61 protein-coding genes and 3 pseudogenes (2 of these 64 only partly in view) are annotated in these 52,999 nt (G+C 71.7%); 37 read left to right on the top strand and 27 right to left on the bottom strand.

Translation table 11 applies throughout. From position 1 onward, the window contains the following. Window positions 1-424, bottom strand: a pseudogene (locus KV557_RS09540) (site-specific integrase); its annotated part reaches 251 nt to the left of the window's first position; the annotation flags it as partial. A gap of 26 nt (window positions 425-450) precedes the next feature. Between KV557_RS09540 and KV557_RS09535 the strand changes: the two are divergent. From KV557_RS09535 to KV557_RS09525, 3 genes are all read left to right on the top strand, one after another. Beyond that, on the top strand, window positions 451-783 hold the full coding sequence (locus KV557_RS09535) for a hypothetical protein (protein ID WP_218199333.1): 333 nt from the start codon (window positions 451-453) through the stop codon (window positions 781-783). Window positions 784-894: 111 nt separating this feature from the next. Next, entirely contained in the window at window positions 895-2,121 is a 1,227-nt protein-coding gene (locus KV557_RS09530; protein WP_218199332.1) for a helix-turn-helix domain-containing protein, read from the top strand. A 179-nt stretch (window positions 2,122-2,300) separates the two neighbouring features. Continuing rightward, a complete protein-coding gene (locus KV557_RS09525; protein WP_218199331.1) occupies window positions 2,301-2,636 on the top strand; it encodes a hypothetical protein in 336 nt (111 codons plus the stop codon). 1,889 nt (window positions 2,637-4,525) lie between these two features. Here the strand turns inward: KV557_RS09525 and KV557_RS09520 are convergent. Then, window positions 4,526-4,750: a hypothetical protein gene (locus KV557_RS09520; RefSeq protein WP_218199405.1), complete on the bottom strand. Its 225-nt coding sequence runs from the start codon at window positions 4,748-4,750 to the stop codon at window positions 4,526-4,528. On the opposite strand from KV557_RS09520, the gene KV557_RS09515 reads away from it, so the two are divergent. After that, complete coding sequence (locus tag KV557_RS09515) at window positions 4,674-4,847, top strand: winged helix-turn-helix transcriptional regulator (protein WP_308129831.1); 174 nt, start codon at window positions 4,674-4,676, stop codon at window positions 4,845-4,847. The two genes, KV557_RS09520 and KV557_RS09515, sit on opposite strands and share 77 nt — an antisense overlap. Before the next feature lie 48 nt (window positions 4,848-4,895). On the opposite strand, the gene KV557_RS09510 is transcribed toward KV557_RS09515, so the two are convergent. Beyond that, on the bottom strand, window positions 4,896-5,060 hold the full coding sequence (locus KV557_RS09510; RefSeq protein ID WP_218199330.1) for a hypothetical protein: 165 nt from the start codon (window positions 5,058-5,060) through the stop codon (window positions 4,896-4,898). Next, entirely contained in the window at window positions 5,057-5,245 is a 189-nt protein-coding gene (locus KV557_RS09505) for a hypothetical protein (protein ID WP_218199329.1), read from the bottom strand. Before KV557_RS09505 ends, KV557_RS09510 begins: the two co-directional genes overlap by 4 nt. 234 nt (window positions 5,246-5,479) lie before the next feature. Here KV557_RS09505 and KV557_RS09500 point away from each other — a divergent pair, with 234 nt between their 5' ends. The 3 genes from KV557_RS09500 to KV557_RS09490 all read left to right on the top strand — a co-directional run bounded on the left by KV557_RS09500 (window position 5,480) and on the right by KV557_RS09490 (window position 7,330). Beyond that, complete coding sequence (locus KV557_RS09500; RefSeq protein ID WP_218199328.1) at window positions 5,480-6,445, top strand: DUF4331 family protein; 966 nt, start codon at window positions 5,480-5,482, stop codon at window positions 6,443-6,445. A gap of 142 nt (window positions 6,446-6,587) precedes the next feature. Continuing rightward, complete coding sequence (locus tag KV557_RS09495; protein ID WP_218199327.1) at window positions 6,588-6,908, top strand: type II toxin-antitoxin system RelE/ParE family toxin; 321 nt, start codon at window positions 6,588-6,590, stop codon at window positions 6,906-6,908. 56 nt (window positions 6,909-6,964) lie between these two features. After that, window positions 6,965-7,330, top strand: a complete 366-nt coding sequence (locus KV557_RS09490; protein ID WP_218199326.1) for a helix-turn-helix domain-containing protein — start codon at window positions 6,965-6,967, stop codon at window positions 7,328-7,330. Window positions 7,331-7,578: 248 nt separating this feature from the next. Here KV557_RS09490 and KV557_RS42420 read toward each other — a convergent pair. Continuing rightward, a pseudogene (locus KV557_RS42420) lies at window positions 7,579-7,776 on the bottom strand (EAL domain-containing protein); the annotation flags it as partial. A 53-nt stretch (window positions 7,777-7,829) separates the two neighbouring features. On the opposite strand from KV557_RS42420, the pseudogene KV557_RS44830 reads away from it, so the two are divergent. The 4 genes and pseudogenes from KV557_RS44830 to KV557_RS09470 all read left to right on the top strand — a co-directional run. Further along, window positions 7,830-7,928, top strand: a pseudogene (locus KV557_RS44830) (leucyl/phenylalanyl-tRNA--protein transferase); the annotation flags it as partial. 253 nt (window positions 7,929-8,181) lie between these two features. Continuing rightward, window positions 8,182-9,717 (top strand): hypothetical protein, encoded by a 1,536-nt coding sequence (locus tag KV557_RS09480; protein WP_218199325.1) that lies wholly within the window; start codon window positions 8,182-8,184, stop codon window positions 9,715-9,717. 115 nt (window positions 9,718-9,832) lie between these two features. Beyond that, window positions 9,833-11,266 (top strand): hypothetical protein, encoded by a 1,434-nt coding sequence (locus KV557_RS09475; RefSeq protein WP_218199324.1) that lies wholly within the window; start codon window positions 9,833-9,835, stop codon window positions 11,264-11,266. A gap of 44 nt (window positions 11,267-11,310) precedes the next feature. Beyond that, window positions 11,311-12,063 carry a serine hydrolase gene (locus KV557_RS09470; protein WP_218199323.1) on the top strand — a complete coding sequence of 251 codons (753 nt, stop codon included), beginning with the start codon at window positions 11,311-11,313 and terminating at the stop codon, window positions 12,061-12,063. 3 nt (window positions 12,064-12,066) lie between these two features. Here KV557_RS09470 and KV557_RS09465 read toward each other — a convergent pair whose 3' ends face one another. The 6 genes from KV557_RS09465 to KV557_RS09440 form a co-directional block, all read right to left on the bottom strand. Beyond that, a complete protein-coding gene (locus KV557_RS09465) occupies window positions 12,067-13,200 on the bottom strand; it encodes an FAD-dependent monooxygenase (RefSeq protein WP_218199322.1) in 1,134 nt (377 codons plus the stop codon). Between the two features lie 25 nt (window positions 13,201-13,225). Then, on the bottom strand, window positions 13,226-13,909 hold the full coding sequence (locus KV557_RS09460; RefSeq protein ID WP_218199321.1) for a GTP-binding protein: 684 nt from the start codon (window positions 13,907-13,909) through the stop codon (window positions 13,226-13,228). Window positions 13,910-13,912: 3 nt separating this feature from the next. Next, window positions 13,913-14,278 (bottom strand): DUF742 domain-containing protein, encoded by a 366-nt coding sequence (locus KV557_RS09455; RefSeq protein WP_256177176.1) that lies wholly within the window; start codon window positions 14,276-14,278, stop codon window positions 13,913-13,915. Between the two features lie 101 nt (window positions 14,279-14,379). Continuing rightward, window positions 14,380-14,865, bottom strand: coding sequence for a roadblock/LC7 domain-containing protein (locus KV557_RS09450; RefSeq protein ID WP_218199319.1), 486 nt, complete (start codon window positions 14,863-14,865; stop codon window positions 14,380-14,382). Then, complete coding sequence (locus KV557_RS09445; RefSeq protein WP_308129822.1) at window positions 14,862-17,507, bottom strand: sensor histidine kinase; 2,646 nt, start codon at window positions 17,505-17,507, stop codon at window positions 14,862-14,864. The genes KV557_RS09450 and KV557_RS09445 overlap by 4 nt, the downstream gene beginning before the upstream one ends. A gap of 513 nt (window positions 17,508-18,020) precedes the next feature. Beyond that, a complete protein-coding gene (locus tag KV557_RS09440) occupies window positions 18,021-18,713 on the bottom strand; it encodes a FadR/GntR family transcriptional regulator (protein ID WP_218199395.1) in 693 nt (230 codons plus the stop codon). 179 nt (window positions 18,714-18,892) lie between these two features. Between KV557_RS09440 and KV557_RS09435 the strand changes: the two genes are divergently transcribed. The 8 genes from KV557_RS09435 to KV557_RS09400 all read left to right on the top strand — a co-directional run bounded on the left by KV557_RS09435 (window position 18,893) and on the right by KV557_RS09400 (window position 24,895). Beyond that, window positions 18,893-20,620 (top strand): 2-isopropylmalate synthase, encoded by a 1,728-nt coding sequence (locus tag KV557_RS09435; protein WP_256177150.1) that lies wholly within the window; start codon window positions 18,893-18,895, stop codon window positions 20,618-20,620. Window positions 20,621-20,761: 141 nt separating this feature from the next. Continuing rightward, a complete protein-coding gene (locus KV557_RS09430; protein WP_218199318.1) occupies window positions 20,762-21,025 on the top strand; it encodes a hypothetical protein in 264 nt (87 codons plus the stop codon). Beyond that, window positions 20,997-21,521 (top strand): DUF6879 family protein, encoded by a 525-nt coding sequence (locus tag KV557_RS09425; protein ID WP_218199317.1) that lies wholly within the window; start codon window positions 20,997-20,999, stop codon window positions 21,519-21,521. The genes KV557_RS09430 and KV557_RS09425 overlap by 29 nt, the downstream gene beginning before the upstream one ends. A gap of 25 nt (window positions 21,522-21,546) precedes the next feature. Next, window positions 21,547-22,395: a helix-turn-helix domain-containing protein gene (locus KV557_RS09420; protein ID WP_218199316.1), complete on the top strand. Its 849-nt coding sequence runs from the start codon at window positions 21,547-21,549 to the stop codon at window positions 22,393-22,395. A gap of 379 nt (window positions 22,396-22,774) precedes the next feature. Further along, complete coding sequence (locus KV557_RS42415) at window positions 22,775-22,957, top strand: hypothetical protein (RefSeq protein ID WP_256177149.1); 183 nt, start codon at window positions 22,775-22,777, stop codon at window positions 22,955-22,957. Further along, window positions 22,954-23,610 carry a hypothetical protein gene (locus KV557_RS09410; protein ID WP_308129821.1) on the top strand — a complete coding sequence of 219 codons (657 nt, stop codon included), beginning with the start codon at window positions 22,954-22,956 and terminating at the stop codon, window positions 23,608-23,610. Before KV557_RS42415 ends, KV557_RS09410 begins: the two co-directional genes overlap by 4 nt. Then, entirely contained in the window at window positions 23,574-24,416 is an 843-nt protein-coding gene (locus KV557_RS09405) for a serine/threonine-protein kinase (protein ID WP_218199315.1), read from the top strand. The genes KV557_RS09410 and KV557_RS09405 overlap by 37 nt, the downstream gene beginning before the upstream one ends. Next, on the top strand, window positions 24,413-24,895 hold the full coding sequence (locus tag KV557_RS09400; protein ID WP_218199314.1) for a GNAT family N-acetyltransferase: 483 nt from the start codon (window positions 24,413-24,415) through the stop codon (window positions 24,893-24,895). The genes KV557_RS09405 and KV557_RS09400 overlap by 4 nt, the downstream gene beginning before the upstream one ends. A gap of 31 nt (window positions 24,896-24,926) precedes the next feature. Here KV557_RS09400 and KV557_RS09395 read toward each other — a convergent pair whose 3' ends face one another. Beyond that, window positions 24,927-26,108 carry a hypothetical protein gene (locus KV557_RS09395; protein ID WP_218199313.1) on the bottom strand — a complete coding sequence of 394 codons (1,182 nt, stop codon included), beginning with the start codon at window positions 26,106-26,108 and terminating at the stop codon, window positions 24,927-24,929. Between the two features lie 190 nt (window positions 26,109-26,298). Between KV557_RS09395 and KV557_RS09390 the strand changes: the two genes are divergently transcribed. The 3 genes from KV557_RS09390 (at window position 26,299) to KV557_RS09380 (ending at window position 28,527) form a co-directional block, all read left to right on the top strand. Further along, window positions 26,299-26,844 carry an NUDIX hydrolase gene (locus KV557_RS09390; RefSeq protein WP_218199312.1) on the top strand — a complete coding sequence of 182 codons (546 nt, stop codon included), beginning with the start codon at window positions 26,299-26,301 and terminating at the stop codon, window positions 26,842-26,844. 69 nt (window positions 26,845-26,913) lie between these two features. Further along, window positions 26,914-27,783, top strand: a complete 870-nt coding sequence (locus KV557_RS09385; RefSeq protein WP_218199311.1) for a nucleotidyltransferase family protein — start codon at window positions 26,914-26,916, stop codon at window positions 27,781-27,783. Between the two features lie 15 nt (window positions 27,784-27,798). Further along, window positions 27,799-28,527 (top strand): phytanoyl-CoA dioxygenase family protein, encoded by a 729-nt coding sequence (locus KV557_RS09380; RefSeq protein ID WP_308129820.1) that lies wholly within the window; start codon window positions 27,799-27,801, stop codon window positions 28,525-28,527. Between the two features lie 188 nt (window positions 28,528-28,715). Here the strand turns inward: KV557_RS09380 and KV557_RS09375 are convergent, their stop codons facing one another. Both KV557_RS09375 and KV557_RS09370 read right to left on the bottom strand, forming a co-directional pair. Further along, window positions 28,716-28,904, bottom strand: coding sequence for a DUF397 domain-containing protein (locus KV557_RS09375; protein WP_218199310.1), 189 nt, complete (start codon window positions 28,902-28,904; stop codon window positions 28,716-28,718). Next, complete coding sequence (locus tag KV557_RS09370) at window positions 28,901-29,782, bottom strand: helix-turn-helix domain-containing protein (protein WP_218199309.1); 882 nt, start codon at window positions 29,780-29,782, stop codon at window positions 28,901-28,903. The genes KV557_RS09375 and KV557_RS09370 overlap by 4 nt, the downstream gene beginning before the upstream one ends. A gap of 119 nt (window positions 29,783-29,901) precedes the next feature. Here KV557_RS09370 and KV557_RS09365 point away from each other — a divergent pair, with 119 nt between their 5' ends. After that, window positions 29,902-30,354, top strand: a complete 453-nt coding sequence (locus KV557_RS09365) for an ATP-binding protein (RefSeq protein WP_218199308.1) — start codon at window positions 29,902-29,904, stop codon at window positions 30,352-30,354. A 207-nt stretch (window positions 30,355-30,561) separates the two neighbouring features. Here the strand turns inward: KV557_RS09365 and KV557_RS09360 are convergent, their stop codons facing one another. Genes KV557_RS09360 through KV557_RS09350 form a run of 3 tightly spaced genes read right to left on the bottom strand, consistent with a single transcriptional unit; the run spans window position 30,562 to window position 32,374 of the window. Next, entirely contained in the window at window positions 30,562-30,870 is a 309-nt protein-coding gene (locus tag KV557_RS09360; protein ID WP_218199307.1) for a hypothetical protein, read from the bottom strand. Between the two features lie 53 nt (window positions 30,871-30,923). Further along, window positions 30,924-31,844 (bottom strand): hypothetical protein, encoded by a 921-nt coding sequence (locus KV557_RS09355; protein ID WP_218199306.1) that lies wholly within the window; start codon window positions 31,842-31,844, stop codon window positions 30,924-30,926. Next, complete coding sequence (locus KV557_RS09350; RefSeq protein ID WP_218199305.1) at window positions 31,841-32,374, bottom strand: SigE family RNA polymerase sigma factor; 534 nt, start codon at window positions 32,372-32,374, stop codon at window positions 31,841-31,843. Before KV557_RS09350 ends, KV557_RS09355 begins: the two co-directional genes overlap by 4 nt. Before the next feature lie 448 nt (window positions 32,375-32,822). Here KV557_RS09350 and KV557_RS09345 point away from each other — a divergent pair, with 448 nt between their 5' ends. From KV557_RS09345 to KV557_RS09310, 8 genes are all read left to right on the top strand, one after another. After that, window positions 32,823-33,788 (top strand): urea transporter, encoded by a 966-nt coding sequence (locus KV557_RS09345; protein ID WP_218199304.1) that lies wholly within the window; start codon window positions 32,823-32,825, stop codon window positions 33,786-33,788. An 81-nt stretch (window positions 33,789-33,869) separates the two neighbouring features. Continuing rightward, window positions 33,870-34,175 carry an urease subunit gamma gene (locus KV557_RS09340; RefSeq protein WP_218199303.1) on the top strand — a complete coding sequence of 102 codons (306 nt, stop codon included), beginning with the start codon at window positions 33,870-33,872 and terminating at the stop codon, window positions 34,173-34,175. A 3-nt stretch (window positions 34,176-34,178) separates the two neighbouring features. Continuing rightward, on the top strand, window positions 34,179-35,021 hold the full coding sequence (locus KV557_RS09335) for a sirohydrochlorin chelatase (RefSeq protein WP_256177147.1): 843 nt from the start codon (window positions 34,179-34,181) through the stop codon (window positions 35,019-35,021). Window positions 35,022-35,058: 37 nt separating this feature from the next. Continuing rightward, window positions 35,059-35,457, top strand: coding sequence for an urease subunit beta (locus KV557_RS09330; protein ID WP_218199302.1), 399 nt, complete (start codon window positions 35,059-35,061; stop codon window positions 35,455-35,457). Continuing rightward, window positions 35,457-37,181 (top strand): urease subunit alpha, encoded by a 1,725-nt coding sequence (gene ureC, locus KV557_RS09325; RefSeq protein WP_218199301.1) that lies wholly within the window; start codon window positions 35,457-35,459, stop codon window positions 37,179-37,181. The genes KV557_RS09330 and ureC overlap by 1 nt, the downstream gene beginning before the upstream one ends. Continuing rightward, window positions 37,178-37,927 carry an urease accessory protein UreF gene (locus KV557_RS09320; RefSeq protein WP_374106607.1) on the top strand — a complete coding sequence of 250 codons (750 nt, stop codon included), beginning with the start codon at window positions 37,178-37,180 and terminating at the stop codon, window positions 37,925-37,927. Before ureC ends, KV557_RS09320 begins: the two co-directional genes overlap by 4 nt. Window positions 37,928-38,009: 82 nt before the next feature. After that, window positions 38,010-38,630 carry an urease accessory protein UreG gene (gene ureG / locus KV557_RS09315; protein WP_218199300.1) on the top strand — a complete coding sequence of 207 codons (621 nt, stop codon included), beginning with the start codon at window positions 38,010-38,012 and terminating at the stop codon, window positions 38,628-38,630. Further along, window positions 38,627-39,580: an urease accessory protein UreD gene (locus KV557_RS09310; RefSeq protein ID WP_218199299.1), complete on the top strand. Its 954-nt coding sequence runs from the start codon at window positions 38,627-38,629 to the stop codon at window positions 39,578-39,580. The genes ureG and KV557_RS09310 overlap by 4 nt, the downstream gene beginning before the upstream one ends. 227 nt (window positions 39,581-39,807) lie before the next feature. Here the strand turns inward: KV557_RS09310 and KV557_RS09305 are convergent, their stop codons facing one another. Both KV557_RS09305 and KV557_RS44020 read right to left on the bottom strand, forming a co-directional pair. Beyond that, window positions 39,808-40,239 carry a protein-tyrosine phosphatase family protein gene (locus KV557_RS09305; protein ID WP_218199298.1) on the bottom strand — a complete coding sequence of 144 codons (432 nt, stop codon included), beginning with the start codon at window positions 40,237-40,239 and terminating at the stop codon, window positions 39,808-39,810. 216 nt (window positions 40,240-40,455) lie between these two features. Then, window positions 40,456-41,901 carry a helix-turn-helix transcriptional regulator gene (locus KV557_RS44020; protein ID WP_305148976.1) on the bottom strand — a complete coding sequence of 482 codons (1,446 nt, stop codon included), beginning with the start codon at window positions 41,899-41,901 and terminating at the stop codon, window positions 40,456-40,458. Between the two features lie 169 nt (window positions 41,902-42,070). Between KV557_RS44020 and KV557_RS09295 the strand changes: the two genes are divergently transcribed. Next, the gene (locus KV557_RS09295; protein ID WP_218199297.1) at window positions 42,071-43,000 is read left to right on the top strand and encodes an NADP-dependent oxidoreductase; all 930 of its coding nucleotides are present in this window, start codon (window positions 42,071-42,073) and stop codon (window positions 42,998-43,000) included. Between the two features lie 249 nt (window positions 43,001-43,249). After that, window positions 43,250-44,038: an SDR family NAD(P)-dependent oxidoreductase gene (locus KV557_RS09290; protein WP_218199296.1), complete on the top strand. Its 789-nt coding sequence runs from the start codon at window positions 43,250-43,252 to the stop codon at window positions 44,036-44,038. 225 nt (window positions 44,039-44,263) lie between these two features. Here the strand turns inward: KV557_RS09290 and KV557_RS09285 are convergent, their stop codons facing one another. From KV557_RS09285 to KV557_RS44430, 4 genes are all read right to left on the bottom strand, one after another. Beyond that, window positions 44,264-45,442: a PP2C family protein-serine/threonine phosphatase gene (locus KV557_RS09285; RefSeq protein WP_218199295.1), complete on the bottom strand. Its 1,179-nt coding sequence runs from the start codon at window positions 45,440-45,442 to the stop codon at window positions 44,264-44,266. Between the two features lie 118 nt (window positions 45,443-45,560). Further along, window positions 45,561-45,983, bottom strand: a complete 423-nt coding sequence (locus KV557_RS09280; protein WP_308129819.1) for a MarR family winged helix-turn-helix transcriptional regulator — start codon at window positions 45,981-45,983, stop codon at window positions 45,561-45,563. 45 nt (window positions 45,984-46,028) lie between these two features. Continuing rightward, complete coding sequence (locus KV557_RS09275) at window positions 46,029-47,261, bottom strand: M48 family metalloprotease (protein WP_218199293.1); 1,233 nt, start codon at window positions 47,259-47,261, stop codon at window positions 46,029-46,031. A 97-nt stretch (window positions 47,262-47,358) separates the two neighbouring features. After that, window positions 47,359-48,096 carry a universal stress protein gene (locus tag KV557_RS44430; protein ID WP_218199292.1) on the bottom strand — a complete coding sequence of 246 codons (738 nt, stop codon included), beginning with the start codon at window positions 48,094-48,096 and terminating at the stop codon, window positions 47,359-47,361. 171 nt (window positions 48,097-48,267) lie between these two features. Between KV557_RS44430 and KV557_RS09265 the strand changes: the two genes are divergently transcribed. Beyond that, window positions 48,268-49,416, top strand: coding sequence for a CapA family protein (locus KV557_RS09265; RefSeq protein WP_218199291.1), 1,149 nt, complete (start codon window positions 48,268-48,270; stop codon window positions 49,414-49,416). A gap of 15 nt (window positions 49,417-49,431) precedes the next feature. Here the strand turns inward: KV557_RS09265 and KV557_RS09260 are convergent, their stop codons facing one another. Beyond that, window positions 49,432-49,839, bottom strand: coding sequence for a hypothetical protein (locus KV557_RS09260; RefSeq protein WP_218199290.1), 408 nt, complete (start codon window positions 49,837-49,839; stop codon window positions 49,432-49,434). Between the two features lie 152 nt (window positions 49,840-49,991). Here KV557_RS09260 and KV557_RS09255 point away from each other — a divergent pair, with 152 nt between their 5' ends. Further along, window positions 49,992-50,543 (top strand): Uma2 family endonuclease, encoded by a 552-nt coding sequence (locus tag KV557_RS09255; protein WP_218199289.1) that lies wholly within the window; start codon window positions 49,992-49,994, stop codon window positions 50,541-50,543. Window positions 50,544-50,679: 136 nt separating this feature from the next. Here KV557_RS09255 and KV557_RS42395 read toward each other — a convergent pair whose 3' ends face one another. The 3 genes from KV557_RS42395 to KV557_RS09245 form a co-directional block, all read right to left on the bottom strand. Further along, window positions 50,680-50,802 (bottom strand): hypothetical protein, encoded by a 123-nt coding sequence (locus KV557_RS42395; protein ID WP_256177146.1) that lies wholly within the window; start codon window positions 50,800-50,802, stop codon window positions 50,680-50,682. A gap of 131 nt (window positions 50,803-50,933) precedes the next feature. After that, a complete protein-coding gene (locus KV557_RS09250; protein WP_218199288.1) occupies window positions 50,934-51,539 on the bottom strand; it encodes a hypothetical protein in 606 nt (201 codons plus the stop codon). Between the two features lie 117 nt (window positions 51,540-51,656). Then, window positions 51,657-51,938, bottom strand: coding sequence for a hypothetical protein (locus KV557_RS09245; protein ID WP_218199287.1), 282 nt, complete (start codon window positions 51,936-51,938; stop codon window positions 51,657-51,659). 76 nt (window positions 51,939-52,014) lie between these two features. Here KV557_RS09245 and KV557_RS09240 point away from each other — a divergent pair, with 76 nt between their 5' ends. Both KV557_RS09240 and KV557_RS09235 read left to right on the top strand, forming a co-directional pair. Continuing rightward, entirely contained in the window at window positions 52,015-52,410 is a 396-nt protein-coding gene (locus KV557_RS09240; RefSeq protein WP_218199286.1) for a hypothetical protein, read from the top strand. Continuing rightward, a protein-coding gene (locus KV557_RS09235) for a zinc-dependent metalloprotease (RefSeq protein ID WP_218199285.1) crosses the window boundary here: on the top strand, window positions 52,407-52,999 show its 5' portion. Its footprint extends 256 nt past the window's final position; 593 of the gene's 849 nt are visible here — the first part of the coding sequence; the start codon lies at window positions 52,407-52,409; its stop codon lies beyond the right edge, outside the window. Before KV557_RS09240 ends, KV557_RS09235 begins: the two co-directional genes overlap by 4 nt.

Below are 52,999 nucleotides of genomic sequence, written 5' to 3'. Positions count from 1 at the left end.
AATGCCGAAGATCATGGAAGCGGATGCGGCGGAGCCTGGCCTGGCGAAGCAGGGTGTTGAAGTGTCGGGTGAGCGTGGCTCCCTCGATCGGGGCTCCGTTGGGCCGAGTGAAGACGTAGCCGCTGTGCTGCCAGTCCGCTCCCGCCGCTTCGCGTTCCTGGCGCTGCTGGTCGCGGTGCCGCTGGAGGGAGCGCGGGCACGGCGTGGGCGCGCTGCGCCGCTCTGAGCTCTGGGTCTTGGTCGGCAGGGCGGTCAAGCTGCTGGAGTTGGTGCGCTGAAGGGTGCGGCGGATGCTGGCGGTTCCGCCGGCCAGGTCGAGGTCTTCCCAGCGCAGGCCAAGGAGCTCGCCCTTGCGGAGCCCGGTGTGCAGGGCAAGTTCGAACAGCGGGTGGAGGCGGTGGCCGCTGGTGGCTGCGAGGAACCGAGCTCACCGATCAGCAGGTCGCCGACATGCTCGGCATCGACGAGCAAGCCGCCCACGACGCGCTGGTCCTCCGGCTGGTCGAGGGCCAGGGCACGCGTATCCGGCGCGGCTTCCCGACCGAGACGGGCGGCATGACGGTCGTGGAGGCCGTGGCCGTCGGCCAGCTCTCGGCGGTCCCGGGCGCGCTGGAGACCTGCAGCGGCCCGGCTCCGGAGGAGCTGATGACGCGCCAGCGTGTGCAGCAAGTGGCCGACGTTTTGGAGGATGCGCTGGAGCAGATCGAGGAGATGCGTGAGCGCATCGAAGCCCTGGAGGCCAGCGCCAAGCCGAAGAGGAGCACCGCGCGGAAGCCCGGCTGAGCCCAGCGAGCGGGATCACCCGGTCGGTTACGGTCGCCCGCTGTTCACACCGGGGTCTTGGCGGGCGGCGTACCGTTGGCGAGGAACGAAGTCGCAGGTGCGGGGGTGGCCATGGCGGAGAGCATCGGGGACCGGATCGGGCGCTTGCGCCGACGCCGGGGCATGACACAGGAGCAGCTCGCGGAGGCGTCCGGGGTGTCGGTGGCGACCATCCGGAAGCTGGAGCGCAACGACCGCGAGAGCGCCCGCATGGGCACGTTGCGCCAGCTCGCCCAGGCGTTGGGTGTGAAGACAACGGATCTGATGCAGACTGGTCCGATCGAAGCTCCGGTCGCCCCGGCGGTCGACCCGGCCGGGATTCTGGCGATCCGTCGGGTGATCACACCGGCTAGAGGGCTGGGCCGGGTTGCCCATGCTGATGATGCTCACGACGCCCCGACCATCACCGGGGTCCGCGCGTCGGTGCGTGAAGGCAACCGCCTCTATCAGGGGGACGACTACGCGGCCACACTCGGAGCACTGCCGAGCGTTCTGACCGAGGCCGCCCAGGTCGCCGAACTGGCAGAAGGAGAAGCCCGGTTGGCGGCACTCGAATTGCAGGCGCAGGCTCACCAACTGGCGGGCTCCACGCTGATCCACCTGCGGCACGACGACCTCGCCTACCAGGCGCTGAACCGGGCCATCGACCTGGCCGAACGGAGCGGGAACCAGGTTCTCGGGGCGTCCGCGGTGGTCTCGCTGTGCTGGCTGCTGCTGCGGCAGCGCCGCTTCGACGAGGCCGAAGAGGTAGCCGTCGCCACGGCGGACGCCATCGAGCCGTCCTTCCGGCACTCCACCGCCAGCCACCTCGGCACCTGGGGCTGGCTGCTGCTGCGGGGCTCGGCCGCCGCCGTGCGCAACAACCGCACTCCGGAGGCGGACGAGATGATTCGGCAGGCCAAGGCCGCCGCCGTCCTGGTCGGCCGGGACGTGATCGACTACCACGAGTACTGGACGACCTTCGGCCCCAACACGGTGGCCATGAAGGAGGTCGAGAACGCCATGGTCCTGCGCGAGTACGGCAAGGCCCTCCGGCTCTCCGGACAAGTCACCGCACCCGCACGCTCCACCTCCAACAACCGCAACCGCCACCTGCTCGACCTCGCCGCCGCCCACACCGAACAACGGGACTACGCGCCGGCCACCGACATCCTGCTCGGCATCAAGCAGGCCGCCCCCGAATGGCTGCGCTACCAGCGATACGCCCGTGACATCGCTACCACCCTCGTCACCCGACGCAAGCGCGGCCTGTCCCCACAACTCGTCGAACTCGCCGACTTCCTCGCCGTCGAGCTCTGACCAGCCCGGCAGAGACACTACGTACCAGATCCACTCCGGAGGATGGGCGAACTGACCCGGCACGTTCCTGGGCGACCCGACCTCGACGCCCGACGATCTCAGTAACCGCACGAACGGCACGGACCGACACAGCATCACCAACGGTCCCGAGCCGAGCCGAACTGAGATGGGACGAAGAGATGACCAAGCCCGCGCAGCCCACCGCCGTCGTCTACCTGTGCACGGCCAAGGACGAGCCCGTCGTCACCCGGCAGGCGATGTGCGAGCGGATCGCCCGCGAGTCGGGCCTGCACCTCGCGGGTGTGATCCACGACGACGAGGGCGCCACCGAACCCGACCAGCGCCGAGGACTCACCTACGCCCTGCAAATGCTCCTCGACGGCGACGCCGACACCATCATCGTCCCCACCGGCGAGATGCTCTCCGTCCTGCCCGACGAGAAGGCCCGCGTCAGCCGCTCCGTCAGGAAGGCCGGTGGCCGAATCATCGTGGCCAGCGAAGTGAGCGCCCGATAGCTGAACCCGGCTCCTCCGCCCTCGCGCAAGGCTGCCGCCTCGGAACTAGGGAGCGGGTCTCTCGGCCATCGGCTGTGCCACAGTCCAGCACGGACACAGCCAGTCCAGTTAACAGCCTTGGCGGGCAGGTAGGTTCAGCAGTTCAGAAAGACACGGCCCCGGTGGTGGAGTGCGTCGAAACTTTCCTTACGAGTTCAAGGCGGCCCGCTTGCGCGGGCCGCCCCGCGATTCCTGTCTACGCCCCACCGCGCGACGGCCCGGCCACCTGCGCGCGCAAAGGCGGAGGAGGGCCGGGCAGGGCCCGGTGATCGCCTGGTGGCAGGCCAACGATGGGGCCAGCCGGGGAAGCCGGGAACGGCCAGCATCCGAGCCGCGTCTCCGGATTGGCGCTGACCGGGAGGGGCAGCGGCTCGCTGTAGGCAGGGTGGCCCAGGGCCAACGCTCCATGGCGAGGCTCGGTGCTCAGCGCGGGCCGGGCGGCGAAGCGTGCCCTACCCACCTACCCAGGTCGGGGCCCGCGTCGGGCAAGACCAGAGGGCCACGGGGCAGAACGGCGGGCAGGCAGGTACCTGCCCCGTCGCCGGGCCAGCGTACGGCCCCCTGGCCATGCCCGACCCCGACTCGGGTAGGACACCGGCCAAAGCGCGCTCCACCGCCCTCACTGCCACCCGCCCCAAACCCCCAGTGGTGTAGACCTCTGACGGCAACGCTGACAACAGGGGCGGACATCAACGTACTTCCACGGACCCCAGCGGACCGGTAGATTGCTGTTCACCTGCGAAAACGCAGCAAGCAGGGGGCTGCTTACCACACGTACTATGTGCTGGCCAGGAATACGCCAGTCCTGGTCCACAATGACGGTGAAGCGACTCCAGATCCGAACCTACTGCTCTACCGGTTCGGTTCCGGTCCGGAGACGACGGCGCGACTTCAAGCCGACGCCGAAAGGGCGGCTTCCAACGACTTTCCGTTCGGTGTCTCAACGATGTCAAGGCTGCCTCCGAAGTTCGCCAAGAGTGGAGACTATCGAACGGTGACTGTTCAAGATCTCTTGAGTGCAGGGATGTCGGTTGAGAAGACCGGCACAAACCCGTACCACTACACGGTAAAGTTGCCCAATCCAGTCACTCACGACACCACCAGTTCCCTGAACGACGTCATGAAGGGGTGCTAGCGACAGTGGACTACACAGCCGCCTCAAGACTGTTGTTGGATGCGCACGCAGAGCCAAGTGAGCGGATTTCAGCTGCCGACTGCCTGTCTGCTTCGGGCAGGCGGGAAGCTCTGCAACTGCTCGTGGCCGCAGCAGGCAGAGTGGAGGAGAGTGGCGACTTCCTGCGTGCTGTCGGGCGCGGCGTGGCGCTGATGGCCAAGACATTCGGTCCTCTCTCGGAGTTCGACCTTCGGGACATGTCCGGAACTACATACGAGCAGTATTGCGAGTCTCTGGACTAGGGCCGAGCAAGAGCCGCTATGTGAGCCCAGCGCGTTGGCGGTGGGCCCCGACAGCTGCCCCATCGGATCTCCTTCCGATGGGGCAGCTGAGGCATGGCTATGTGGCGCCTTGAGCGTGTGGTGACTAGCCCGGTGCGCCTGTGATCTGTGATCGACCAGCCAACCAGCCGCTTCGAACGCCGATCCAACGCTAGGGTCAGATACAAGAATTGACCATCGTCAAGCGAAATTTAGGCAATGTTACCGGGGTGGCGTGTTTTCGGCGTCTCGGCGGTGAAATGGCGCCCAATAGGGCCGGTGACGGTGGTGCCGGGGGGGCGAAGACGGCGCCCGGTTCGTAGACCTGGGCGAGGAGGGCGGGTGCGCCGGTGTTGAAGGCGGCGGCGAAGACGGCCGGGTGTTGGCGGGATCGGTGGTGAGGGTGGTGGGGTGAGTCATCGGGTGGTGAAGGCGGGCGCGGCGTGGGTCACCAAGCGGAGAGTCGCGGGAGGGAACGGGACGCCGAGCTGGTGCTGGACGGCGCGGCCGGAGGCTGGGTGCCCAGCGGAGCTGACGCTGGCGGCCGTGGCGGGGTGGTGGACGATGCTGGTGCTGCGGGAGTTGATGTACGGGCCCGCGGCGTACGGGGAGTTGCGGGGGCGGCTGCCGGGGATCAGCACGCAGGCGCTCGCGGAGCGCCTGCGTGCCTTGGGGGGCGGGAGTTGGTGGCGCGCGAGCGCCTGCGTGGGTTTCCGGTACGGGCGTCGTAGCGGGTGACGGCGGCCGGGGAGGCGTTGCGTCCGTTGTTGGTGGAACTCGCCGCGCTCAGCCGATGATGACCATGCCGGTGAGGGCGATGACGCCCCCGGGCAGGGCCCAGTGCCAGTCGCTCCCACCGGCGGCCATCTTCGCGCCAGGTACGTGACGGGAGTAGGCGAGCAGGCCCAGGCCGGTGAGGAAGATCGGACAGCCGATGAGGTGGCGGATCATCGGGCGTCGGCCGGGGGAGTGGGGCCGGGGGCCGGGGAGTCCTTGAGGCTTGCGATGGCGGCGGCTAGGGCGGGGTAGGCCTCGACCTCGGCCATTTCGACGACCCGTTCCGGGGAGAGATGGCTCTGGTTCGCTCTCGTCAGGAGGGCGCGGGACGCCTGGATGTGGTCGCGGTGGTCGGTCATCGTACGGTTCCCTCGGGGAACGTGCGTGTGGGCGTGCGTCAAGCGTAGGGCGTGTGGGGGTTCGGCGGAATGGTGGGTCCGGGGGAGTGTGTGCGGTTCGAGGAGCGGGTGTGGCGGTGGTGTTGCGCTGAGGGCTGCTCGACGGCCGCCGGGCTCTGATCCGATCGGCGGACAGCCCGGTTCCGGGCGGGTGTCGTCGGGGTGGTGGCCGGGTCGTGCTGCTACCACAGTGCCATGTCCCACCACCTCAGCGGCCCCAACCTCCGCTCTCCGCGGGGCGATGCCCGGCTCGACCTGACCGACGTCTTCGCGTTTCCGGCGTCCGACGCGCCGCATCGCACCGTCCTCATCATGAACGTGAACCCGTACGCCCCCACCCAGGCAGCCGAGTTCCACCCGGACGCCGTCTACCGGCTCAACGTCGACAACGACGGCGACAACCGCGCGGACGTCGCCTACTCCTTCACCTTCTCCAACCCCAACACCGGTGGCCAGGCCGTCACCGTCCACCGCGCGACCGGCGCCGCTGCTCAGCAGCACGATGCGACCGGGGAGGTCCTTTTCGCCGATGTGCCGGTCGCGTTCGGTGACGCGCCGGACGTCATCGAGAAGAACGGCTGCAAGCTCTCCGTCGGCCTCCGCAGCGACCCCTTCTTCGCCGATCTCGAAGGCATCGTCAACAACTTCACCTGGACCGGCAAGGACGCCATGGCCGATGTCAACGTCTTCGGCATCGCCCTCGAAGTGCCCGATGCCGACCTCGGTCCGGACCCCGCCATCGGCGTCTGGGCCCGCGTCAGTCTCCGTGAGAACGGGCGGCTCACCTCCGTCGACCGCGGCGCCCACCCGTCCCTCACCGCGTACTTCAACGCGGAGGAGGTGAAGGACACGTACAACGCCGGCGAGCCCGCCGACGACTGGGACACCTACCGCGAAGCCTGGACGGCCGTCCTCCAGCACACCGGGGACTACACCACCGTGGCCGCCACCGAGACCCTCAAGCTCGTCCTCCCCGACATCCTCCGCTACGACCGCTCCCGCCCCGCCGCCTACCCCAACGGCCGCACGCTCGTGGACGATGTGACCTCCGCCCGCCTCACGATGGTCTCCGGCGGCAAGATCACCTCCGACCACATCCCCCCGCACACCGACCTGCTCCCCACCTTCCCCCACCTCGGCCACCCGCACCCCGTCAAGTAGCCGGACGCCAGGCGGCGGTCAGGAATTCCTGACTGCCGCTTCGCACGGCGGCAGTGGCGACGTACGGCGGTGTCCCGGTCGTCCCAGAGCGAGGGAGAGTGGCCCGCCGGGCGCGCTATACAGATATCTATATACTGAACCCGTGAGCGATCCGTGGCAGATCGAGATCGAGATCGAGCCCGAAGTCCGCCAGCGGTTGGATCTTCTGGCCGACGCCCAGTACGACAAGGTGGAGCGGGCGGCAGACATGCTGGCTGCGCAGCCAACTACGCTGGGTGAGCCCTACGCGCGGCACCTCGGCGGAAAGGTGCGTGAGCTGCGCTTCATCATGGACGGAAGTGCCGTACGCATCACGTACTGGCTGGCGCCGCTGCGGCGGATCGTCCTGTTGACGGTGTTCCGCAAGACGAAGCAGCGCGAGACCGAAGAGATCGAGCGCGCTCGGCAGGCGCAGAAGGTCTGAGAAGCCGACCACGGCCCCGCGCAGCACGACTACGACCGGAGCAAGGAGGAGAGGCCGTGAACCACTCGCAGTGGAAGACCAGAGGGGCCAGGAAGCTCCTGAGAGAGCCGGTCGCGGAGTCCGCCGCGTACGTCGAGGCCGGGTATGCGTTCGCGCTCGGCCAGGCCGTCTACGACCGGCGCACCGAACTCGGGTTGTCGCAGGCCGAGCTGGCGCGGCGGGCCGGGATGACGCAGCCGCAGATCTCGAACATCGAGGGCGGTGACTCGGTGCCCACGCTGCCACTGCTCACACGCCTGGCCAAGGCGCTGGACGCGTCGCTGACCATCGACCTGGACGGCGACACCTCGGAGTTCGTGTTCACTGCGCATGACGACTGCCCGGCCGACGATTCTTCGCCCGGCTCTCGCTCGGTGGCCTGAGCCGGACGCGTGGTGGCGGTGGCCGGGAGGGCTCGGCCACCCGCACCCCGTCAAGTAGCCGGACAGACGCGGAAGGACACCAGCGGCGGTCGAGGATGCTCGACCGCCGCTCAGAAGGTTCAGCGGAGGGCTCACGCAGGCTCGTACGTGGCGTCGCGGACGAGGGTGCGGGCCTGGTCCGGGGTGAGGGGGTGGGCGAAGAGGTAGCCCTGGCCGAGGGGGCAGCCCATGGCGGCCAGGAGGTCGCGTTGTTCGGGGTGTTCGATGCCCTCGGCGATGACCTGGACGCCCAGGATGTCGGCGATGCGGGCGATGCCGTCGACGAGGGCGTACTGCTGCTGGGAGGCGCCCAGGCCGTCGATGAACGACTTGTCGATTTTCAGGATCGAGATGGGGAACTCGCGCAGGTAGGAGAGCGACGAGTAGCCCGTCCCGAAGTCGTCGATGGCGATGCCGACGCCGAGGTCGGCGTGGGTGAGCCTCGACTCGATGTTCCACCGCCGCCCGCGTCGCCGTCGCCGACCTCACGGCGCGCTTCGCGGCGGCCGGGGGGCGGCTCCTCGACGCGCAGTGGGACGGGCCGCACATCCGCAGCCTCGGGGCCGTGCCGCTGCCGCGGGCGCGGTACCTGGAGGAGCTGGCGGCGCCGGCGGACGTCCGCCCGCTGGTGGTGGATCGGCTCCCGGCGCCGCGGCTGGCCCGGGCCGGTCGTTCCGGGTGACGTGGCCTGTCTTCACTTGGCTTGTCTTCCCGCGCGACCTGGCCTGCCTTCCCGCGCGACCTGGCCTGTCGTCCCGCGCGACTTGGCCTGTCTTCGACAAAGTTATTCCCCGTCAGTAACATGACGCCGCGTGTTCAAAAGCTCCATAGGCAGGGCCGTGCGCCCCGCCCTCCTCACCCTCGTCCTGACCGGGGTCGCCGCGTGCGGGCCGACGTCCCCCGGTACCCCGCAGGCGGCCACCGAGCCGGCCACCACCCCGGTCGCGGCTGCGGCGACCGGCACCGGCCCGGCCACCGCCGCCCAACCCTCCGGCGCACCCCGCCCCCGCACCACCACACCCGCCGCCGCGCCCAGCGCGCGGCCGTCCGCCTCTGCGCCCGTCACGGCCGCCCCGGCCGGGGCCCAGCAGGCCGCCATCGGCACGCCGGGCAAGGACGGCGGCGCGGTCACCGCGACGGCGAAGAACCTGCAGCTCACGGCGTACGACCCGGCGGGCGGGGCGGCGGTTCTGTCGTCCGCCCCGGCTCCCTCGGCGGCGCCGAGCGCGACGCCGAGCGCAACGCCGTCCGCCACTGGAAGCGCCACGCCGAGCGCCACCGCGAGCGCCGCCGCAGCCGTCCAGCCCGGCGCGCTGATCGCCAGCCCGCCCACCGCCGCCGCACCGCAGGGCGCGCTCGTCGCCGTCACCGCGGTCCAGCCGGGCGCCGGCGACAGCATCAAGCTCGCCACCCGCCCCGCGACCCTCGCCGAACTGCTCGGCGGCACCGAGGCGGACGGCAAGGTCGCCGTCGACCCGCACGGCATCAAGGTCACCCCGCTGGTCAAGGACCTCAAGGCGAGCATCGGCGCGGACCTCGGCGGCGTGAAGGCCGACGCCTCCGGCACGCTGGAGGTCGACGTCAACGCCCCGATCCCGCTCCCCGAGGGCGCGAGCGTGGCCGCCACCGGCTCCCTCCAGCTCCACCCGGCCGTCCACTTCGCCTACCACGGCGCCGCCGCCGGTAGCCCGCGCACCGCGTCCATCGGCTTCGACCTCGGCGCCCACGCGCAGTGGAAGGTCACCGGCGACCTTTCCCGCAGCACCGGCGCGGCGCCCGTCCGGCTGCCCTTCGCGAAGCTGCAGGCCAGCCCGGTGCTGACGGTCGCGGGCCTGCCCGTCGTCGTCAACCTCGGCCTGACCTGCTACCTGGAGATCAGCGCCGACGGCCAGGTGCACGTGGAAGCCGAGCAGGAGGCCACCGGCACCTGGTCCGTCCGCGCCGACTACACCGGCGGCAAGGGCTGGAGCCCGCTCACCGACGCGGCCGACACCAAGGTCAGCCCGGTCCACCTGCGCCTGAACGGCAAGGCCGGCGTCCGCGCCGCCCTCGGCGCCGAGGCCAGCATCGGCCTCTACGACACCGTCGGCGTCGAGACCACCGTCGCCCCCTACCTGAGCGCCCGGGCCGAAGGCTCCCTCTCGGCGGACGTCCCCGGAAACGCCCCGCAGGCCCAAGGCAGTTGGTCCGTGGTCGGCGGCATCGACCTCAATGGCGCACTGACCGCCCACCTGAAGATCTTCGGCACCCCGATCATCGAGGGCAAGCTCCCCCTGCCCCCCTTCCACCGCGAGTGGCCCCTCCTGACGGGCTCGGCCACGCTGCCGTCCCCGCGCCCAAGCAGCTGACATATCGTCAAGTCCACGAAGACCCCCGGCGGAAGCCCTTCCACCGGGGGTCTTCCCTTTGCCCGCCGGGGACTGCACTGTTGGTGCCCGGAAGCGTCGTCGGGCGGGGTGGGGGATGAACGATCGGGACGACACGCGGAACACGATCAGCGGCGGGACCATCCACGGCAACGTGGTCATGGGCGGCAGGGTCTCCGTGGTGGAGAGCCTGCGCGGCCACCTGCGCATGCTGGTGGCCGTCGCGAGCGCGATGGCGCTGGTGGGCGCCGGTACGACCTACTACGCCCTGCACGCCACGGGCGGGGCCGAAGGGCCGAAGCTCAGTGCCCGCCAGGAGCCGGGGCACCGCGATGCCCACATCACCGTGGTCCTCCCCAAGGCCGTCCGACCGAGCGACCTCCCGCCCGCCACGGGCTGCCCCGCCACGCGGACGTGGCTCCACGCGCAGGGCGGGACGGACGTGGGACAGTCCGCGCTCACGGTCGAGATGGTAGGCAACGGGCACACCGTGGCGATCGAGGGGCTGCGGGCCACCGTCGTCGGCACGCCCGGCGACCCGCTGCCCGGCACGGTCGTGAACTGCAGCGAGCAGGGGGAGGGCGAGAAGATCGACCTCGGCGTCGACCTGGACTCCGACGACCGGGTCGCGCTGATCAGCAGCGCCGGCCCGGTCTCGTTCGCACCGTACTTCTCCGACAAGTACCTCTACCTGGAGGACCGGAAGCCCGAGCTGATCAACCTCTCCGTGCTCGCGACCCGACACAGCTACGACTACGTGATCACGGTCGAGGGCTCGGTCGACGGCGAGCACCACACCTGGACGCTCAAGGACGGCGACCGCCCGTTCCACATCTCCGGCGTGCGCGGCGAGCGCACCAACGCGCTCTGGAACCGGGGCCAGGGGTGGGAGACCAGCTATGCCGCGTCCCACGGCGCGCCGACGCGGTGCAACCCGTGCTACGACCAGGAGGAGCAGGTGATCCCGAGAACGGCGGTGGGCGGCGCTCCCCCCGGCTTCACCTTCACCGCCGTACCGGCGACCGATCCGGCGAAGCGGCCGACGGCGGCGACGCCGCCGCTGACGGTGGACGAGCGCGACGCGGAGTCCGTGGCGATCGCGTGGGCGGTCACGTCCGGCAGCATCGACACCGGTGGCGGGGACACCGGGCCGGCGGCCGTCCTGCCGAGGGTGCGCAGGTATCTGACGCGCGAACTCGCGGACAGCGGCGGGGGTTTGAACCCGCTCTCCCCGGATGGCGGGGGATGGCCGCCCGAGGTGACGGTCCATCAGGGGTGGTCGGTGGCCCAGTGGGTGTCGGCGGCGCCGCTCGAAGGGACGAAGGACCGGCCCGGCTATCTCACCGGGGATGCGGTCGGGCTGGAGGTCTCGGTCACCTGCGGATACTGGGCGGCGGACGGCTGGTCCCAGGCGGCCACATCGTTCTTCGGCCGGCTGAGGATGCAGCGGCAGTCCGACGGCACCTATCGGATCGCCGCGATCGAGGAGAAGAAGTTCTCGTTCCCGCAGCCCACCGACCCTCCGCAGTAGCCGCCCGGGTTTGCCCGTCGTCGGGGTCGGGAACGGAGGTCGGCATGTTGTCTGTGGTGGTGGCCCCGTGGGGGAGTGGTGAGCCCGTGTTCGTGCGGGCGCCGGACGAGTTGCACTATGCGGCGAGCACGATGAAGGTGGCCGTGCTGGCGGCGCTGCACCGGAGTGGTGTGGACCTGGACACCGAGGTGCCGGTGGTCAACCGGTTCGCGTCGGCGGTGGGCGGGGAGTTCGGCAACTCCCGGGACGGGGACGGCGATCCGCTGCCCTGGGAGCTGCTGGGCGGGACGGCGCCGCTGCGCACGCTCGCCGAGCGGATGATCACGCACTCGTCGAACCTCGCCACCAACCTGTGCCTCGCCGCCGTCGGCCACGAGGCGGTGGCGGAGGTCTGGCGTCGGGCCGGGGCGACGCGCAGTGCGAGCCCGCGCGGGATCGAGGACCACGCGGCGCGCGATGCGGGCGTCGACAACCTCGTGAGCGCGCGGGACCTGGTACGGCTGCTGCGATCCCTGGACGGGGACATGCTGGCGCTCCTGGAACGGAACGCGTTCCGGGTGGACCTCGCCGCCGGGCTGCCGCCGGGCACCCGGATCGCGTTCAAGAACGGCTGGGTCGCCGGGGCGCGCCACAGCGTGGGGCTCGTCCACCCCGGGGACTGCCCGCCGTACCTGATCGCCGTCTGTTACAGCGGCCTGCTCGCCTCGGGCGAGGACGTCGCAGACCCGGCCGCCCGCCTGGTGGCGCGCATCTCGGCAGCGGTGTGGCAGCGCCGCCACGGGATCGCACCTCGCTGAGGCTCAGTACGGCTTGATGAGGACGTGCGCGGCGCCGGGGATGCCGACCTTCAGCAGTTCGTCCTCCTCCGGGGTGGTGGGGGTGCCGGTCTCCTGCTTGAGGATCGCGCGGGACAGCGCCTGCACCCACATGGCGCGCGGGCGGCGGCGCTCCTCCCAGGCGGTCAGGGCGGCGGGGACGGAGTCGGCGGCGTCGAGGCTCCGGGCCAGGACGAGCGCGTCCTCGACGGCCATGGCGGCGCCCTGGGCGAGGTGCGGGGTGCCGGCGTGTGCGGCGTCGCCGGCGAGGACGATGCGGCCGACGTGCCAGGGCTCCTCGACCGTCACCTGGGAGATGCGCGAGTAGACGACGGCGGCCGGGTCGGTGACCTGGGCGAGAGCCTCGGCGATCGGTCCGCCGAACCCGGCCAGGCGCTCGGCGAGCTGCTCGTGGGCGCGCTCCGGGTCGGGGCGGAAGTCCTCGGCCTCGGCGAACACCGAGCCCAGGTACATGAGTTCATTGCTGATCGGGGTGAGCAGCGCCTTCGCCCTCAGGTTTCCGGCGGACATCACCACGCCCTGCACCTCGGGCGAACGCGGCAGCGTGACACGCCAGTTGGCGAAGCCGGTGTACTCGGGGGCGTACTTCTCCCCGTACAGGCGCTTGCGCAGCGGCGAGCCGATGCCGTCGAATCCGACCACGAGGTCGTAGCGGCCGCTGTGCCCGTCAGTGAGAGTGACGTCCACGCCCGAGGCGTCCTCGGAGAGTTCGGCGATCGTCGTGCCGAAGCGGAGCGTGGCGCCGGCCTCGGTGGCGGCGCTGCTCAGCACCTCGGCGAGGGCGGGACGCGGGATGCCGTTGCTGGAGGGGGCGTCGTCCATCCGGGGCTGCGGGATCTTGGCGAGGGTGGTGCCGGCCGGGTCGCAGATGGTCAGCACCTCCCACTCGAAGCCGGCGGCCAGGCAGGCGTCCAGGACGCCGATCTCGCGCATGACGTGCAGCGCGTTGGACGGCTGGATGATGCCGACGCCCAACGCCTCCAGCCCGTCGCGCAGTTCGGCGACGTCGACGTGGTGGCCGTGCTTGGCCAGGGCGGTGGCGAGGGTCAGCCCGCCGATGCCGCCGCCGTGGACGAGGACGCGCAGGGGTGGGGTCATGACGGGGCTCCAGAGGATCGAAGGATCAGCCGACGGGGGCGGTGACGGCGGCGGTGACGGCGGCGTCGGCAGCATCGGCGGCATCAGCGGCGAGGTCCATCAGGTGGTCGACCAGGGCGAGCAGCAGGTCCCGGCCGAAGGCGCGCTCGCGGACGTCGCCGAGCAGCATCGGCACCTGCGGGTCGAGGTCGAGCGCGGCTCGGATCTCGTTGGGGGTGCGGGTGTTGTGGCCGTGGAAGCAGTTGATCGCGACCACGAACGGGATGCGCCGGCTCTCGAAGAAGTCGATGGAGGCGAAGCTGGTGTCCAGCCGCCGGGTGTCGGCGATGACGATCCCGCCGAGGGCGCCGTTGACCAGGTCGTTCCACATGAACCAGAAGCGCTCCTGGCCGGGCGTGCCGAACAGGTAGAGCACGAGGTCCGGGTTGACGGTGATCCGGCCGAAGTCCAGCGCGACGGTGGTGGTGTCCTTCTGGTCGACGCCGGCCAGGTCGTCCACGCCGACGCTGGCCTTGGTCAGGTACTCCTCGGTGCGCAGCGGAGTGACCTCGCTGACCGAGCCGACCAGGGTGGTCTTGCCGACGCCGAAGCCGCCCGCGATCAGGATCTTGACGGCCGCGGGCGAGACGGGGGCGACGGGCGCGACAGGCGCGACAGGCGCGACGGCCGTGATGGGCGCAACGGGGGCACTGCTGGGGGGAGTTGCCATGGTTCAGAGTCTCCGGAGTCCTTCGCGTACGGCCGTGAGCAGGCCGAGGTCCACGCCTCCGGAGGCCCTGGCCACCGAGAGCGGTGCCCGGGCCCGCAGCAGGCCCTGGGCGACCAGGTCGCCCAGCAGGATCTTGGTGACCGAGACCGGAAGGTCCAGGCCGGCCGCCACCTCGGCGACCGCGGCCGGTCGCCGGCAGCGGTCGAGGATCATCCGGTGCTCGGGCTGGAGGCCGCGGGTACCGGCGCGGCTGCCCCGCGCCAGGGCCCGGGCGGCCTCGTCCCCGTCGGTGGTGAGCACCGTGATCAGGGTGAGGTCGTCGCGTTCGGGCGCGGTGCGGCCGCGGGTGATGGTGTACGGGCGCACCATCGTCCCGGCGTCGTCCCCGCCGTCCTCGTCGTCCGGTAGGTCACTCCAGTGCGGGACGTGGTTCCGGTGCTGGACCGAGTTCCGGGGCGGGACCTCCCGCATCAGCCCTGCCCGTTGCCGGTGGGCCTGCGGGCGGCGAAGGCGTCGAAGGCGTCGAAGGAGCCGGGGGTGGCCTGCCCGGCCGGGACGTCGCCGCGGGCCGGAGTGCCGAGCTTCTGGCCGACCTGCTGCACCAGTGTGTGCATGGCCACCGACATCACCTCGGCGTCCACCTCCTGGGAGGCGACGACGGCCAGGTGGGTGCCCTGGGCGGCGGCGATGATGAACAGCCAGCACTCGGCGAGCTCGACGATCACCTGGTGCACCGGCCCGCCGTCGAAGAGCTGGCCGACGCCCCGGGCCAGGCTCTGCTGACCGGTGGCGACGGCGGCCAGGCGCTCGGCGTCGGCGCGCTCGATGGTGCGGGAGTGGCTGACGACCAGGCCGTCGTCGGAGAGCAGGACGGCGTTCCTGGTCCCGGGCACCGAGTCGACGAGTCCGTCCAGCAGCCAGTCCAGGTCCTGGTGGGTGGCGATCGTTCGGTTCATGGCTGGTCATCCGTTCGTGTGGTTCGGGGGTCCGCGGCCGGGGGCGCCCAGGGGGAGGGTTCCGGCGCGGGTGTCGGGGGGCCGGCGGGTGCGGTGGGGGGTGCCGGCGGGGTGGCGGCCCGGGGGAGCGGGGTCTCGCCGCTGTCCTGGGAGTTGCCGTAGCTACCGCCCGGGGTGCCGCCCTGCGCGCGGGCGGCACGGGACTGGCGCTGGAAGGCGCCGATCGTGGCGCCGGAGCGGCGCACCGGGCGCTGGAACGGGCCGCCGTCGCCGTCGTCGGACTGCGGCTCGGCGGGCCGCTCCTGGTGGTGCTCCTGCTGCCGCTCCCGCTGGTGCGGCGGCGGGACGCGCAGCTCGGCCGCCAGGCTGGCCTGGCGGATCCGCTGGGGCAGCGGCGGCTGCTCGCCCTCGGCCGGGCTGAGCGGCACCGCGGAGGTGTACTCGCGGCGCTGCCGCCGCTCGGCGAGCCGGTAGTGGTCGGCCGGGCGGTACTGCTCGTCGGCGTACGGGGCCTCCGCGTCCGTCACCAGGGCGTAGGCGATGTCCGGGTAGACGGGGGTGTCGTGCGAGGGCGCCTCGTCCACCGGGGCGTCGGGGGCCGGGGAGCTGTGCTCGATCGGCTGGTCGGCGCGTGGGGCGGCGGCGAGCGGGCGGACGTACTCGACGTGTCCGAACGCCACGGCAGGGGCCGGGAGTTCCGGACGGGCCCGGACGGCCGCCGCCCCGAAGGCGTCCACGGGAGCGACCGGCTGCCCCGGCCGCTCCGTCGCGGGCGCCTCGTCGGAGGCCGTCAGCAGCGCCTTGCGTGAGCGCCGCACCAGCGGGATCGGCTCGGCGGTTGCGGCCGCGGCGGTGGCGGCGACGTCCGGCAGCCCGGCGTCGCCGTCGATGACCAGCTCGGCCGGGACGAGCACGACCACCCGGGTGCCGCCGAAGGCCGACGGCCGGAACTCGATCTTCAGCCCGGTGTTGGCGGCCAGCCGGGAGACCACGTGGAAGCCGAGGCGGATGTCGTCCCCGCGCTCCAGCACGTCGATCCGCGCGGGCGGGCGGCTCATCAGCTCGTTGGCCGCGTCGTACTGCTCGGGGTCCATGCCGAGGCCGCGGTCCTCGATCTCCACGGCGAGCCCGCGCCCGACCATGGCGGCCCGGACCTCGACCGGCGTCGGCGGCTTGGAGAAGGTGGTGGCGTTCTCCATCAGTTCGGCGAGCACGTGCGCGACCGGCCCGACCGCCCGCTCGGAGAGCCAGGGGTGGCCCTCGACGTCCACCATGATGCGGCGGTAGTCCTGCACCTCGCCCTGCGCGGCGCGCAGCACGTCCAGCAGCGGGACGGGCTTGCGCCAGCGCCGCTGCGGCTGGCCGCCGGCCATGATGACCAGGTTCTCCTCGTAGCGGCGCAGGCGGGCGGTGAGGTGGTCGAGGTCGAACAGGCCCTCCAGCACCTCCGGGTCCTCGTGCCTGCGCTCCAGCTCGTCCAGCTTGCGCAGCTGGCGGCCGATCAGCAGCTGGGTGCGGCGGGCGATGCGCTGGAGCAGTCGCTCGAAGCCGCGGTGCTGCTCGGCCTGCCGGACGGCGGTCTCCAGGGCGGAGGTGCGGGCGAGGTTGAGCGCCTGGCCGAGGCGGGCCAGCTCGTCGGTTCCGCTGCCGTTCGGGGTCGGTGGGCCGGTCGTGACGGCCCCGGCCTCGGCCTCCACGTCGACCTGCTCGCCGCGTCCGAGCCGCTCCACCACCTCGGGCAGGGTGCGCTCCAACTCCTCGGCCTGGGTTTGGAGTTCCTTGATCCGGCGGCGCAGCGAGCGGCTCAGCCGCCAGCTCGCGATGACCACCGCGACGACCGTGATCAGACCGACGACGCTGGTCAGGACGACGGTGGTGAGCAGGGAGAGGATGGTGCCCTTGCCGACCTCGACCACACCGGCGGTGCGGGTCTCGATCGCCTTGACCAGCTGTGGGGTGAGCTGGTCGACGGCCTGGCGCCACTGGTCCTGGGACGGCGGCAGCTTGACGGTGGCCCCGCCCGGCTCGGCGGCGGTCGGCTTGATGAGCGCCTGCTCGACGGCCGCCTTCGCCTGCCAGGCCGGACTGTTCATCAGGTCGTGCCAGGCCTGCGCCTCGCCGGCCGGGACGTACGGCGCGACCTGGACGCCGAACAGGTGGTCCTGCGCCCCGATCGCCTCCTGCACCTGCTGGTAGTCGGCGACGCCGAGCCGCCCGGACGGCCAGCCGCGGGCCAGGATGGCGTCCTCGCGGGCCAGCATCTCCTTGGCCCAGAAGGCGTTCACCAGGGTCTTGGAGATCCAGGTGACCTCGCCGGTGTCGACGTGGCTGAGCGCGGTGAACAGCTGCAGGTCGACCGCGATCAGGTCGGTGTAGTACGCGTACAGGGACTGCTGGTCGATGGCGCCGCGGTCGACGGCGGCCCGCTGCTCGGCCAGCTTGCCCATCGCCTGCCGGGCCTCGGCGACGGCGTTGCGCACCTCGGCGGGCGCCTCGTCGGCGGTCTCGCCGGAGAGCGTCTGGAACTGGCGCACCGCGTCGTCCGTCTGCTGCCGCCGGCGGCGCAGCTGGTCGGTGTTGGCGCCGGGCCGGGCGAGCGCCTCGGCGCTGAGGCGGCGCTCCTCCTGGAGGCTGTAGTACACGATGTTGGACGGCTGCCCGGCCTTCTGCGCGAGCAGGCCCTGGGCGGCCTGGCGCTGGAAGGAGAAGAGGGTCTCCCCGCTGGTGACCGCCCAGAGCAGGGCCAGGGCGATGCTGGGGACGACGGCGAGGACGAGCAGCGCCGTCCGCAGTGACAGGCGCGGACGCCTGCGGGGGGCCTTCGGCGCCGGGGGCCGCCGATTCGCACGCGCGCGCAGAGCTGACTCCTTGGGGCTGGCGGGCGGACGCTCGGGCCGGACCGCTCGGGCTGGTACCGCTCGGGCCGGGCCGTCCGGGGTACGGGCTTTGACGAGGCGATACTAGTCATATCGTGTGATTGGAGTGAAAGCCCGTTCGCTGCCTGGACGGTGGTCGCACACGGCCTGGACACAATGTCACCTGGACGTTGACTGTTCGCTATCGAAGCATCCCTGGTTGGAGCCGGTTGACTGGATGTCAGTCGCTGGCGCTGGTGTCAGTGTGAAGACTGTGTGACGCCAATCGCGGACATGCCATCAGGTGTCCAGCAGGCGCGACCGCGTGGCCTCCAACTCGGCCGCCAGCACCCGCCCGGCATCCTCCGCGTCCCCCCGGCGCAGCGCCTCGACCAGGTCGGCGTGCGCGTCGTAACCGTGGTTCGGATCCCCGCTGCGCAGCCCCAGGAGTCCCACCAGTGCGACCAGATGCTCCCTCAGGACCGGGGCGAACTGTGCGAAAAGGTCGTCCAGGACCGGATTGTGAGCGGCCGCCACCACGGCGGTGTGCAGCGCGATGTCCGCGTCGACGAAGGTCGCGTCGTCCGCCGTGCCCGCCGCCAACCGGGCCGCAAGTGCCGCGTCGACGGCGCCGAGGTCCGCGTCCGTCCTGCGGGCCGCTGCCAGCCGGGCCGCCTGCACCTCGACCATCGTCCGCACCTCGTAGACGTGCGCCAGCTCCGCCCGGCGCAGCCGGGTCGCCCAGTCCCCGGTGGGCCGGTCGGCCGTCACGAACACCCCCGAGCCCTGCCGGCTCTGCACCATCCCGGCCCCGGCGAGGGCGCGCAGCGCCTCTCGGACGGTCGAGCGGCCGACGCCCAGCTCCTTCGCCAGCGCCACCTCGCCCGGCAGCTTGCCGCCCACCGGCCAGTGCCCGGCCGTGATCTGCTCCTCGATCCGCGCGGCGGCCTGTTCGGCGAGGGGGGAGGGGCGGAGGGGGCCGAGCGGGGGCATCGCGGTCACCTGTCAGGTTGTCTGAGGAGTTGCTTCGCGGTTACTGTACCCGGCATGCAGCCGCAGAGTCTCCTTCTGGGTGGCCTTCTTCTTGGTGGCCGCAGCGGGGTCTGACCGGACCGGCACCCCGCTGCGGGGCGCCGTCCTGCCGGTCACCGGTACCTGCCCGAGGACTCCACATGCGATTCCCGACCACGCAATTCCCGACCCTGCGCACCCCCGCCGGCCCCGTTCCGGCCGGCGCCCCGGCCTGGAACCCCCAGCGCGGCGGCGCCATGCCCTCCCACCGCTACCGCCCCGCCCACGAGCGCGTCCACGTCCCCGCGCTGATGAGGCGCTGGCCCGGCCGGCGGATCGAGAAGGCCCCGCTCTGGGTGCCGGTCGACCTGCGGGACGGCAACCAGGCGCTCGCCGAGCCGATGGACCCGGCGCGCAAGCAGCGGATGTTCGACCTCTTTCTGGCCATGGGCTTCAAGGAGATCGAGGTCGGCTACCCGTCGGCCAGCCGGACGGACTTCGACTTCGTCCGGCAGCTGGCGACCGTGCCCGGCGCGGTGCCGGAGGACGTCACCATCGTCGTCTTCACGGCGGCGCGGGCGGACCTCATCGACCGCACCTTCGAAGCGATCGAGGGCCTGCCCCGGGTCGTCGTCCACCTCTACACCGCCACCGCGCCTCTGTGGCGGGACGTCGTCCTCGGCCGCAGCCGGGAGGAGATGCGCGCGCTGATCGTCGAAGCCGCAGCACACATGGCCCGGCGGGCCGAAGGCCGGCCCGGGGTGCGGTTCGAGTTCTCGCCCGAGGTGTTCAACCTGACCGAACCGGACTACGTCCTGGAGGTCTGCAACGGCATCACCGCCCTGTGGGACGCGAGCCCTGACCGACCGGTGATCCACAACCTGCCCGCCACCGTCGAGATCGCGACCCCCAACGTCTACGCCGACCAGATCGAGTACATGCACCGGTATTTGGAGCGGCGGGAGTCGGTGATCCTCTCCGTCCACCCGCACAACGACCGGGGAACGGGCGTCGCCTGCGCGGAACTGGCGGTGCTGGCCGGCGCGCAGCGGGTGGAGGGCTGCCTGTTCGGCAACGGCGAGCGGACGGGGAACGTGGACCTGGTGACGCTGGCGCTGAACCTGCACACACAGGGAGTCGACCCGATGCTCGACTTCTCGGACATCGACGAGATCCGGCGGACGGTGGAGCACTGCAACCGCCTGCCGGTCCACGAGCGGCATCCGTATGTCGGGGACCTGGTCCACACCGCCTTCTCCGGCACCCACCAGGATGCCATCAAGAAGGGCTTCGCCCACCATGCCAAGGTGGCGGCCGAGTTGGGCGTCCCGGAGCGGGAGGCGCCGTGGTCGGTGCCGTACCTGCCGATCGACCCGGCGGATCTGGGGCGGGACTACGAGGCGGTGATCCGGGTCAACAGTCAGTCCGGGAAGGGGGGAATCGCGTACCTGCTGCAGGCCGGACACGGGCTGGAGCTGCCTCGGCGGCTGCAGATCGAGTTCTCGCGGGTGGTGCAGGAGGCGACCGACGACAGCGGGCGCGAAGTGACGGGCGAGGAGCTGTACGAGCTGTTCCGCGCCGAGTACCTGGACGCGGCGCCGGAGTGGACGTGGACGGTGGGGGACGACTGGGCCGAGGTGAACGGCCGGCGGGGCGAGGGCGTCGGCCCGCTGGACGCCGTCGCCGACGCGCTGCGGGTCGACATCCTGCACTTCAGCGAACACGCGGTCGGTAAAGGCCCGGACGCGGTTGCCTATGTAGAGGCAAGGGTCGGGGGCGAGGTGGTCTGGGGCGTCGGCCGGGACAGTTCGGTGCTCACGGCCGGCGTAAAGGCAGTCCTCAGCGCCGTCGGCCGGGCGCAGACCGCGTCCGCCGTCACGACGGAGTAACCCGTACAGGACCCGGTTGTACGGCAGCGGCCACCGCGATGCGGCAGATTCGGCTGACAGACCGCCCGCATGCGGGCAATGCTGGTTCTGGCACCAACGACCATGCAAGCCCACGCAAGCGAGGTGACTGGAGGGGTGGTCATGCAGATACGGTTCGTGGGTATCGACCCGGAGACCGGCCAGGGCAACAGTCCTACCGTGTGGGTGGATGAGGGGAACGGGGGCTTGCTGGTTCAGAGCTACACGGCCGACGAGGAGTCGATCGCCGGCGTGCTCGCGGCCGGCCACGGCCCGGACCACGACAACACGATCCCCGCTCACGAGGCAGTGATTCGGATTCCGGCCCGGATGGTGCCGATTCTCAGGAAGGCGTGCGATGACGCAGAACGTTCCGAGCTTCGCTGAACTGCTGGACTCGGCGCAGGTTTCGGCGGTCCACCTGGAACTGCGTGATCAATACAGCGTCGCAGAGGAGGCCACGGAGCTGGCAAAGTGGCGCCGCGGTGAAGCCGTCGATGTGGACCCCGACTCCGAGTACTGGCATGGGTGGAGCGACCTGGTTCGCCGTGCCGTCGCCCGGGGGGTGGAGGTGAAGCGCGCCCGCGTCGTCTCGGTCCCGGTGGCGGAGTACGTGCGGTACGAGCACCACATCACGAGCGTGAACCTGGCCATCGGCGAGCAGGTGCGCTGGCTTCCCCGAAGCGAGGCTTCGACGCTCGCCTTGCCCGGCAACGACTTCTGGTTGGTGGACCACCGGGCCGTCCGTTTCAACCTGTTCGACGGTCCGGGTGTCGCGCTGGAACCGCAGTACTCGGAAGATCCTACTGTGATCGCGCTGTGCGCCACGGCCTTCGAAGCGGTGTGGGAGCGCGGCGTCGAGCACGAGAAGTTCACCGTCTGACCGTCAGACGCAGGACTGCCAGATCATGCCCCTTTCGCCTTCGTCCAGTGCCCAGAGTGCCCGCGAGACCATTGCCAAGAGGTTGAGAGACCTGCGGCAGGACGCCGGCCTGTCAGGGCATGATCTGGCCCTCCGCACGGGGTTCAGCGAATCAAAGGTGTCGCGCATCGCGCACGCCAAGACGCCGCCGTCCGCCGACGACATTCACCGATGGTGCGCAGCCTGCGGCGCGGAGGACCAAGCCGCAGACCTGATCGCCGCAAGCCGCGCGGCCGACGAGATGTACGTCCAGTGGAAGCGGCTGCACAGGACTGGGATGAAGCACGCCCAGGACGCGATCCTGCCGCTGTTTGAGAACAGCCGCCAGATCCGGATGTACTGCTCCAACGTCATGCCCGGGATCGTCCAGCGCCGCGACTACGCCCGTGCGTTGATGAGCACCATCACGGCTTTCCAGGACACGCCCAACGATGTTGAGGACGCCGTGGACAGTCGGCTTCAACGCGGGCGCTACCTCTACCAGGGGAACCGGACGTTCGCGTTCGTTCTGGAAGAGGCCGTCCTGCGTTACCCCCTCGGCGACGCTGAAGCCATGCTGGATCAGTTGCGCCACCTGCTCGACGTCATGGTCTTGCCCCGTGTCAGTCTCGGGGTGATCCCCTTCAACGCGCCACGCACCATGTGGCCGCTCGAAGCCTTCTACATGTTCGATGATCGCCAGGTGGACGCCGAGCTGTTGACCGCCGTCCTCAAGATCACAACGCCCGGCGAGATCGCCGCGTACTCGAAGGCCTTCAAGATCCTCTCCTCCATGGCGGTCCACGGCCCGCAGGCCAGGGCGCTGATTGAGCAGGCCATAGCCTCTCTTGGGTGAATCCGTGCAAGACGGTGCAAGATTATGGCACCGTCCGTAGCCACCTCCTTACGGTCTATCACGCACCCGCCACCTCGGCGAAGGAGCACCACTGCACCGCTGCTCGGCCGTCCGGTCGAGCAGCGTCAACCCTGTTTGGAGGGGCCCGTGAACACGGCCATCAAGTCCGGCGGCGAGCTGGACGAGCTGGGCAAGTTCTTCACGATCGCCGCGCGTCGGATCGACGCCGGCCAGGCCGCGCCGGAGATGTTCTCCGCCGCCATCGACTCCGCGTGGCACCAGCTCGCGACCGACCCGGACGCGTACGACGCCTTCACCGCCGCGCGCCGGCCGCAAGCTCGCCCACGTCGAGAACAAGGGCACCGGCTTCATCTCCTGGGTGAGCGCCTACGAGGAGGCGTACGGCCCGCTGCCCGAGATCTGGTTCACCAACGCGGACGGCGCAGTCAACTCCGAGGCCCTGGCCCGCTACCGCAACTCGGGTGAGGTCTGGGCGGAGTGGGACTGCTCGCCCGCCCCGGGGGACGGAGACGACCTGGTCCCCGCGAAGACCGCCCGGTGATCACTGCACCATCCGGCGGAGCGCCCCGGCTGATCGCCGGGGCGCTCCGCCTCACCGAGGCCCGGTCGGAGAACCCGATCAGCGCGGACGTGGGCAGCTACCTCGCCGCGTTGTACGAGCACTGCCCGTTCCTCGAACCGTCAACGGCACGCGGAATGACCGGGTGGACCGTCTATGAGATCGTCCCGGGCGCGCACCGGTACGAGGTCGAAGCAGCTTTGTTCTACGCGGGCGTGCAGGCTGCGGAGTGGGTCCGCCCGCTCATGACCCGGCCCAACGGTCTACTGGCGTGCGAGAACGTGGTGCTCCTCGGGCACTGCGCCGATGCTGATCACCGTGAACTGATGGCCTGGCCGCACTGGGCGTTGAAGAACCTGTACGGGCCTGTCGGCGTGATGTTCGGCAAGTTCGCCCTGGGTGCTGTGGAGTCGGACAGGGGCGGCCGGAGCATCCCGCCGCCGCCCTTCTCGTTCCTCCCGGTGCGAGCAGCCGTCCGGCCCCTGGACCCGCAGTTCCTGATGGACACGCCCGACCTCGCGGCGGCGGTGGCCGTGGCGAAGGACGAGGGGCGAAACGTCTTCGAGCACATCCCTTGCGAATGGAAGGCAGTACGAGAATGGGCGAGTTCACTCCCGAGGCCGCAGACGCCCTGAAGGCCGCGGAGGCCGTCTGCGGACCGGTCGAGCTGGAGGAGATCAGCGACCGGCGCGGCTCGGCCGTCTGGAAGGCCACCGGCCCGCGCGCCGCAGTGAGCATCAAGGTCGGAACTGGCGACGCTGCCGAGGTCACCGCCCGCGAGGCCGCCGTGCTGGACCAGCTCCCGGGTTACACCGTGACTGCCGGCCGCTTCGGCGACGGCGTCTGGTACGTCACTCCGTGGCTGGCCGGGCCGTCCACCTGGAAGGTCTTCCAGCCGCTCCGGAAGGGCGAAGCCGACCGGTCCCGGGCCCTGGCAGCCGCAGTCGACCTGTGCCGCGCGGTGGGCTGCCTTCACGCTGACGGATGGGTGCACGGCGACATCCAGCCTCAGCACGGCGTCCACACCGAGCACGGGGTTCGGCTCCTCGACTTTGCCTGGTCCCGTCGGATCGGGACCACACCGTGGACCGCGTTCGACGGAACGATGATCCACCTCACGTCCCCCGAGCTGGCCGCTCGGATCTCCACCGGCCCGCAGCCGGTGAACACGACGCAGCCCGGGGACGTGTACGCCCTCGCAGGCACCCTCTGGGCATGTACGACCGGCAACTGGCCGCTCGACTACGCCGCCGCCGGGCTCGACCGCGCGGCCGGCCCAGCAGCGCTCCGGGACGCCATCGCCTCCCGAACCGTCCCCCTCTCGGCGGAGACGCCCTGGCCCGAACTCCAGGCCGTCCTGCGCCGAGTCCTGCTCTCCGAGCCCGCTGACCGGCCCATCGCCGAAGAACTCGCCGACCTCGTGGCAGCGGTGAGCGTGTGATCGACCTGCGAGAGCTGGCCCCGGATGACGCCGAGGCGCTTCAGCGCATCTATAGCCCGGAGTCGATCAAGTTCCTCGGACGAGGCCCGATGGATGCGGCCGAGGCGCGGTTCTACGCGGGCAACGCCGTGGCGTCCGCAGCACAGACACCGCGCACGCTCTACATGCTCGGCCTCGCCGTGGACGGCGACCTACTGGGGGTCGTCAAACTCCACCTGGAGCGCCCGGTTGCCACCGTCAGCTACATCCTGCGGGCGGACGCCTGGGGACGGGGCTACGCCACGGAGGGCCTGCGGAGGCTCCTCGCGCTCGCCTTCGGCCACCTCGGGCTGCCCGCATTGCATGCCAAGCACCACCCGGACAACCCTGCCTCGGGCCGCGTCCTCATGAAGGCCGGATTCGCCCCGACAGGCAGTCGCTACGGCTTCGAGACCTACGCTCAAGTGCAGCGGTGGGCCGCTGGGGCCCCGGCCGTCTGAGGGCACCCGGCGCCCCGGGTTCCTGGGGCGGTCACCGTACGGCGGCGTGGCGCATGTCGGTGAGGGCGGAGGCGAGACGGGCGGAGCCGACGGTGGCCGCGAGCGCCGTGGCCTGGGCGGCGTGATGGTCGCCTTCGGTGCGGTCGCCCTGCCGGTAGAGCACGGTGGCGAGGCGGGCGGTGGCCATCGCCCGCACCCGGGCCTGCGTGGTGCCAGGGTCGGCGGCCCGCCGGAGGTCGGCGACGAGCTGGGGGTGGTGGCGGCCGGTGGCGGCGGACAACAGGTAGAGGGCGAAGCCCGTGTCGCTGCCGACCTTGGCCGCCGTGATGGTCCGCGTCCAGGCCGGCCCGGAAGCAGGGTCGGTGACGCGCTCGTAGGTGTGCTCGGCGGCCGTCAGGTGCCGGGCCACCTGACGCTCGTCTCCCATGAGGGCGTGGGCCTGGGCGCGGACGGCGGCGAGCATCGCCCGCGCCGCCACAGGCAGGCGCCTGTCCACCTGCCCGGCCAGCAGCAGAGCCTGATCAGGACGGCGCAGGTGGATCTCCTGGCGGGCGGCATTCGTGGCCAGGTGGCACAGCAAGCCGCTGTCGCCGTGTTCGCGGCCGGCGGCCAAGCCGAGTTGGAACAGCGGGCGGGCCTCGGTGAACAGGCCGGCGTCGAAGGAGGACCAGGCGGCCAGGTTTGCCAGGCGGGCGATCGCGCCGAGCAGCGCGGTGTGGACGGCGGGCGTGGTCGACGCCTCGCTGAGATCGACCGCGGCGTGCAGCTCGCGCAGTGCGAAGTCGCGCACGGCCCGCCCACCGGACTGCCGGTCCCAGTGCTCCAGCGCGCTCGTGCGCTCAGTGATCGCGGTGACATCGCCCGTGCGCAGGCGGGAGAGTGGCCGGGCGGGCGGCAGTATGGCAGCCAGCGCGGCCGCGAGAACGTCTCGGCGGTTCGACGAACTCACCTCATCGTGGCGATCGTGGTGGTGAACCTGCTTGGCGACCAGGCCCAGCTCGGCCGCCGTTCCCGCTTCCAGGACTGCACAAAGGGCTTGCCGGTAGTGCTCGTGGGGCCAGGTGATGAGGCCCCGTTCTATGCGTGAGACGTAGCCGGCGTCAAACGACGATTCCCGTCCGGTCGCCGCCTCGACCAGCGTGCGCACCCGCTCGGCGACCTGGCGCTGCGTCAGTTCCGCCGAGAGCCGCGCGCGCCTGAACAGCGCGTTCACTATGACACCCCACCCCTAACTCTTGGTTCAGGGAGAGGATTCAGCGTATCGGCCACGGCACGAACTGCCCACCGATCTGCCCTGCCGCCATCACCCGATCAGGTGGTCTCCTGGACATGCCCCACCCGCCATCAGGAACCGGCGGCGCAATGGGCAACCTGCGCCGGGCGGGGGCCGTACAGTCCTGGCCATGACGACCGACACCACCACCGCGTCGTGGCGCGAGATCGAACGCACCACCGTCTTCCGCAAGTTCGGCCGGTCCGTCGACCGCGTCGACTTCGAACTGCCCGACGGCAGGAAGGAGGAGTTCTACTTGAAGAGCGAGCGCCCGGCAGGCGCGGTGCTCGCCCTCACCACCGACCAGCGCGTCATCCTCGCCCGCCAGTACCGGCCCGGCCCGGGCCGCGTGCTGTTCGAACTCCCCGGCGGCTTCATTGAACCCGGGGAGCAAGCGGCCGATGCAGTCGCCCGGGAGCTGCTGGAGGAGACCGGCTACCAGGGCGAGGCCCAACTGGTCGGGCCGTACTGGCACGACGCCTACTCCGACACCCGCCGGTTCGCCTTCGTCGCCACCAACTGCACCAAGGTCGCCGAACCGACCCCCGAACGAACCGAGTTCATCGACGTCGTCACCCTCGGCCTGCAGGAGTTCCGCACCTGCGTGCTCTGCGCGGGCGAGATGACCGACACCGCCGCGGCCTACCTCGCCCTGGACTACCTCCGGCTCCTGTAATCCCTCGGGAGACGGAGAGCGGGCCGGCCCCGGTACCCCAGCTCACCCGCCCACCCGGGAGGACCCCCCGTGACCGAACGGAGCACCACCGACACCACCCGCCCCGCCGCCTGGTACACCAGCAGCCTCGTCTCCCTGCCCGCCCGCGCTGTCGCCCTGGTCCTGGCCGGCGGCAAGGGCAGCCGCCTGCGCGCCACGGACGACCCCGAGCTGCACCGCACGCCGAAGGTGCTGGTGCCGATCGACACCCCCGCCGGCCGCGTCCCGATGCTCGGCCACGTCCTCGACGCTCTCGCCGCCGCCGGGTTCCGCCGTATTGCCGTGCTCACCAGCACCTGCCCCCAGGCCGGTGCCGAGGCCGTCGAGACCTACGCCCTCACCCGCTCGGCGCGGCAGGTGGAGCTGACCATCCACCGCGAGGACCACCCGCTCGGCACCGCCGGCGCCGCGTACGCGGCCCTGCGCGACCTGCCCGACACCCCGGCAGCCGTCATCCTGCCCGCCGACACCCTCTTCCCGTTCAGCCGACTGCCCTCCGCCGTTGCCGCACACTGCTCCCTCGCGGCGGCGGTGACCTGGACCGTCACCACCGCACCCGGCCAGGCCGCGCAGAACGCGGGCAGGCTGTTCCTCGACCCCGACGACCACTACATCGTCCACGCCCTGGAAGGCGTGGACGCCACCCTGCCCGCCGGGAGCCGGCAGAGCTTGCGGCAGGCCACCAGCACCGGCGCCGTCGTCCTCACCCCCACCGCGTTCCAGACCCTCTTCGAGGAGTACGCCCAACGCCTCGCCCGCCCCGCCGAGGCCGACCTGTACCGGCAGTTCATGCCCTGGGCGATCAGCCACGGCCACCGCGTGGGCGCCTACAACATCCGCACCGCCGCTCCCGACCTCGGCACCCCCGAGCGCCTCGCCGCCTTCGGCCGCACCGCCTGAAAGGAGATCAGCACCGTGCTCACCAAACAGTCCATGCTGACCGAGCAGCAGGCCCGCCATTTCCGCGACCTCGGCTACCTGCGCCTGCCCGACCCTGGCCTCCCTCGAGACCTTCTCGACGACGTCGCTGGGGTGGTCCGGGCGCGCGCCGCCCGGCTGCCCGCCAGGCAGGCGAAGGTGTACCGGCTCTACCAGCACGACCGGGCCGTGCTGCACCGGCTCGTCGCCCACCCCGCCCTCACCGGAGCACTCACCGCCCTTCTCGGCCCCAATGTCGTCTACGTCCTCAACCGGCACAACCAGGGCTCCGTCAACGCCCCCGGCGCGCAGGAACCGCGGCTGCACCGCGACATCCTCCAGCCCACCCGCGGCCTGCTCACCGCCGTCCTGTACTTCGAGGACGCGGCCATCGAGACCGGCTGCACCTGGATCGTCCCCGGCTCCCACCGAGCCCCCTACGTCGGCGTCCCGCAGCCCGACGGAGGCGGCACCTGGATGGACGAGCACCCCGAACTCGCCGACCTCATCGACCAGGCCGTCCCCGTACCCGTCCCCGCCGGCGGCATCCTGCTCTTCGACGGCACGGTCTTCCACACCGTAGGCCCCAACACCAGCGCGACGACCCGCACCAGCGTGGTCCTCGGCTACAGAAGCGCCGACGAGCTCGACGCACACCCCGACCCCGACCGGCAGGTCGTCGTCGCCGGCTCCCAGCTGTACCGAGGCAACGACCGGCCGAACTGACGAAGGGCAAGGCAAACGCACCCGTCCACGAGGTGGTTCGACCGAACCACCTCGTGGACGCACAAAGCACTCGCCCCAAGCGCTTGTCGTCCTCGCTGCTCCCCCAAGTCGTGGGATAGAACGGCCAGTTCGACGGTACGCCAACGGCCCGCCGCTCGGTGGCGGTGGGCCGTTGAGAGGAGGCTGAATCAGCCCTCGGCAGTGGCGGCGAACTCCACGAACGCCTGCCACGCGGTCGGCTCGAAGGCCAGCTGGGGGCCGCTCTTGTCCTTGGAGTCACGCACGTGGATCACTCCGGGCGCCTCGGCGACCTCGACGCAGGCGCCGCCCTCGTTGCCGCTGTAGCTGCTCTTGAACCATGCCAGCTCGGTGCTCATCGTTCTCCCAGGATCTTCTCGATCAAGGCCAGGGACTCCTCGGGGCCGTGGGCCTGCGCCCTGAGGGTGCCGTACCGCGCGTTCATGACCCGGACTTCATCCGGGTCATTGATCAGCCTACTGCTCGTCTGCACCTCGATGTAGGCGTGCTGAGGCCGTCCCTTGGGCGTGATCAGAATGAACGGTCCGCCCATTCCGGCGTGTTCAGTTCTGTCCAATGGCAGTACCTGGATGACCATGCCACGGGTGCGTCCGACCTCCAGGAGCCGGCGAAGCTGGGCCGCGTGCACGTCCCACCCACCCAGGGGCCTTCGCAGCACGCTCTCGTCGATCACCCAGCTGAACATCCCCCGAGGCCATCGAGTCAGCACCTCCTGGCGTGCCATCCGCGCCGCGACCCGCACCTCGATCACCTCCTCCGACAAGGGGGGCTGCCTCATCGCGTAGACCGCTCGTGCGTGCTCCTCGGTCTGGAGCAGCCCAGGGATGTCGAGCGTGGCGAAGTCGTGCATCTCGATCGAGTCGACCTCCAGGGCTGCGTAGCCCCGGAACCACGCCGGGTGCCGCACCCGCGCCTTGGCCCGCGCCCGCATCACATCGTCCTTCGTGATGGCCAACAGGCCACCCGCGTCGAGGAGCTTGTCCGCCGCCACCAGCAACTCCGGCTGCGGGGTGCGCTTTCCGCGCTCCACCGCGCCGATCAAGCCCTCGCCGTAGCCGATGCGCTCGCCGAACTCCTTCTGCGTCAGCCCGGCGCGCTCCCGCAGGAGCTTGATCTGCTTGCCGATCGCGCGGAAGAAGTCCGAGACCTCCCCCAAGTCCTCCGGCAGTTCCGTACGAACCTCGTCGCCCGATTCGCTGTTACGCGCTGCACCCATCGCGACCACCCGCCCTGTGTTCTGGCCACACGAACAAAAGCTGTGTGCACCTGGACAAGCACTCTCCGTACTCGCCAGATCCGTGGTCAGCGTACGTCCGGGGCGTCACGCTTTTTCACATGACGACCGAAATCCCCCTCGACAACCCTCGCCGCCACACCACCGTCCTTGCGGCCACTCCCAAGGGCGCCGCGATCTGCCGGCGCATCGCCAGACGTCAACTCACCGCCTGGGAACTGAACTTCACCCACACCGAGCCGTACTACTCCGCGCTCCTGATCATCGCGGAGCTCGCCGCCAACGCGATCTCGCACGGCCGCGTTCCGGGGCGCGGCTTCGAGTTGCACCTCTCCCTCACCACCACCGCGCGCCGGGGCACCACCCTCCGTATCGAGATCTCGGACTGCAAGGGCGACCGCCTCCCCGTCCTCCCCGCCCGCCTCAACCCCAACTCGCAGTCCGGGCGTGGCCTCACCCTCGTCAACGCTCTCGCCGACCGTTGGGGCACGATCCCGCGCCACCCCAACGGCAAGACGATCTGGGCCGAACTCGACCTTGCCGATGCCTCCTGAGCCCCGCCATAGCCCCGGCAGCGCCACGCTCTGCACCCTCCTCCCCTTCACCCTCCTCCTCGCGCTCCTCGCCTGGGCCTACCCCCTCACCACCCGCCACCATCCCGATCGCCACCACCACCCGCACCCCACCGCAACCCCAACAGCCCGCTGAAACAAGAGGAGTGGGAAGTCGGCCCGGCCGACTCCCCACTCCCTGACACATCGCTACTGGTAGGTCCGGAGCACCAGACCATCCCGATTGCACACGGCGACCCTCGATGGCGGCTGCTTCCCCGCAGTGACGAAGTGATCTCTGATCTTGGCGACCGCGTCGCGCAGTGCCGCCTCGGCGCTCTCCGGAATCGGCCCCGCCGACTGCCAATGCATCGTCAGCTCCCAGTTCCGCCGCCCGCCGTTGCCACGGGGCGCGGTGGGCTCGGCGTCGAAGTTGAGCTGGTCGAGCACGTCGAGGATGACGTTCATGTCGCTGCCGTCTATATGCGCGAAGTTCTCTTCCACCAAAATCGCATTCATGCCCGCTCACTTACCCCGGAGCGTGAACCGGTCAACCGGTCAACCGGCCGCCGTCACCTCAGGAAGTCGGGTCCATCCCCCGGGAGCTTCGCGCCGTTGCGGTCATAGAACTGCCACGACTGCGCCGACTTGCCCTCCGCCCGGGGCACCGCGATCCAGCGGATCGGGGAGTCCGCCACGGCGACCGGCTCGGGCTCGGTCGTCGTGCCGTCCGTCCACGTCACCACGATCTTGCCGACCTCGGGCGCGATGGTCATCACCGCCACGTCCAGCGGGGCCACGGTGTCGCCCTTGCCGCGGGCGCCGAGTGTGACACCGCTGAAGGACTCGCCACCGGCGGGCGCGGCCTCGGACGGTGCCCGGGTGGTGAACTCGGAGTCGTGGCCGAGGCGGACGCCGTCCACCGTGAAGTAGACGTTCACGATGTCGTCGTGGGGCTGCCAGTACTGCCGGACGAACGCCTCCGTCGGCTCGGGAACCTCGGGGTCGACGGCGCGCCGCTCCTGGACGACGGCCTGCGCCTGCCGGAACGCCTGCTCCTTCGGCGCCAGCGGCCACAGCGCGGCCCACACCTTCCACTCCTTGCCGCCGACGGTGCCCTGCGCGAGCACTACCCGGGTCGGGGTGAGCGGGTCCTTCGCGGTCGGCGCCGACGGCGTGGCCGTGGCGGTCGTGCTGGGCGCGGCGGCGGGGGCGACCACCTGTGCCGAGTTGCCCTCCCCGGGGGCCGAGCGCAGACCGGTCATCGCCCCGCCCGCCAGCACCACCGCCGAGGCCAGCGCGAGCGCGCCGACCATCGTCCGATGGCGGCGCCGCAGCCGGCGGCCGCCCGCCATGATCTCCGGCACCGGCACCGGACCGACCTTCGCCCCGGCCGCCGCCTCCGCCAGTTCCAGCCCGATCCACACGTCCGCGCCGTCGTCCGCGGCGCCGCCCATGCCGACCGTCCCGCCGTGGTTGCCGCCCGCGCTCATACCGCACCTCCGATGTGGGTCATGTCCTTGAGTTCCTTCAGCGCCGCGACCTCCCGCAGCCGCGCTATCCCCTTCGCCGCGTGGCTGCGCACGGCTCCCACCGAGCAGCCCATCGCCGCAGAGGCCTGGCTGTCGCTCAGGTCCTCCCAGTGCCGCAGCACCACGGCCTGACGCTGGCGCGCGGGCAGGGTGGCCAACGCGGCCATCAGCGCCCCGCGTTGGTCGGACCGCGCGAAGCCGTCCTCCACGCCGGCCGCGTCCGGTACGGCGTCCACCAGCAGCTCCGGCGGGCGGCGGCGCCAACGGCGGGCGTGCTGGTTCACCAGGATCCGCCGCACGTACGCGTACGGATCGCCGGCGCGCCGCACCTTGCCCCAGGTCGCGCAGGCCTTCTCCGCCGCGGACTGCACCAGGTCCTCCGCCGCGTACTGCTCGCCTGCCAGCAGGTACGCCGTCCGCATCAGCCGTGGCCAGGCCCCGACGATGAAGGCCTGGAACTCGTCGTCCCGGTCGGTCTTCGGTTCTCCCATGAGCACCTCCTCACCCTCCTAGAGCCCGGGAGGGTGCGAAAGCGCTTACCCCTCATCACAGGAGCAGGAGATCACGGAACGTACACCTTCTGTTCACATCACCGTCCCGCTCGGCCGCGCCGGGTGTCCGAATTGCCCCGACCGGCCAGCTTCGCGTCGAATTGATTGACATGGCCATCGTCCGACCTTCAACGGTCGCCAGTAAAACTTCTTAAAGAATGGCCTTCTTCAGGGCCGTCGCTGACCTGCAGAATCAACAGATTGTTGCAGCTCAGGGGCGTGGTGATCACCCTTTGTCATTCGCACGTAACGTGAAGTATGCGAGCATGTCGGCAATCCGCAGGAGTACGGTTCCGAAGGAATCGCGAGGGTGCCCGTCAACAGGTCGGGCAGCCTCGCGGAGTATTCGCCATGCCGTGAACAGCCGTAGCGGGAATTGGTGCGCAGTATGGGTCAGCAAAAGGATGGACAAGGGACCTCCGAGGGCCCCCGCCCGATATCCGTCAGGTTAGCCATGGAAGTGCTGCGTGGTGTGGCACAGGTAGATTTCATGCCGTCCGCCGTGTGCGGGATGTTCTTCGTGGCCGCATTGTTCGCGGGCGGCCGGCAGTACGGCGTCTACGGTCTGCTCGGCAGCGCCGTCGGCACCGGTGTCGCGTACGGACTGCGGCTGGCGCGCGACGCCGTCGCCGCCGGGCTGCACGGGTACAACGGGTGTCTGGTGGCGCTGAGTTGCGTCGTCTTCCTCAGGTCCGGTCACCCCGCCACGGTGGCGGTCCTCGGCGCCGCCGTCTCCGTGGTGGTCGCCGCGGGCCTCGGCGCGGTGCTCGACACCTGGAAACTCCCGCCGCTGACCGCGCCGTTCTGCCTGGTCGCCACCGCCACGACCGTCGCCGCACCCGGCTTCCGGCGGCTCTGGCGCGACGCCGGCACCCCGGCCGCCCTGCCCGGGCCGGCCACCGGTCCGACCGGGCTGACCTGGGAGCAGCTGTGGCACGGGTTCTTCGCCAACGTCGGCCAGATCTTCTTCCTGCCCCAGTGGTACGCCGGCCTGCTGTTCCTGGCCGGCATCTTCGTGGCCAGCCGCCTCGCGGGCCTACTGGCCGGCGCGGGCAGCGCCACCGGGCTGGCCACGGCCTGGGCGCTCGGCGCGCCCGCCGAGGCCGTCGGCCAGGGGCTGCTCGGCTACAGCGGCGTGCTGGTCGCGATGGCGTTGTGCGGGGTGTTCGTCGCCCCCGGCGGCTGGAGCGCGGCCTACGCCGTGCTCGGCGCGGCCGGCGCCACCGTGCTGACCCCGGCGCTCGCCGCCGTCGCCGTGCCGTTCGGCGGCCACGCCTTCACCTGGCCGTTCGTCCTGACGACCATGCTGTTCCTGGTGGCGGTGCCGGCCATTCCCCGGCTGCGCCGCATTTGACGAGGCGTCGGATTCCCAGTGTGTCCGTCCAGCGCGTTCGACGCGTTCGACGCATTCCTTCGGAAAGGAAGAGTGATTCCCGTGAATCTCGCCCCGCGTGAGATGGACAAGCTGTACATCTACGTCGTGGCCGATCTGGCCCGCAAGCGCCGCGACCGCGGCGTGAAACTGAATTACAGCGAGGCCTGCGCGCTGATCAGCGAGGCCATCATGGAGGGCGCCCGGGACGGACGCACCGTCGCCGAGTGCATGGAGATCGGCAAGAAGGTCGTCAGCGGCGACGACGTCATGCCCGGCGTCCGCGAGATGCTGCCGCTGCTCCAGGTCGAGGCCGCGTTCCTCGACGGGACGAAGCTCGTCTCCTGCCACGACCCGGTGGGTGCCTGAGCCATGACGGAACGCCAGGCCGTGCCGGCCGGCCCCCGGGGATCGGTCGGCCCCCGGGTACCGGCCGCCACCGTGGTGCTGGCCGGCGGGCACGAGAGCGACGGCGGCCGGGACCTGGCCGGTCTGGTGGAGCGCGAGCCCGCCGTCCACGCCGCGGCCGCCGCCGGCCGTCCGCTCGGCGAGGCCGTCCGCTCGGCGCTTGCCGCCACCGACGGACCGGTGTGCGTGGTGCCGATGACGCTCGGCCGCGACCCGAAGCTGGTGGCCGACGCTGCCCGGGCGCTGCGCTGGCTGGCCGCCGGGGACGGCCGGGACCGGCTCGCCCTGACCGCGCCGTTCGGCGCCACGGAGCACCTCGTCGGCTGGCTGCGGGCGGCGTCCTCCGCCGCCACCCACCCCGACGGCGCCGTGCTGGTTACCGCCCCGGCGGCCGGACCGTTCGAGGACGCGGACCTGTTCCGGATCGCCCGCCTGGTCCGCCAGTACGGGCGCCACCGCTGGGTGGAGGTGGCCCTCGCGGGCGGCGACCCCGACCTCGCCGAGGGCGCCGAACGCTGCCGGCTGCTCGGCGCCCGTGAGGTGACGGCCGTCCCGGCGTCGTTCGGACCGGCCCTGCGCACCGACGTGCCTGGCGTGCGCGACGGTGGGCCGCTGCTGCGCCCGTCCGCGATCGCCGGGGTGGTCGCGGCCCGCACCGCGGCGGCCCTGCACCTGCTCGGCCACGGGGAGGACGGCATCCGGGCCGGCCTCGACGCCGAGCACGGGCACGGCTACGCCCACAGCCACGGGCCCGGCGGGGACCACACGCACTCGCACACCCACGGGCACCTTCACGCACATCACTGAACCGACAGAGACCCGACAGAGAGAGGAAGGGCCAGCCATGTCTGGTGGCGCCACGTACCTGTACGGCGACGACCCGGTGGAGATCAACGCCGGCCGCGCCCAGGTCACCATCACGGTCAGCAACACGGGCGACCGGGCGATCCAGGTCGGTTCGCACTACCACTTCTTCGAGGCCAACCGCGCCCTCGACTTCGACCGCAACGCCGCCTTCGGCAAGCACCTGGACATCCCGGCGGGCACCGCCGTCCGCTTCGAGCCAGGCGACACCAAGGACGTCACGCTCGCCGAGTTCGGCGGCCACGGCCGCCTGGTCGGCTTCAGCAACCTCGTCGACGGCGGCATCAAGTCGCCCCACACCCGCTCCCGCGCGATCGACCGGGCGATCGCGCTCGGCTTCAAGGGCACCAACCTCGACCACAAGGAAGGCAACCGCTGATGGCCATGCTGTCCCGCAAGCAGTACACCGATCTCTTCGGGCCCACCGTCGGCGACCGCTTCCACCTCGCCGACACCAACCTCGTCGTCGAGATCGAGAAGGACTTCAATCAGGGCCACTACGGCGACGAGGCCGTCTACGGCGGCGGCAAGGGCATCCGCGACGGCATGGCCCAGGACCCGGCCGCGACCTCCGTCCAGGGCGCGCTGGACCTGGTGATCACCAACGTCGTGGTGATGGACCCGGTCCTCGGCGTGGTCAAGGGCGACATCGGCGTGAAGGACGGCTTCATCACCGCCGTCGGCAAGGCCGGCAACCCGCACACCCAGAGCGGCGTGCACCCCAGGCTGGTGATCGGTCCCGGCACCGACGTGATCTCCGGCGAGCACCTGATCGCGACCGCCGGCGGCGTCGACACCCACATCCACTTCATCGCCCCGCAGCAGGTGCAGGAGGCGCTGAGCAACGGCATCACCACCCTCATCGGCGGCGGCACCGGCCCGTCCGACGGCACCAACGGCACCACCTGTACGCCCGGGCCGTGGAACATCGGGCGGATGTACCAGGCGGTCGAGGACCTCCCCGTCAACGTCGGCCTCCTCGGCAAGGGCAACGGCTCGCTGCCAGGTGCCCTGCGCGAGCAGGTCGAGGCCGGCGCCTGCGGCCTCAAGGTGCACGAGGACTGGGGCAGCACCCCGGCCGCGATCGACAGCGCGCTGCGCGTCGCCGACGAGTACGACGTCCAGGTGGCGATCCACACGGACACGCTCAACGAGTCCGGCTTCTTCGAGGACACCCTCTCGGCGATCGACGGCCGCACCATCCACACCTTCCACACCGAGGGCGCGGGCGGCGGCCACGCCCCCGACATCATGCGGATCGCCGGCGAGGCCAACGTCCTGCCGTCCTCCACCAACCCCACGCTGCCCTACACCGTCAACTCGGTGGACGAGCTGCTGGACATGGTGATGGTCTGCCACCACCTCAGCCACGACATCCCCGAGGACGTGTCCTTCGCCGACTCCCGGGTGCGCGCCGAGACCATCGCCGCCGAGACCGTCCTGCACGACGAGGGGGTCATCTCGATCTTCTCCTCGGACTCGCAGGCGATGGGTCGGATCGGGGAGTCCTTCACCCGCGCCTTCCAGACCGCCCACCACTGCAAGGACCAGCGCGGCAAGCTCGCCGGCGACACCGGACGCAACGACAACTTCCGCGTCCTGCGCTACCTCGCCAAGCTCACCATCAACCCGGCCATCGCCTCCGGCACTTCGGAGTACATCGGCTCGCTGGAGAGCGGCAAGCTCGCCGACATCGTGCTCTGGCCGATCCACTCCTTCGGCGCCAAGCCCAAGATGGTCATCAAGGGCGGCATCATCAACTGGGCGCTGATGGGGGACCCGAACGCCTCGCTGCCCACCCCGCAGCCGGTCTACTACCGGCCGATGTACGGCGCGTACGGGCGGGCGAAGCAGGCCACCCGGGTCTCCTTCATGTCCCAGGCCGCCGTCGACCTCGGCGTGCCGGCCCAACTCGGCCTGGACAGCCGCGTCCTGCCCGTGCGGCACTGCCGCTCGGTCGGCAAGCAGCACATGGTCCGCAACGACGCGCTGCCGAAGATCGCGGTCGACCCGGAGACCTACAAGGTCACCCTGGACGGCGACCCGGCCACCATCGAGCCCGCCCGCCAACTCCCGCTCAACCACCTGTTCTACCTCGCGTGAGCAGCTCCGTGGACACCACCGAGGACGTCCGCACCGCCGCGTCCGCCGCGCCGGCCGGGGGAGGCCTCGACGCTCTGCTGGTCTGCCTCCAGCTGACCGACTCGGCCTTCCCCAGCGGCTTCTACACCCTCTCGCACGGCCTGGAGGGCTACGCCCAGGCCAAGGCGGTCACCCCGGACACCATGCCCGAGCTGCTCGCCGACCTGCTGCGCCACTCCGTCGGCCCGTCCGACGCGACCGCGCTGGCCCTGGCCCACCGCGCCGCCCGCGACGGTGACTGGGAGCGGCTGGCTGAGATCGACCAGCGGCTGCACGCCACCAAGCTGAACCGCGAGCTGCGCCTGGCCGCCACCCGGACCGGGCGCCAACTCCTCGACATCGCACGGGAGTCGGTGGGCGGGGAGCCGTTGGAGCAGTACGCCGTACTGGTCGCCGACAAGCGGGCCCCCGGCTGCCAGGCGGTGGCGGCCGGGGTCGCGTACGCCTCGGCCGGAGTGCCGGCCGAACAGGCCGTCACCAGCGACCTGTTCGCGTTCTGCACCAGCTTCGTCGGCGCCGCCCTGCGGTTGCGGCTGACCGATCACCGCCGGGCGCAGGTGGTGCTGCGGGCGCTGGCGCCGGTGATCGAGGAGACCGTCCGGGCCGCTCTCGTCCGGGAGTTGGAGGATCTGGGCGGCTGCGTGCCGGTCGCGGACGCGATGTCCGGACGCCACGAGCGGGCCGAGGCCCGGCTGTTCGCCAGCTGAACCGTCCGGGGGTGCGCTCGGCCGCACCCTCGGACGTCGGAAACGCGTGACACTGCACCAACTTGCACCAGAGGAGACAGCAATGACGGAGAGCGTGCTCCGCGTGGGTATCGGCGGGCCCGTGGGGTCCGGCAAGACGGCGCTGATCGAGGCCCTCGTACCGGTCCTGATCGAGCGCGGCCACCACCCGGCGGTCATCACCAACGACATCTACACCCAGGAGGACGCGCAGCACGTGCGCCGCACCCTGGCCGGCGTGCTCGACCCCGAGCGGGTCGTCGGCGTCGAGACCGGCGCCTGCCCGCACACCGCCGTCCGGGACGACCCGACGATGAACCTTGCGGCCGGCGCCGAGATGCTGGAGCGCTTCCCCGACGTCGACACCCTGCTGTTCGAGTCCGGCGGCGACAACCTCACCCTGACCTTCAGCCCGGTCCTGGTCGACCTCTTCCTCTTCGTCCTGGACACCGCCGAGGGGGAGAAGATGCCCCGCAAGCGCGGCCCGGGCATCACCGAGTCCGACCTGCTGGTCATCAACAAGATCGACATCGCCCAGTACGTGCGCGCGGACCTCGGCATCATGGAGTCCGATGCCCGCCGCGTCCGCGAGGGCGGCCCGGTCGTGCTCACCAACTGCCTTACCGGGCACGGGCTGGACGAGATCGCGAACTTCCTGGAGACCTTCCGCAAGGTCCCGGCATGACCGTCGACCCGTTGCTTCTCGATCCGCCCCGGCTGGACCCCCGGCACTACGAACCGGCCCGCGTCCCGTACGAGGTCCGCCGGTACGCCGGGACGCCCGACACCCTGGCGGTCGGGCGCCCCGGCAAGGTCGGCCTGCTGGAGCTGGCCTTCGAGAAGATCGGCGAGCGCACCGAACTCACCGGCCACTACCAGAAGTCGCCGCTGCAGATCATGCGCCCGCTCTACTTCGACCCGGCCCGCCCCGACCTCGCGGTCACCTTCCTGATGTCCACCGGCGGCGGCGTCCTCCAGGCCGACCGGCTCAGGACCGACCTGCGCTGCGGGGCCGACACCGCGACCCACCTCACTACCCAGGCAGCCACCAAGGTCTACCGGATGGAGTTCGACTACGCGACGCAGCTGGTCAACCTGGACGCCGGCCCCCGCGCCTACGTCGAGTACCTGCCCGAGCCGGTCATCCCCTTCGTCGACTCGCGCCTCTACCAGCGCACCGTCCTCACCGTCGACCCCACCGCCACCGTGCTGGCCGGCGAGACCGTCCTCGCCGGCCGCCTCGCCCGGGGCGAGCGCAACGCCTACCAGGTGTTCGCCTCCGACCTCGAAGTGCGGCGCCCGGACGGCCGGTTGGTCGCCCTCGACACCGTCCGGCTGGAGCCCGGCGGCGCGGGCGTCACCGGCCCGGCGGTGCTGGCCGGCCACGACGTCATGGCCAGCCTCTACGCCATCACCCCGCTGGCCCCCGCGACGCTGGTCGCCGACACCCTGCACGAGGCCCTTTCTGCGTTTGGCCTCCTCCACGGGGTGAGCGTCCTGCCGGACGACAGCGGCGCCTGGCTCCGCCTCCTCGGCTCCGACACCCGGGCCTGCGCCGCCGCCCTACGGGCCGCGTGGGATGCGGTCCGCCGGCTCCTGATCGGCGCCCCGGCGCCCGACCTGCGCAAAACCTGACCGGCGGGGACCGGCGCCGCTGGCGGTACCAGTCCCCGCCCTCGCGCAGGCTCCGCTCCACCTACTGGCGAAGCCGCCCGGCGACCATGAAGCGGCTGTCGGTCTCGTGGTCCCAGACGAAGACATCGTGGTCCCGCTCCGGCGTACGGACGAAGGCGAACGCCCGTGAGGCCCGACGGCCCGCAGCCCCAGCTCGGCGGTGGCGCGCACGTCCCCGACCGTGGGGGCTAGCGCCGCCGTTCGACGTACCGCCGCTGCCAGGGCGTCTCGACGGCGTGCGGGCTGTAGTGAGCCCGGACGTAGGCGACGGCCTCGGTGGGCGGGACGCCGTCCAGGATGGCGATCCGGGCGAGGGCGGTGCCGGTGCGGCCGCGGCCGCCGGTGCAGGCGACCTCGACGCGTTCGGTGGCGGAGCGTTCCCAGGCCTCGCGGAAGGCGGCCTCGGCGTCGGCGCGGTCGGCGGGGAGGCGGAAGTCGGGCCAGCGCACCCACCGGCTCTCCCACGGGACGGGGGCGGGGCGGCGGCCGAGCAGGTAGAGCGCGTAGGTGGGGAGGGGGCCGGGTGGCAGGGGGCGGCTCAGGCCGCGGCCGCGGAGGAGGCGGCCGGAGGGCAGGCGCAGGATGCCGGGGGCGGTCGGGTCCCAGGTTGTCTCGGTCACGTCACCTCTCCGGCGAATTTCGCTTGTCTTGGGGCGAGGCCGGCGATTCTAATCGTCAGCAGGGTCTGTGCGGCCCCTTGCCCAGGGAGATGTCCATGATTGAGTCCTTCCCTTGTCCTGACGCCGCTTTCACCGACAACAACGACACCGGCTGGAGCGCGGCACCGGGTACTGCCTGCTGAGCACTGCCTGCTCATCCAAATCGCCGGGCGTCCGTCATGACGCCACGTACAGCCCCGGCGCCGCCGGCATCCCGGCCCGGTGGGCGAGGGCCGCGGCCTCGCCTCGGGAGGCGACGCCCAGCTTCGCCAGGATGTTCGCGACGTGAAACTTCACCGTCGACTCGCTGATGTGCAGGGCCTGGGCGATCTCGCGGTTGCGGCGGCCGTGGGCGAGCTGGTCCAGGACCTCGCGTTCGCGCGGCTGGAGGCCGTCCAACGGGTCGGTGGCGAGGGCCGGTTCGGGGGCGACGAGCGGCAGGTCGACCGTCACCGTGCTGCCCCAGCCGGGCACGGCCTCCACGGTGGCCCGGCCGCCGAGGGCGGCGATCCGGTCGGCGGTGCGGTGGACGGCGAGCGCGTCGGCGGCGAGCAGGCCGGGGCCGTCGTCCCGGACCACCGCCCGCAGCGTGTCGCCGGTGAAGGCCCAGCTGACGTGCAGTCTGGTCAGGCCCTCCTGGTCGAGCATGGTGAGGACGGTCGCGCGGACGGCGTCCCGGGCGGTGTGCGCGGTGTCGGCGGGGACGGACCGCGCGGTCTCCGCCGGGGGTGCCAGGTCGAGCCGGACCCGGCCGTGCCGCAGCAGCGGGCGCAGGTCGTCGGCGAGCCGGGCGAACGCGGTGTCGGCCGGTTCCTCGCTCAGCGCCCGGTCGAGTTCGGCGCCCGCCCGCAGGTTCAGGAGCGCGGTGACGGCGAGTTCGGTGGCGCTGCGGCGCGCGGTGGCGTCGTCCAGGGCCGGTGAGCGCAGCGGCGCGAGGATCGCGGAGAGCGCCGCGCTGTGCATGCCGGTGAACTCGGCGATCGCGCGGGCCCGGGCGTTCGCCGAGGCGCGGGAGGCCGCCGCGTGCTTGGGGGCGGCGTCGGTGGCGCGGTGGTGCGAGTGGGTGGTGAGCAGCTCCCAAAACTGCTGGAGGACAGCGAGCGCGCCGTCGGCCACCGGTGCGGCGGTCTCCCGGACGAGCACCAGCACCGCCGTGTTGCTGTTCTCCGGCTTCGCCGCGACGACCACCACGGGCCGCTTCCGGCCCGCGAGTTCGGCCTCGCCCTGCCACGGCCGGCCGTCGGCCGTCCCACCGGCGGTGGTCTCGGCGGCGGTGGTCTCGGCCAGCCGGGCGAGCTCCAGGCTGCTGACCTCCCCGGGGACGTCCCCGGCCGGCCCCGGCAGGCCGAAGGCGAGCGCGGGGGAGTACGTGCAGACGCCGCTGAGCTGGGCGATCGCCACGTGCGGGACGAGCGTGGCGAGCGCCTCGGAGAGGCGGGGCAGGATGTTCGGCCGGGGGGCGCGCAGCACCTCGACGGCCCGGGCGAGCGCGTCCTCGGGGCGCCCCCAGGCGCTCTGCCAGTCCATCTCCGTGCGCCGGGTCTCCGTGCGCCGAGTGTCCCTGCGCTGGGTGTCCGTGTGCTGAGTGTCCCTGCGCTGGGTGTCCGTGCGCCGATCGTCCATGCCGACCAGCCTAGCCCCGCCGGGTGCCGGCCGGCCTGGCCGTTCGGACAGGTGGAACCGTTCGAAAGACGGGCCGATCCCAGACCGGCCGTGCCCGAGGCTGGAGACGTACCGCCGATGACCTCATCGACCTCATCGGCTGAACTCCTAGCAAAGGCAAGGGAATTCCATGACCAAGGCGATCGCCTTCCCCGAGTTCGGCGGCGCGGACGTGCTGCGCCCGATCGACGTCGAGCTGCCCGCGCCGGGCCCCGGCCAGGTGCTGGTCGAGGTCCGCGCGGCGGGCGTCAACCCGCTCGACCACAAGCTCCGCGCCGGCGTGCTGACCGCGGTGTTCCCCGTCACCCTCCCGTTCGTGCCCGGCTTCGAACTGGCCGGCGTGGTGCGGGCGGTCGGCCCGGACGTGACCGCGTGGGCGCCCGGCGACGAGGTGTTCGGCGCCGTGATGGGCGGCGCGCACGCCGAACACGTGCTGGTGCCCGCCGGCCTGCTGGCACGCAAGCCGGCCACGCTGAGCTGGGAGGAGGCCGCGGCGATCCCGGTGGCGGCCGAGACCGCCGAACGGGCGCTGGACGTCCTGGGCGTGCAGGCCGGCGAGACACTGCTGGTGCACGGCGCGGCGGGCGGGGTCGGCACCCTGGTGCTGCAGTTCGCCCGGGCGCGCGGCATCACCGTGATCGGCACCGCGAGCGAGGGCAACCACGCGTACCTGCGCGAGCTGGGCGCGATCCCGGTCACGTACGGCGACGGGCTGGCCGAACGGGTGCGGGCCGCCGCACCGCGCGGCGTGGACCGGGCGCTGGACGTGGCCGGCCTGGGCGGGGTGCTGCCGCTGTCGGTCGAGCTGACCGGCAGTGCGGACCGGGTGCTGACGATCGCGGACTTCGCGGGCGCCGAGGAGCACGGGATCCGCCTCTCCGCCGGTGCCGAGGGCGGCGAGATGTACCACGGGCGCGCGTTCGCGGCGGCGCTCGCGCTGCACGCGGCGGGCGAGCTGCGGCTGCCGCTGCACCGGGTGTTCCCGCTGGCGGAGGCGGCCGAGGCACACCGGCTGAGCGAGCACGGGCACGTGCGCGGGAAGATCGTGCTCACCGTGTGAGTTCCCTGCTCACCCGTCTGCTCGCCCGTTCGGCGTCATTCGACGCGCGGAAGTCCCGTGATCACGCCCTGCGGCCGTCCGGACGACATGCGGGCACCCGATCGGTTGGCCGTGGTTGGCCAGGGTTGACCGGGTGCGGGCGGCCGACCGGGCCGTCCGGCCGAGCTCTGGCTGCTCCTCGGCGCCCAGCGGTGATCAACTGTGCGTCATGCCAGGCGTTCTGATGTGTCGTCGGTAGAGTCGAGCGTCATGGTGACTGTGAACGCAACAGATGCTGGGGACGGACGGCTCGCGGGCAAGTCCTGCGTCGTGACAGGCGCGGCGAGCGGCATCGGCCGGGCCGTCGCCGAACGCTTCGCCCGCGAGGGTGCGGTGGTGGTCGCGACCGACGTCGACGCCGACGGGCTGCGCCGACTGGCCGACCAACTGCCCCACGACATCGGCACGGTGGTCGGCGACGTCGCCCGCGACGAGGACGCCCGCCGGATGGTCGACGCCGCCGTCGAACGGCACGGCCGGATCGACGTCCTGGTCGCCAACGCCGGCGTGATCCCGCTCATGGAGATCACCGAGGCCACCGCCGAGGACTGGGACCATGTCATGGGCATCGACGGCCGCGGCATGTTCCTCACCTGCAAGTACGCGGTGCAGGCGATGACCGCCCAGGACCGGCCCGGCGGCTCGATCGTCTGCCTCTCCTCCATCTCCGGCGAGGCCGGCCAGCGCGGCCAGGCGGTCTACGGGCCCGCCAAGTTCGTCGCCTCCGGCCTCACCAAGCACCTGGCCGTCGAATGGGCCGACCGCGGCATCCGGGTCAACGCGGTCGCCCCCGGCACCATCAGCACCGAGCGGGTCAGCCGCCTGCGCGACGAACCCGGCGGCCCCGAGTACCTCGCCGCGATCGAGAAACTGCACCCCATGGGGCGGCTCGGCTCCCCTGCGGAGGTCGCGGCGGCGGTGCTGTTCCTGGCCTCCGACGAGGCGTCCTTCATCACCGGGGCCGTTCTCCCGGTGGACGGCGGGTATCTGGCGCAGTAGCGGGTCGGCAGTGTCCGCGCGGACGGCTCGCAGCTGCTGTTCGACGCCATGGAAACGCGCGGCAACGCGGCGCTCTGCCGGGCGCCTGCCTCGACGCCGCCCGCCGGCAGGACTCGGCGCAGGGCGGAAAGGGCGGCTGGGTCACCCAGGTGCCGTCGATGACGACCACCTGCTTCGTCGTCCCGCAGCTGCCGTACAGGCCGTAGCTGTCTTGACCACCTGGCTCTAGTCCGGGAGCCGTTCGACGACGACCATGGCCGCGTCGTCGTCCAGGCGCCCGCCGACGTGGGCCAGGAGGTCGCGGCGGAGGCGGTGGAGGAGGACGGACGGGCGGTCGGACTGCCAGGCGGCGACGCGTTCGGTGAGCGGGTAGAAGCGCTTGCGGGCGTCGCGGGCCTCGATCACGCCGTCGGTGTAGATCAGCAGCCGGTCGCCGGGCTCGAACGGGAACGTCTCCACCTCGTACGAGGTCGGGGCCAGTTCGCCGAGGCCGAGCGGGGGTGCCGCGTGGCGGGCGATGAGCGGGCTGAGGCCGTCGGCGTGCAGCAGCAGCGGGGGCGGGTGGCCGCAGTCGATCAGGCGGACCACCGGGTCGTCGTCGGGGATGTCGAGCAGGACGGCCGTGATGAAGGACTCGGCGCGGTCGTCCGGGTCGGCGTCCTCGTCCCCCGGCCCGTCCCCGCGGAGGCGTCGGCGGCGGGCCTGGTCGACGAGCTGGGCGAGGTCCCAGCAGACGCTGCCGTCCAGGTAGGCGGCGAGCCCGGGCAGGTCGGCGTGCAGGTGGGCGGCGGCGCGGAAGGCACCGAGCAGCAGGGCGGCGTCGCCGAGCGAGGCCAGGCCCTTGCCGCGGACGTCGCCGACCAGCAGTCGGGTGCCGGTGGCGGTGCGGGCCGCCGCGTACAGGTCCCCGCCGACCTGCGCCTCGGCCTCGGCGGCCAGGTAGACGGAGGCGAGGTGCAGCGACCCGATCCGGTCCGGGAGGGGGCGCAGCAGCACCTGCTGGGCGGCCTCGGACACCGAGCGGACCCGGGCCAGCTCGCGTTCGTGCCGGTCGCGCAGCACCCGCACGCCGACGATCAGGATCGACGCGGCGAGCTGGGCGACGAGCTGGGTCTCGTGGTTGGCGGTGGTGAGGCCGTCCCGGGCCAGGCCGATGACGGTGAGCCCGGCGAGTGCCAGCAGGGCGACGCCGGCGGTCGCCCGGGCTCCGGCGTAGGAGGCGGTGAGGGCGGGGGCGATGATCAGCAGCGGGCCGAGGTGGATCTCCGGCGGGGAGAGGACGTCGACGACGGTGATCAGCACGATCAGCGCGAGCGAGAGCGCCGTCAGGACGCGGCGGTCGGGCCGCCACGAGCGGCGGCGGGCGCGGGGGCGCGGGTCACGGTCTCGCTGCCGTAGTGGCACCTCTCCTCTGTACACCGTGGGGGTGGTGGGGCGCACCCCCGGGGGCCTTGTTTCCGGGGCCTTGTTTGTGGGGCGCCGTGTGTCGGGGCGCCTCGCGTGTGGTGGAGGGGGGTGCGGCTCAGCCCTCGGCGCCGTAGCGGGCGAGGTAGTCGGCGAAGCGGGCGACGTCCTCGTCGGACCAGTCGGTGAAGCGGGCGGTGAAGGCCGTCCGGCGCTGCTCGTTGGCGTCCCGCAGGAGGGTGAGCCCGGCGTCGGTGGCGCGCAGGATCTGGCCGCGCTGGTCGTCCGGGTCGGCCTCGCGGCGCAGCAGGCCGAGCTTCTCCAGGGCGGTGACCTGGCGGCTGACGGTGGACTTGTCGAGCATGAAGTGCGCGGCCACGTCGGCGGCCCGGCAGCCGCCTCGCTCGGTGATCAGGTCGAGGATGCTGTAGGTGACCAGGGAGAGGTCGGGGTGCAGCTGGGAGGCCTTGTGCCGGGCGCGGCGGGCGAAGGCGGTCAGCTCGCGCTGGATGGTGTCGATCGACGACTGGCGGCCGGGCACGGCGGTCCTACCTCCTCGGGAATTTTGTTGCATTATACAACGGGTTCAGGCGGGATCGTTCGTGGGGCCGTCCGCAGCTCGGCCCGCTGCCTGTTCCGCCGCCTGTTCCGCCACCTGCCAGGCGCGGGCGGCGGCGATCCGGCGGGTCGCACTCGGGTGAGTGGCGAACAGTAGCTCAAGCACCCGGGGCGGGTCGACATCGGACACGTTGACCAGTGCCAGTCTGCGCTGCATCGCGATGAACTGCCCGGCGTCCGCCGTGACTTCGAGGGCGTGCCGGTCCGCCCTGGCCTCGATCCGGCGGCTCACCGCGCACTGCGCCGGCCCCGACAGCGTGCCCAGCAGCGCCGCGCACGCCGCCAGCAGCGGCAGCGCGCGCGGGTCGGCCGCGTCCGCCGCCCCGGCTGCCGCCAGAAGGGGGTGCCAGGTGCTCAGCAGGCCCAGCACGCCCACCGCCACGGCCGCGCCCACCGCGCCCAGCAGGGTGCCGGTCAGCACGTCCCGGTGCTTCACGTGCCCCAGCTCGTGCGCGACCACCAGCTCCACCTCGCGCGGCTCGGCCGTCGACAGCAGCGTGTCGTACGCGACGATCCGGCGGGTCGGGCCCAGCCCGGACACGTACGCGTTGAGCGCGGTGGTCCGCCGGGAGGCGTCCGCCACCAGGACGTCCCGCACCCGTACGGCGTCCCGCTCGGCCAGCGCCAGCAGGGAGTTGCGCAGCGGGCCGTCGGACATCGGGGTGAAGCGGTTGAAGACCGGCTCGATCAGCAGCGGGTGGAGGAACGACAGCGCCGCCGTGAGCAGCGCCGCCGCGCCCGCCGCCGGCAGCCACCAGCGGTCCGGCGACCACGCGGTGAGCGCGAACAGGCCGAGGGCGAGCGGCAGGACGAGGACGAGGGCCAGCGCCAGGCCGCGCAGCACGTCCAGCGCCCAGTCGGCCCAGCCCTGCGTCACCAGGCCGTACCGGGCCCGGACCACCCGCACCCCGGCGCCGAACGGCAGCTGCGCCGCCTGGCCGAGGACGACGAGCGCCGCCGCTCCCGCCAGCACCTCGGCGGTGCGGGAGCCGCCGAACCAGCCGCCGGTGCCGGTCACCAGGCCGGCCCCGGCCGGGGTGAGGCCGAGTACGAGGGTGAGCGCGAGGCCCGTCAGGCGTCCGCCCAGTGCCCACGGGAGCTGGGCGCGGCGCAGGGCCCGGCCGCGGGCGCGTTCGGCGGGGGTGAAGTCGTCGGGGGTGTCGGGGGTGACGTCGTCGGTGTGGCCGGTGATGGTGTCCATGGCTGAGGTGCGGCTCCCGGGGAGTCTCCAGGGCAGGGGTGTCGCCGTTCAGCATGGCGTACCGCGCCTCAGCGCGGGTACCGCGTCGGCGTCGCACTCACTCCTCGGTGGGGCCGGTCGCGCTGTGGACGCCCGCGCGCAGCAGCTGGTGCCCGAGGTCGACCAGTGCCCGGCCGACCGCGAACTCGTCGCCGACGGCCGCCGCCGGGGTGTCGCGCGGGTTGCGGCGGGCGAGCGCGTCGCTGTGCAGGACGTCGCCGTCCGCGTCCAGCACGGCGTGCACCCGGGTGGTGTCGCCGTCCTCGACCACGTGCAGGCTGAGCTGCCAGTCCTTTGTGCGGACGGTGTCCTCGGAGGTGTCCGCCGGGCGTGGCGGCGCCGAGGCCGTCCCGTCCGCGCGGACGATCACCACCGGGCAGACCCCGTGCACCGCGCAGCGGGTGCTCACCGAGCCCAGCAGCGTCCGGGCGAAGGTGCCGCGCCCGCGGCTGCCCAGGACCAGCAGGTCCGCGTCCTCCGCCGCCTCCAGCAGCACCTCGGCGGCGTGCCCGAGCACCAGGCTCTCCCGGACCTCCACCGGCCGTTCCCGGCCGACCACCTCGTCCACCTCGGCGGTGAGGGTGCGGCGGGCGGTCTGCTCGAAGCCGTCGTCCACCATCGGCGCGAACCAGCCGTAGAGGGAGGGGTACTCCCAGGCCGCCACCGCGTGCACCGTCGCCCCGGTGAGCACCGCCTGCCCGACCGCCCAGCGCAGGGCCGCCTTCGAGGGTGGTGAGCCGTCGATCCCGACCACGATCCGGCGCGGGCGGCCGGTGGCCGGCTGGTTGCTGCCCATGACGTACCACCTTCCGGGTGCTTCGGCGCTCGTGAGCGCCCTCTTACAAGTCTGCTTCCGCTTCCGCCAGGAATTCGATCTTGTCCGAACCGTGCCTGTACTGATCCGGAAATCGGGCGGGAGAGTGACGTAGTCTGACCGCTCTTGCATCGACTCCGGGGGGAATCACTCATGCGCCGCGTCGCCGCTGCCGTCGCACTGCTGCTCGGGCTGACGGGCGTCGCCGCCTGCGGGCCTGACGGGCCTGCCCCCGGGGCCGCGGCCACCAACGCCGCGCCGGCGTCGTCGCCCGCTGCGCCCGCGACGGCGACGGCGCCCGCCGCCCCCACTGGTAGTCCCACCCCCAAGCCGACCGCGCCCCGGCCCGACGGCAGCATCACGGTGGCGTTCGCCGGGGACGTCCACTTCGAGGGCCGCACCGAGGCCCGCCTCGCCGTCCAGCCGCCCGAGCAGGCGCTCGGCCCGATCTCCCGGACCCTCGCCGAGGCCGACCTCTCCGTGCTCAACCTCGAAACCGCGATCACCGGCCGCGGCGCCCCCGAGCCCAAGCTGTACACCTTCCGCACCACGCCCAAGGCCCTCGGCGCGCTCAAGGACTCCGGCGTCGACGTCGTCTCCATGGCCAACAACCACGCCGTCGACTTCGGCGCCGACGGCCTCACCGACACCCTCGCCGCCAAGGACTCCGCCCCGATCCCGGTGCTCGGCGTCGGCCGCACCGCCAAGGACGCGTACGCCCCCTACGTCACCACCGTGCGGGGCGTGAAGGTCGCCGTGGTCGCGGCGAGCCAGATCGAGGACCTCACCAACCAAAAGTGGCGCGCCGGCGCCGACAAGCCGGGCATCGCCTCGGCGCTCGATGTCCCGGCGCTGCTCGCGGCCGTCGACGCGGCGAAGCGGCAGGCGCCCGTCGTGCTCGTCTACCTGCACTGGGGGGAGGAGGGGAAGGCCTGCCCGACCGCCGCCCAGACCACCATCGCGAAGAAGCTCGCGGCCGCCGGAGCGACCGCGGTGGTCGGTACGCACGCGCACACGATGGTCGGTTCCGGCATGCTCGGCAGCACGTACGTCGGGTACGGCTTCGGCAACTTCCTCTGGTACGGCACCTCCAACTACCCGTTCTCGAACGAGACCGGCGTCACGACGCTGACGCTGACCCGCGAGGGCAAGGTGACGGGGGAGGCGTTCACCCCGGCGACCGTCGACGACCGGGGCGTCCCGATGCCGGTCACGGGCGCCGCGGCGGAGGCCGCGCTCAAGCGGCGGGACGGGCTGCGCGGGTGCGCGGGGCTCGCGCCGGCGCCCGGGGGCGGGCGCTGAGCCCTTCAAGGTGGGTCAGGCGTTCGTTCCGGCGGCGCGGCCTCTGCGCGGGACTTGACGCCGTGCCCGGCGTCGCGCGTCGAGCTCGTCGACGTCCCGAGTGGTCAGCGCCTCGGACACCGGCAGCCCCGTCCCGTGTGACGCCGCCAGGCGCTCGCGCACCTCGCGCGGCGTACGGGGGCGCCAGCCCGGGCCGTCGCAGCAGCCGGAGTGGAACGTCACGCCCGCGCGGAGCAGCGCGGTGAGCGCCCGCCAGCCGGCGTCGTCCCGCTTCGGTGGCACCGCGAGGTCCTGGCCGGCGTCGACCAACTCCCCGCCGCACCGCGAGCACAGGTCGCGCCCCGGCGCCCCGCGCCGCTTCACCGACACTCGGCAGGGCACGCAGACGTAATGCCGCCGGGAGGTCCGGGATCGCGTACACATGCCTGCCACGGTAGGCGGTTGGGCGGGGCGGCGGCATGCGGTTTTCGCCTTCGGCTGCCGACGCCGCCCCGGTGCGACCCGTGACCTGCGAAGTACGGGCCTGAATTCCGCGCCGACTGCCGTACGGTGGCTGAAGCACTGGAGGAGACCTCATGAATCCTGAGCACTTCCGCCTTCTCGAAGAGGCCCGGCGCAGCCTCCCGGATGGCTACAAAGTCGAGTTGTCCGGCGACATCATCGTCATGCAGGCGTCGCCGTCCTCGATCCACCAACTGAACCTTGCGCTCGTCCAGCGCCAGTTCGAGGCGCACTGTCCTCCCGGGTACTTCCCGACCGGGAACAGTGATCTCTCCTCGCCCGAGGTCGGTTCCGTCCGGAACCCCGACCTCACCTACGTGCCCGAGAACGTCATCGACCTGGCCGATCACGGCATCCCCGCCGAGTTGGCCCTGATCGCGGTGGAGATTGTCTCGCCGTCCAATCCTGAGAACGACTGGACCGGGAAGGTCCGCGACTACCCGCGCATGGGCTTCCCCCTCTACCTGATCGTGGATCCGCGGCAGAAGACGGTGACGCTGTTCTCGGAGCCGAACCGCGACCGGTACCACACGAAGACAGAGCGGGAATTCGGCGAGACGATCCGTATCCCCGATCCGTTCGGCTTCGAGCTGGATCTGTCGAGGCTCGTCCCCTACAAGGACTGACCACGAACACTTCGGCGGCCGCCGGCCGGGTGCTTCACTGGCTCGGGCAGAGGATGAGCGCAGGCAGCGCGTGGCGGGCGGGCCAATCGCCGAGTTCGGCGGGAGCCGCGCGGAAGCACGAGCCCCGTTCGGCGGCTCACGAGTCGAACCACGCCGTCAGCCGGACGTTCTGGGCGCCGTGCAGCCCGGCCAGGGTCCGCATCACTGTCCACACGGGCGCCCACGGCCCGTCCGGCGGCACGGCGTCGCGCCGGGTCATGCGTTCCACCCGGAACAGCCGGTCGCCGACCTGCCATTCGTCGCCCTCGGCGCCGCGGCCGGAACCCAGGGGTCCGAGCGGCGCTCGAAGCGGGCCCCGCCGGCGCGGCCAGGCCGACCGGTGGTCTCCAGCTACTGCTGGGTCTCCTCGGTCATCCCCAGTTCCTCGGCCGTTGCCTCCGGACGCTTGGATGTCGGTTCGGGGAAGGGCAGGTCCAGCCGGACTATATAGCGGTTGGCCGTCCCGTCCGTCCAGGCGAGGTAGTTCTTCGCGTTATCCATCACGTTGACGTAGAGCTTGCGCTGCGGCTCGTCCCTGAGCGAGACGGTGCCGTCGTCGTTGTAGAGGACCGGATTGCGCCAGCCGCCCGGGAGCCCCCAACCCGCGCGGCTTTGGTCGCTCAAGCCGAGATAGCGGTCGCCCGGCCGGGTGTCCTTGCGTAGATAGAGGTCGTCGCCCGTGAAGCTCCAGCGGACGCCGTGGGCGTCCTTCTCCTCCGGAATGATCCAGGTGTAGTTTCGGCCGAAGGGATCGCCATAGGGCGTACAGCCGAGCCAGCCCAGAAACTTGCCGCTCTCCAGGTCGTAGCACTTGACGTGCTCGAAGGGGAATATGCTGCCGCCGCCCGACAGTTCGCTGAGGGTGCCCACAGCCGTCCAGTCGCTGGTCCAAATGCGGTAGGTGTAGTCGAAGAGCTTGCCGCGCCGCCACACCGCCGAGTTGAACATATGGAACATCACCGAGGGGTTCTCAGTGGCCCAGGGCTCCGCGTTGTCCTGCGCGGTAGGCCCGCACCGCGTAGTCGGCGAAGTGGTCCCAGTTCTCCTGTGCCAGAAGCAGATAGCGAGACTGCGCTATGCCCTCCGGAAGGCCGCCTCCGGATCGCCGGCGGTGCTGATCGGTGCCCCCACCACGCCGTAGAAGTCACCACCCAGAGCGATGCCCTGGCCATAGGTCATGGTGTCCCAGGGCGCGCTCGGACTGACCCGCAGGCCCAGTTTCTGGGCTGACACCCTGCCCGCACCGAGGTTCAGGGTGATCTGGTTGCCGATCCAGACGTGCTCCGCACTCTCCATCGTGGCCTCCAACGGGTCGGCCCGGCCGCGTTCGGTGACCGCGCGTGTCCACGCGGTCACCGCTGGCTGACTCTTTATCGACAAGTGCTTGCGATTCCAGGTTGCCGAAGGCCAAGCCGGCTCGCACCTTGAAAGGATGCGGCTCCCGCTGATGGTCGCGTGCGGCCTGCGCGAGGAAGCAATCGAGCAGGCGCGAGCGCACGCCGAGGGCGGCACCTGGTATGCAGCCAGGTCCAGTGCCGAGTTCCTGACCGATGCGGGACGCACTGCAGAGGCCGTGGCAGTTCTCGAACAGCACGCCCCCGCTGACAGCAGCATCCTGGCCCGGCACCTCATCGTCGTAGCTCCACCCCGCGTACAGCGCGTCGAGGTCGATCGCCACGTCCCACACGGTGTCCTCGTCCTCGGGGAGGCCGTGGGTGCCGCGGTACTCGACGAAACCGTGGATGTCCGTTCCCATGTGAGGATTCTGGCCGGTCGCGCGGACCGCGTGCGCAGAGTTTTCCCGGCCACGTACAGTTCGGCCTCATGATCGAGATCGTCGTCGAACAGCAGGCGGGCGGGCGTTGGGACGCCATGGCGGACGAGGCCCGCGGCCTGGTCCCGGAACTCGCCGGGCCCGTCCAGGACATCACCGGCCTCGACCTCGGCCCCGAGGTGCATCTGCGGCTGGTGAACCCCGACGACTTCGCGCTCCAGCACGAGGCCTACGTGCGCCGCGTCCGCGAGGCCGTCCTCGCGGGCGACGCCCTGGCGGCCATCGCGGACCCGGTCCGGCGGCAGAAGGCCGAGGCCGCGCTGCGCACTGGCGCCGCCGTGTCGGCGGGCACCAACCGCAGGATCTCGTGCGTACCTTCCGCCCGGATGATCCAGTACGGCGACGGCCGCAGCGTCGTGCTGCTGGCCCCGGCGCAGCTGCCCACCGGCTCGCTGCGCGCCGCGCTGGCGCACATGCTGACCCACCAGGCCCAGATCCGCGCAGGCGGCCCCATGCCCGGCGTCGACGCGGTCGCGGCGCTGCTCGTCCACCGCGCCGGTGGCGGAACCCGGGAGGACGACCCCGTCCTCGGCGCCCTGTGGGAAGGCCACGCCCGCTGGACGACGGGCCGCGTGCTGGGCAG

It is taken from the genome of Kitasatospora aureofaciens (assembly GCF_019192735.1).
Lineage (GTDB): Bacteria > Actinomycetota > Actinomycetes > Streptomycetales > Streptomycetaceae > Kitasatospora > Kitasatospora aureofaciens_A.
This window is presented reverse-complemented; position numbering and strand designations above follow the sequence as displayed.

What these genes read in the sequence shown, in the direction of transcription:
- KV557_RS09535 (WP_218199333.1), top strand. Translation starts at nt 451, where the DNA reads ATGCTCGGCATCGACGAGCAAGCCGCCCACGACGCGCTGGTCCTCCGG.
- KV557_RS09530 (WP_218199332.1), top strand. Translation starts at nt 895, where the DNA reads ATGGCGGAGAGCATCGGGGACCGGATCGGGCGCTTGCGCCGACGCCGG.
- KV557_RS09525 (WP_218199331.1), top strand. Translation starts at nt 2,301, where the DNA reads ATGACCAAGCCCGCGCAGCCCACCGCCGTCGTCTACCTGTGCACGGCC.
- KV557_RS09515 (WP_308129831.1), top strand. Translation starts at nt 4,674, where the DNA reads ATGCTGGTGCTGCGGGAGTTGATGTACGGGCCCGCGGCGTACGGGGAG.
- KV557_RS09510 (WP_218199330.1), bottom strand. Translation starts at nt 5,060, where the DNA reads ATGATCCGCCACCTCATCGGCTGTCCGATCTTCCTCACCGGCCTGGGC.
- KV557_RS09505 (WP_218199329.1), bottom strand. Translation starts at nt 5,245, where the DNA reads ATGACCGACCACCGCGACCACATCCAGGCGTCCCGCGCCCTCCTGACG.
- KV557_RS09500 (WP_218199328.1), top strand. Translation starts at nt 5,480, where the DNA reads ATGTCCCACCACCTCAGCGGCCCCAACCTCCGCTCTCCGCGGGGCGAT.
- KV557_RS09475 (WP_218199324.1), top strand. Translation starts at nt 9,833, where the DNA reads ATGAACGATCGGGACGACACGCGGAACACGATCAGCGGCGGGACCATC.
- KV557_RS09470 (WP_218199323.1), top strand. Translation starts at nt 11,311, where the DNA reads ATGTTGTCTGTGGTGGTGGCCCCGTGGGGGAGTGGTGAGCCCGTGTTC.
- KV557_RS09465 (WP_218199322.1), bottom strand. Translation starts at nt 13,200, where the DNA reads ATGACCCCACCCCTGCGCGTCCTCGTCCACGGCGGCGGCATCGGCGGG.
- KV557_RS09460 (WP_218199321.1), bottom strand. Translation starts at nt 13,909, where the DNA reads ATGGCAACTCCCCCCAGCAGTGCCCCCGTTGCGCCCATCACGGCCGTC.
- KV557_RS09455 (WP_256177176.1), bottom strand. Translation starts at nt 14,278, where the DNA reads ATGGTGCGCCCGTACACCATCACCCGCGGCCGCACCGCGCCCGAACGC.
- KV557_RS09450 (WP_218199319.1), bottom strand. Translation starts at nt 14,865, where the DNA reads ATGAACCGAACGATCGCCACCCACCAGGACCTGGACTGGCTGCTGGAC.
- KV557_RS09440 (WP_218199395.1), bottom strand. Translation starts at nt 18,713, where the DNA reads ATGCCCCCGCTCGGCCCCCTCCGCCCCTCCCCCCTCGCCGAACAGGCC.
- KV557_RS09435 (WP_256177150.1), top strand. Translation starts at nt 18,893, where the DNA reads ATGCGATTCCCGACCACGCAATTCCCGACCCTGCGCACCCCCGCCGGC.
- KV557_RS09430 (WP_218199318.1), top strand. Translation starts at nt 20,762, where the DNA reads ATGCAGATACGGTTCGTGGGTATCGACCCGGAGACCGGCCAGGGCAAC.
- KV557_RS09425 (WP_218199317.1), top strand. Translation starts at nt 20,997, where the DNA reads ATGACGCAGAACGTTCCGAGCTTCGCTGAACTGCTGGACTCGGCGCAG.
- KV557_RS09420 (WP_218199316.1), top strand. Translation starts at nt 21,547, where the DNA reads ATGCCCCTTTCGCCTTCGTCCAGTGCCCAGAGTGCCCGCGAGACCATT.
- KV557_RS09405 (WP_218199315.1), top strand. Translation starts at nt 23,574, where the DNA reads ATGGGCGAGTTCACTCCCGAGGCCGCAGACGCCCTGAAGGCCGCGGAG.
- KV557_RS09390 (WP_218199312.1), top strand. Translation starts at nt 26,299, where the DNA reads ATGACGACCGACACCACCACCGCGTCGTGGCGCGAGATCGAACGCACC.
- KV557_RS09375 (WP_218199310.1), bottom strand. Translation starts at nt 28,904, where the DNA reads ATGAGCACCGAGCTGGCATGGTTCAAGAGCAGCTACAGCGGCAACGAG.
- KV557_RS09370 (WP_218199309.1), bottom strand. Translation starts at nt 29,782, where the DNA reads ATGGGTGCAGCGCGTAACAGCGAATCGGGCGACGAGGTTCGTACGGAA.
- KV557_RS09365 (WP_218199308.1), top strand. Translation starts at nt 29,902, where the DNA reads ATGACGACCGAAATCCCCCTCGACAACCCTCGCCGCCACACCACCGTC.
- KV557_RS09360 (WP_218199307.1), bottom strand. Translation starts at nt 30,870, where the DNA reads ATGAATGCGATTTTGGTGGAAGAGAACTTCGCGCATATAGACGGCAGC.
- KV557_RS09355 (WP_218199306.1), bottom strand. Translation starts at nt 31,844, where the DNA reads ATGAGCGCGGGCGGCAACCACGGCGGGACGGTCGGCATGGGCGGCGCC.
- KV557_RS09350 (WP_218199305.1), bottom strand. Translation starts at nt 32,374, where the DNA reads ATGGGAGAACCGAAGACCGACCGGGACGACGAGTTCCAGGCCTTCATC.
- KV557_RS09345 (WP_218199304.1), top strand. Translation starts at nt 32,823, where the DNA reads ATGGGTCAGCAAAAGGATGGACAAGGGACCTCCGAGGGCCCCCGCCCG.
- KV557_RS09335 (WP_256177147.1), top strand. Translation starts at nt 34,179, where the DNA reads ATGACGGAACGCCAGGCCGTGCCGGCCGGCCCCCGGGGATCGGTCGGC.
- KV557_RS09330 (WP_218199302.1), top strand. Translation starts at nt 35,059, where the DNA reads ATGTCTGGTGGCGCCACGTACCTGTACGGCGACGACCCGGTGGAGATC.
- ureC (WP_218199301.1), top strand. Translation starts at nt 35,457, where the DNA reads ATGGCCATGCTGTCCCGCAAGCAGTACACCGATCTCTTCGGGCCCACC.
- ureG (WP_218199300.1), top strand. Translation starts at nt 38,010, where the DNA reads ATGACGGAGAGCGTGCTCCGCGTGGGTATCGGCGGGCCCGTGGGGTCC.
- KV557_RS09310 (WP_218199299.1), top strand. Translation starts at nt 38,627, where the DNA reads ATGACCGTCGACCCGTTGCTTCTCGATCCGCCCCGGCTGGACCCCCGG.
- KV557_RS44020 (WP_305148976.1), bottom strand. Translation starts at nt 41,901, where the DNA reads ATGGACGATCGGCGCACGGACACCCAGCGCAGGGACACTCAGCACACG.
- KV557_RS09295 (WP_218199297.1), top strand. Translation starts at nt 42,071, where the DNA reads ATGACCAAGGCGATCGCCTTCCCCGAGTTCGGCGGCGCGGACGTGCTG.
- KV557_RS09290 (WP_218199296.1), top strand. Translation starts at nt 43,250, where the DNA reads ATGGTGACTGTGAACGCAACAGATGCTGGGGACGGACGGCTCGCGGGC.
- KV557_RS09275 (WP_218199293.1), bottom strand. Translation starts at nt 47,261, where the DNA reads ATGGACACCATCACCGGCCACACCGACGACGTCACCCCCGACACCCCC.
- KV557_RS44430 (WP_218199292.1), bottom strand. Translation starts at nt 48,096, where the DNA reads ATGGGCAGCAACCAGCCGGCCACCGGCCGCCCGCGCCGGATCGTGGTC.
- KV557_RS09265 (WP_218199291.1), top strand. Translation starts at nt 48,268, where the DNA reads ATGCGCCGCGTCGCCGCTGCCGTCGCACTGCTGCTCGGGCTGACGGGC.
- KV557_RS09260 (WP_218199290.1), bottom strand. Translation starts at nt 49,839, where the DNA reads ATGTGTACGCGATCCCGGACCTCCCGGCGGCATTACGTCTGCGTGCCC.
- KV557_RS09255 (WP_218199289.1), top strand. Translation starts at nt 49,992, where the DNA reads ATGAATCCTGAGCACTTCCGCCTTCTCGAAGAGGCCCGGCGCAGCCTC.
- KV557_RS42395 (WP_256177146.1), bottom strand. Translation starts at nt 50,802, where the DNA reads ATGACCCGGCGCGACGCCGTGCCGCCGGACGGGCCGTGGGCGCCCGTG.
- KV557_RS09250 (WP_218199288.1), bottom strand. Translation starts at nt 51,539, where the DNA reads ATGTTCCATATGTTCAACTCGGCGGTGTGGCGGCGCGGCAAGCTCTTC.
- KV557_RS09240 (WP_218199286.1), top strand. Translation starts at nt 52,015, where the DNA reads ATGCGGCTCCCGCTGATGGTCGCGTGCGGCCTGCGCGAGGAAGCAATC.